Genomic DNA, 57093 nt, shown 5'->3' with positions numbered 1-57093 from the left:
CACCGCAGTGGTCTCATCGTCGGAGACCATGCCGGCACCTTCGGCGAGCTCCAATGCGCGCTCGCCGCGCTCCACGGCCACAGCCGGATCGTCGCCTTCGAGGCTCTCCTCCAGCAGGTCAAGCTCGGCCTCGGCGGCCTCGAGCTCCTCCCGGCCCTCCGCAAGTTCAGTATCAGCGGCCTCGAGCTCCGCAACACTCTGCTCAGCCTGCTCCACACGAGCTGCGGCCGTTTCGAGTTCCTCGCGCTCGGCCACGATGTCAGCCCGCGCGCTGTTGAGGTCGTCTTCCACCGCTGGCCAGTACCCGCCAGCCAGGGCCTCCTGCACCTGCTCGTCCAGCTCTTCGTCTGCCGCCTCTAAAGCCGCGAGGCCCTCATCGGTCTGCGCCCTCAGCTCAGAGAGTTCCCCCAGGCTCATCCCTGCATCTGAGAGCCTGCCCTCCAGCTCCTCCCAGCCGGCTTCCGCTTCACCTGCGGCCTCCTCCAGCTCTGCGCGCCCGTCCTCGACCTCCTGGCGCGCTTCGGCGAGGTTGAAGTCCTCAGGGAGATCCTCCAACTGTTCCCTGGACTGCTCCAGCTCCTCTCGGCCCTGGGCCAGTTCTGCCTCGGCGGCGAATGGGCTGACCGTGGAGTGGACGGCGTCGTGCTGTTCCACCTCACTGAGGAGCTGCTCGACCAACTCGATCTGTTCCTGGGTGAACGGTTCCTCCTCAGAGGTGCGGAAGACCGTGTGCGCCGAGCCACCCGCCAACTCCGGCACTTCCTCGGCCAGGCGGTCGGCCACCTGTGAGGTCTCCAGATCGGGCACGCTGATCTGATCAGTGAGCTGTCCGCCGAACCCCGCGAACGCTGCGACTGCTGCCAGCAGCATGATGAACCAGGCAGCGATGACAGTCTTGGCCCGACGAGCGGCAATCGAGCCGAGTCGGTAGAGCATCGAAGCCATGAATCACAGGTCCTTCGGAAGTCGGTGGGCAACAGCGCCATCATATTGGGCCACCCACGTGGCAGCCGTGGGCACTATCGTACGGCTCATAGGATGAGGGATATGTCGTCAAGCGTGTGCTGGCCCACCGTGCCGTTCCCGGCAGCAGAAGACGCGGCCGCTGAGCTGTTCGGCGCCCTGTGGCAGCGTGAGGGCGCACAGGTCAGCGCTGCGTTCCTCGACAGCAGCGACCACGCGCGCACCCCTGCCCCGAACCGCAGCAGGTACAGCATCCTGGCATTTTCCTCACCGGCGGATCAGAGCGCTGACCTCGACTCGGGGGGGTTCAAGTGGCTGGAGCAGAACTGGCCGCATCAGGGCGCCCGGGCCGACGCCACCGGCTCTCCGAGCCCTTTTCAGCTCGGGTGGGTCGGGTGGATCGGTTATGAGGGGCAGGCCCGGCTCTTCGCTGTCACCCGGGCAGTCGTCGTCGACCACCACCTCGGCACCGCCGAGATTCAGTCCGCCGGTGCAGACCCAGACTGGCAGGATGCAGTCCGCCGGGCTGTGACCGCACTGCCCCACTCCCGGGGAGCACCTGAGCAGGTCCAGCTGCGGAACCTGCGGGTGCGGGACTCCCGGGAGGCGTACGTGGCCAAGATCGGTGCCGCCCAGGCGGAGATCCGGGAAGGCAACTCCTACGAGGTCTGTCTCACCACCGCTGTCGAGGGCCAGCTGCAGGGTAGCGCCTGGGAGGCCTATCGCACCCTCCGGCAGCGCAACCGTGCTCCCTTCACCCAATTCCTGCACTTTCCCGCCTTGCCCGGGCGGAAGGCGACGGCTGTGCTGTCGACCTCCCCGGAGCGCTTTGCTTCCATCACCGCGGCGGGAAGAATCCGGTCCGAACCCATTAAGGGCACTCGTCCGCGCGGGGCGACCCCTGAGGAGGACGACAAGGCGCTGCGTGATCTCCAGTCCCACCCCAAGGACCGAGCAGAGAACGTCATGATTGCCGATCTGGTTCGTAACGATCTCTCCGTCCATGCCGTGCCTGGGACGCTGCGCACTGAGCGGCTCTGCGCAGTGGAAAGCTACCCGACGGTCCACCAGATGGTCTCCACCATCAGTGCCACCCTGGACCCACAGGTCAAGCGCGCTCGTGCCCTGGCAGATGCGTTCCCGCCGGGTTCCATGACCGGTGCGCCGAAAGCCTCCACCATCAACATCCTTGCGGAGCTGGAGTCTGCCCCGCGTGGGGCCTATTCCGGAGTGGCTGGATGGTTCAGCGCCACCGGGGCCTGTGACCTGTCGGTGTTGATTCGCACCGCAGTGCTCACATCTGACTCGGTGGGCCTGGAGAAGGATCAATGGGGCTTCCACCTGGGTCTGGGCGGGGCGATCACCGCGGATTCCCAGCCTGCGGCGGAGTGGGAGGAGATCATCACGAAGTCGCGCGGAGTCCTCGGCGCCCTGGGAGAAGAGTTTCCGCAGGCTCGTGCCTCCAGGTACAGTGCCACTCATACCCGGATTGCAGATTGTTGACAACAGGGGAGGCTCGTGGACGTGACGATCACCGCTGATTCCGCCACCGCCGCCACAGGAGATTCGGCGGAGCTCATTGCCGCGCTTCGGCGAGCTGGCGTCTCCCGTGTAGACGGTTCAGCCCTGGCCCGGGGCATGTACTCCGCCGACGCCAGCCTCTACCGTGTGGTGCCGCAGGTGGTGGCCCGGCCGCAGCATGTGGAGGAGCTGCATGCTGCCCACGAAGTCTCGAGCGAATTGGGCGTACCGCTGACGCTGCGGGGGGCGGGAACGTCCATTGCGGGCAACGCGGTCGGGGAGGGGATCGTCCTTGACACTCGCGACCTGAAACAGATCATCGACATTGACCCAGAGTCCCGGACCGCACGGGTCGAGCCAGGCGTGGTGCACGCGGACCTGCAGCGCGCCGCCGCTCCGCACGGACTGCGATTCGGCCCCGACCCTTCGACCCATTCCCGCTGCACCATCGGGGGAATGATCGGCAATAATGCCTGCGGTTCGCGGGCTCTGGGCTACGGCCGCACCGCTGACAATATCGAAGCCATCGAGGTGCTGTTCGGCAACGGGGAGACAGCGCGCCTGGCATCCGGTGCGGCGCGGAGTTCCGAGCAGGGCTCGACCGCGGCGAAACTGCGGCAGCTTGCTGAACAGAACTTGGGTCATATTCGCACCAGCTTCGGCCAATTCGATCGACAAGTCTCCGGTTACAGCCTTGAGCACCTGCTGCCGGAGAACCGAGGACGCGTTGAGCGCTTCTTTGCCGGGACCGAGGGGACTCTGGGAACGATTCTGGGCGCCACCGTCTCACTGGTGCGAGACGACCCGGGCCGGCGGCTGATGGTTCTCGGCTTCCCCTCAGTGGCTGAGGCCGCCGACGCGGTGCCAGCGATCCTGGCTGCCGGCGCCGGCGAGCTCATCGCGTGTGAGGGCATGGATTCCAGACTTGTAGCGCTGGTGCGCGGCGCTGGCCGGCGGGTGCCCACCCTTCCGAAGGGGGAGTCGTGGCTGTTCGTGGAGACCGCAGGTGCCCAGGCGCTGGAGATCCTCAGCCAGGTGCAGTCTTCCTCGGGCGCGGTGGGTCACCGATTGATCGAGGACGCCGCCGAGGCTGCGGCCCTGTGGAGGATCCGGGAGAACGGTGCAGGGCTTGCCGGAATCAGCCTGCCGACCCCCGCACACTCGGGCTGGGAGGACGCGGCGGTGCCGCCGGAGCATCTGGGACGATGGATGCGCGAGTTCGAGGCCCTCATGGTGGAGTTCGGCCTGCAGGGTTACCCGTACGGCCACTTCGGTGACGGGTGCATTCACTGCCGCATCGACTTTCCCTTCACCCACGGCGACCCAGCCAGTACCGGGGTCTTCAAAGAATTCCTCGCCGCATGTGCTGAGCGGTTGGCTGCCTACGGGGGGTCTTTGTCCGGAGAGCACGGTGATGGACGGGTCCGCTCCGAACTGCTGCCAAAGATGTACGACCAGACATCGATGGCTCTCTTCGCGCAGGTAAAAGAGATCTGTGATCCGCGCAACCTGCTGAACCCAGGAATCATCGCTTCCCCCGACGGCGGCTCCGTCGCCTCGCAAACCTCGCATCTGAAACCCACTCAGCCGAAGCAGGACCTCCCGTGGCCGGGAATGCTCATGACGCATGACGCAGGGGACTTCGCCGCTGCGGCCCATCGTTGCTCCGGGGTGGGTCGCTGTGTGGCTCCGAAGACCAGCGGCGTGATGTGCCCCTCCTATGTGGCCACCCGGGAGGAGAAGGACTCCACGCGCGGACGCGCTCGCATCCTGCAAGAAGCGATGGACGGGACTCTCGTCAAGGGGTTGACCGATCCTGCGGTGCATGAGGCTCTGGACCTCTGTCTGTCATGCAAAGGGTGTGCCAGCGACTGCCCGGCCGGAGTGGACATGGCCGCCTATAAGGCCGAGTCCCTGTATCAGACTTATGACCGGGACCACAAAGGTCAACCCAAACGGCGGCTGCGCCCGCGCAGTCACTACATTCTGGGCAGGCTGCCGTTTTGGGCGAAGCTTGTCAGCCCCCTGGCGCCGCTGGCGAACGTGTCGCTGAAAGTCCCGCCGATCGCAGCCTTGGCCAAGTGGGTGGCCGGCATCGACCAGCGGCGCAGTGTGCCGAAGTTCGCCCGCACCACGTTCCGGCGCGCTGCCAAGGCGAGTCAACCGGCCTCGGGGCAGCCGGATGTGTGGGTGTGGGCTGATTCATTCACCAATCACTTTTTCCCGCAGTCCGGCCTCGCAGCGCTGGAGTTCCTCCGGAGCCAGGGCCTCGATGTGCGGGTCATTGAGCCGCAGGGCTGCTGCGGGCTGCCGTGGATCAGCACCGGTCAGCTGGATCAGGCCAAGCGGCTTATTGCCCGGGCAGTCTCTGCGCTGGAGCCCTACGTGGCCTCGGGAGTGCCGGTCATCGGATTGGAGCCCAGCTGCCTGGCGACGTTGCGCTCTGACGCTGTAGAGCTCTGCTCCGACCAGCAGGCACGCACGGTGGCTGATGGTGTCCTGACATTTGCGGAGGTGGTGAACCGGTTCGTCGACGAGGGCCGTATAGAGCTTCCCGATCTCACCGGAGTGGATGTGGTCGCCCAACCGCACTGCCACCAATCGTCCATCATCGGATGGGACGTGGATCAGGCGCTGCTGCACATGGCCGGTGCCACGGTGACGAAAGTCCCCGGGTGTTGCGGGCTTGCTGGAAACTTCGGGGTCGAGAAAGGCCACTACGAGGTCTCCGTGGCGGTGGCCGAGTCCAACCTGTTACCCGCGGTGCGGGACCAGGAAAGAGGGCGGGCCAGCGCTCAGCGGCGGATCGTTTTGGCTGACGGGATGTCCTGCCGGATTCAACTGGAGGACTTGGCCGACGTGCCTGCCATCCACCTGGCAGAGTTGCTGGCTCAGGCGTCCGGGGGGTCGCCGTTCAGCGGCTCGTCCAGCAGCTCATAGACACCGTCAATGATGCGGTGCGGCCGGAACGGGTACTGGGAAATGCTGGCTTGGGATGACACGCCGGACATGACCAGAATCGTGTGCATACCAGCTTCCATCCCGGCGACAATGTCGGTGTCCATGCGGTCTCCGATCATTGCCGTCTGCATGGAGTGAGCCCCTAGGTGGTTCAACGCCGAGCGGAACATCATCGGATTGGGTTTGCCGACCACGTACGGATCGGAACCGGTGGCCTTGGTGATCAGCGCGGCGATCGCCCCGGTGGCAGGGAGAACCCCTTCGGGGCTGGGGCCCGTCGCGTCCGGGTTGGTCACAATGAACCGCGCACCATCATTGATCAGACGCACGGCCTTGGTGATGGCCTCGAAGCTGTAGTTGCGGGTCTCGCCGACCACGACGTAGTCGGGAGCTGTCTCCGTCATGATGAACCCGGCCTCGTGCAGCGCGGTGGTGAGACCGGCTTCACCCACCACGTAGGCGCTTCCCCTGCCGTGATCGGCATCTGTCTGCTGGGCCAGGAACGTGGCTGTGGCTAGCGCTGAGGTCCAGATCCGATCTTCCGGGACGACGAGACCTGAATGCCGCAGGCGGGCCGAGAGGTCCCGAGCGGTGAAAATGGAGTTGTTGGTCAGGACCACATAGGGCAGATCCCGACGACGCCACTGCTCCAGAAGCTCGGCCGCGCCCGGCAGGGCCTCGTGTTCGCGTACGAGAACCCCGTCCATGTCAGTCAACCAGCATTCAATGTTCTCAGCACTCATGCCCTCTATCCTAGGCCGCCGAGGCGGAAGGGGTCCCGAAAAGGTCATTGGATAGGGAAGCTCAGCACGAGAAAGCTCCCCGGCTGACCGCGTGAGGGGACGCATAATGGCCAACCGGGGAGCTTGAATCACTCGCACCTTGATGAGGCAGTTATCAATATAGGGTTCTACCTTGAAGGACCACCCGGTTTTGGCTGAACGTTGTCTGTGACTTTGGCCGGTAGAGCTACTGGGTGGGGGGAGCTATGGAGTTGGGGTGGCTTAGTCAGCGTCGGGATGCGGAACGCCGGGATGCAGAATCAGGTGCCCGTCCTCGACGGTGACCAAATGAGTCTTCACAGGCTCGAATGCCGGTGGCGTCTCGGGGGCGCCGGTGCGTAAGCAGAAGACAGCCCCATGCATGGGGCACTCCAAGGTCTCATCCTCCACAAAGCCCTCGGAGAGGGCCACGGCTTCGTGCGAGCATTCGTCGTCCACGGCGTAGAAGCCGCCGTCTTCAGCGTGGACGACGGCAATGTCTAGGTCGGTTCCGGCCTGCTTGGCCGGAACCTGCATCACCTGACGTTCAGGAAGCTGGTCAGCTGGGCCGAGATCTACGCGTTGTGTCATGCGACTAGCGTAACGTCACTCGTTCTTGGTGTAGCCGCGCAGAATTTCCAGCTGGCGTCGCTCCCGCTTGGTGGGGCGGCCGGTACCACGCTCGCGGGTGGGCAGACCCACGTCACGGGGCTTAATCTGCTCGGGCGAGAGGTCGCGGTAGGCCTTCTGTGCCAACGGGGCGCCCACACGCTTGGCATAGGTGTGGAGGACTTCGAGAATGACCACGAAACCGGGTCTGCTGATGGTGATCCGGACGCCGGGACTGATCTTCGTCGACGGCTTGACGGGGTCACCTGCAATCTTGATCTTTCCGGCGCGGCAGGCGCTTGTCGCCGCCGAACGCGTCTTGAACATCCGGACTGACCACAGCCAGGCATCGACCCGCACTGGTGAGGTGTGTCCATCAGACATGGCACCAGTGTAAACACGAGAAAGCTCCCCGGGTGGCCGCGTGAGGGGGACGCATAGATGGCCAGCCGGGGAGCCTGAATCACTCGCACCTTGAAGAGGCACTGTCTAAATTACGCATCATTCTTAACGGAATGCCCCATAACGCCTGGACGTTTCCTATGAGTTTTTGGAAGCCGGTCGGTAACGGTCTGGTCACAATCCGGCGTCATCGGCGATGGCGTGGCGGCGCACGCGAGAATTATTGACAGAGTAAGTGGCTCAGGGGGCAGCGCAGTGTTCGGAGTGTGTCCTGCGGTAGTGGCATTTCGCCGTCGATGCTCGGCTGCCCCCTGATCTCTTCCTCGGCCTTTCGGCTCGCCACGCCCTCAGTGCCAGTGTCACCAGTGTCCAGAGAGCTTCAACCTCTGGTCGAATGCCGCTCTGCCGTGGCCTGTGACCAACTTGTTAACCTGGACGCGAGCTGACCGGGGGATTCGCTCTGAGTTCCCATCGCTTGCTTCCCCACTTGTGGGCGGCCCCGGACACTTCATTCGCGTCACCGCCCAGGTGACGTGCACAGGAGTCGTGGCATTCGACAAGTGAGGATTGACCCGTGCCGAAAAAACTTCCCGCGGCTGCAGTCGGGGCTCTAGCCGCCGGCTTAACGCTGCCGTTCACCGCCGCCGTTGCTGACGCGGCACCCATGACCCCGCAGCTGCAGCCGCTGTCGGGCTCTGCGGGACAAGGATCCGCGTTGTCCAACGGGATAATGATCCCGGCTTCGAACCACGTGGGACAGTTCGTTCAGCCGCTGACCGGCACTTTTACGTTCAGCAGCCCTTACGGACCGCGGTGCAGCTCGACGCCGGGTGCTTCTGCATACCACCTGGGCCAGGATCTGGTTGCGCCGGACGGTACCCCATTTCGCGCGATTGCAGCCGGGACGGTAGTCAGCACTCAGGACGGTACATCGAGCCGTGCCGGCCACGTGATGATCCGGCACAACATTGGCGGCAAGACCTACGACTCCCGCTACCTGCACGTGTGGAACGGCACCTCGCACGTTCGTGTGGGGGACTCGGTGCGAGCCGGTCAGGTGATCGGCCTGGTAGGGAGCTCCGGGATCAGCTCCGCACCACATCTGCATTTGGAGATCTGGGAAGGGGGCTGGCTCTCCGGGACTGCCTTGGATCCGCAGGTTTTCCTGGCAGCGCGCGGGGTGGATATGCGGGCAGCAGCGGCCCGTGTGTTTCTCCCTAGTGTGTGTGACTCTTCCGGTTCCAGCGGCACTGGTCCCGCCTCGGGGTCGTCCTCGTCGGGTAGTTCGTCGTCTTCGTCTTCGGCGATGCAGGTCAGGGCTGGGGTGCATTTGAATGCGCGTAGTGGTCCGGGGACGAATCATGGTGTGGTGAGTGTGTTGCCTCCGGGGACTGCGGTGAATGTGACCGGGACGCAGAATGGGTGGTCGAGTTTTCAGCGGAATGGGCGCACGTTGTGGGTGTCGTCGAGTTTCTTGACTTCTGCCAGCTCGTCGTCTTCGTCGTCTGGTTCCTCGTCGTCTGGTTCCTCGTCTTCGGGTTCGTCGTCGTCATCGTCGTCGGGTAGTTCGTCGTCGTCGTCTTCGGGTAGTGCTCGGGTGACGGCGGGGGTGAATATGCGCTCGGGTCCGGGGACGTCTCATGGGGTGATTCGGATGCTTTCGGCGGGGACTTCGGTGGAGGTGTTGGGTTCTCGTAGTGGCTGGTATCAGGTGCGTGTTGGTGGGAGCACTGGGTGGGTCTGGGAGGACTTCCTGGATGTGCGTTCTGCACCCAGCTCCTCCTCGAGTGGCTCGTCCACCGCTTCGAGTGGTTCCTCCACCTCCAGCAGCTCCTCGACGTCGGGCTCCACTGGGTCGGGATCGGGGAGCACCTCGGGCAGGACAGGCCCCACCAGCGGACAGCACGCGCAGAGTGCCCACGGTCCCTACAGTTCGGCGTGGGACCGCCTGGCGCAGTGTGAGTCCTCCGGCAACTGGTCCATCAACACCGGAAACGGCTACTTCGGCGGACTCCAGTTCTCAGAGAGTTCCTGGCGGTGGGTCGGCGGCAGCGGACTGCCTCACCAGGCCTCCAAACAGGAGCAGATTGAACGTGCCTACCAGCTGTGGCAGCGCCAGGGCTGGGGCGCCTGGCCAGCGTGCTCCCAGCGCCTGGGGCTCTCCGGTAACCCCGGAGGGTGGGGTAACTCCTACTTCAACATCCACGCGGTCACGCAGACGAGCTCGGCAACCACTTCCGCCGGACAATGGCGTGCGACATACTCCGTGCCGCTCCGTGAGGAGCCCAGCTCCAGCGCAGACAAACTGGCCCAGATCCCGCGCGGTGAGGTGCTGCGCACCGGAGAACGGCGTGGTTCCTGGGTTCAGGTCGAGCACGATGGTGCAGTGGGGTGGGTCAACACCGCCTATGTGATGAGCGTCTAGGCATACCTTGCCCGCACCGCTTGACCGTGTGCGGGCAGGTGCTCGGCCTCAGCCAGCGCGGTGACGTGCTCGGCCACCTGCGCGAGCCCATCACGGCCGTAGCGGATCACCTGCTGAGAGCGCATGAAGCTGGTGACGTTCAGACCGGAGGAGTAGCGTGAGGCTCCGCCGGTGGGCAGCACGTGGTTTGACCCTGCGCAGTAGTCGCCCAAAGAGACTGGTGTGTAGGCCCCCAAGAACACTGCCCCCGCGTTGTGAATTCGGTCGGCGAGTGCGTCGTCGTCGCTGGTCATGATCTGTAGGTGTTCTGCACCGTAGGCGTTGGCTACCTGCACTGCGACGTCCATTGAATCCACCAGCAGGATCGCTGACTGCCGTCCGCTGAGGGATTTCTGGATGCGCTCAGAGTGTTTGGCCGCGGCGGCCTGGTCGGTGACCTGAGAGGACACGCGTTGGGCCAGCTCGGGGGAGTCGGTGACGAGCACCGCAGCAGCCAGTTCGTCGTGCTCGGCCTGGGAGACCAGATCCGCAGCGATGAAGTGAGCGGAGGCTGTGCTGTCAGCCACCACCATAATTTCGGTCGGTCCGGCCTCGGAATCGATCCCCACTGTGCCCTGGACAGCGCGTTTGGCGGTGGCGACGTAGACGTTGCCCGGACCGGTGATCAAGGAGACCGGTGCGACCGTTGCCTCTCCGGCGCCGTCGGCGGCACCATAGGCGAACATGCCCACCGCTTGGGCACCGCCGACGGCATACACCTCATCCACACCCAGCAGGTGTGCCGCGGCAAGGACCGTGGGGTGTGGCCAGCCGCCGAAGTCCCGCTGGGGAGGGGAGGCGATGGCCAGTTGGGTCACTCCCGCCACTTGGGCCGGGATCACGTTCATCACCACGGAGGAAGGGTAGACGGCCTGGCCGCCAGGTACGTAGAGCCCCACGCGTTCAACCGGCACCCAGCGGTTGGTCACGCGTGCGTCCGGTCCTGGTGACACCAACGACGCCGCCGGGAGCTGGGCGGTGTGAACTTCGCGGGCGCGGACGACCAGGGCGTCCAACGCGCGGCGCACGGCGGGGTCCAGCTCCGCCAAAGACCGCTCCAAGACTTCGTTGGGCACACGAAGGGCCTCGGGACGCACCCCGTCAAATTTCTCAGAGAGATCGAGCAACGCCTCCGTTCCCCCGGTGCGCACCTGCTCCAGAATAGGTGTGACCTTGTCGAGAGTCGCAGTGATGTCCTGTTCAGCTCGCGGGAGAGCTTCAGCGATATTGAGTGCGCGGCCCCGCAGATCAGTGGTATTCAGCATGGAGACCATTCTTCCCCTTTCGGGGTGGAGGTGATGACACATGACGAACCTCGCACCTTGACGGTTGGCCGCCGCGCAACTGAGCGTGTCACAATTTCGGCCATGATGAGCTCCCTGTTGCAGGCACCGGTCGGCTCCGCTGCCAATATCACCTCAGACGTCGACGACCACATTCCGGAAGAGTTCGAGACGATGGTCTCGGCTGCGGGCCCCTACATGGGGGTGCTGCTCGGGGTGGGCTTTTCGGCGATTGCCGGGTTGGTCATCGTCATGGTGGTATCCACTCTTCTGAAGCAGATCTTCCGTCGAAAGTCAGTGGTGCGTCGCGCCATCAACCGCACCCGAGTACCCGGGTTCTGCATCGTCCTGTTGGCTGGCACGGCGCTGAGTGTGCGGTATGCGGTGGACACGGATCTGTGGTGGCAGGGCCCGGCGTTTGTGCTGCTCAATGTGGCGGTGATCGTCTCCGTCGCCTGGTGGGCGCTGCGAGTGGTGAAGATCGTGGAAGCCGTGATCCTATCCAAGTACATCGGTCAGGGTGAACCTGGGGTGGAAGACCGCCGCGGCCGCCGAGTCCAGACTCAAGTGGATCTGATTGGCAGGATCCTCGCTGCGGTCATCATCACCGTGGCCGTCGCTGCGGTGCTGCTGCTCAATGAGAACGTTCGTGGGCTGGGTGCCGGTCTTCTGGCCTCGGCAGGTCTGGTCTCCGTGGTGGCGGGCCTGGCGATGCAGTCGACACTGTCGAATCTCTTCGCGGGCATTCAACTGGCGTTCACCGATTCGATCCGCGTGGGCGACGTCGTAGTCATTGAGGAGAACTTCGGCACGGTGGAAGAAATCACGTTGTCCACAGTGGTGATCAAGTCGTGGGACGGACGGAGGTTCATCTACCCCAGCGCCCACTTTGTGGCCACACCGTTCGAGAATTGGACCCGGGTCGGCACCGAGCTGTTGGGAGTGGTGGAGTTCGACGTCGATTGGAGAGTGCCCGCGGACGCGCTCCGAGGACGGTTGAAACGCCTGTTGCTGACCACTGACCTCTGGGACGGCCAGACCTCGAATCTGCAGATCACTGAAGCCACCGGAGGGCACGTGCAGGCGCGGGTGGTCGTCTCCGCACGCAACTCCGGGGAGCTGTGGGATTTGCGTTGCCTGATCCGCGAAGATCTCGTGAACTTCCTCCGCACCGAACACCCCTATGCAGTGCTGACCCAGCGAATGCTCATGACCAATGAGGAAGCGTTGGCCGGGCGGCCGGAGACAGTCGCCACCGGTCAGATGAACGTTGTGTCCGCCGAACCGGAGCATACCGACCACCAAACAGGGCGCAGCACCAGTGAGCCGGGTGCTGAACATGCCCCCTCCGGTCCTTCGACGCAGTTCCCCGCGGAGGAAGGGTTGTTCACCGGGTCTATGGCCGCAGTGGAGAGGAACCGTGAGTTCTCCGGTCCCGGCGAGGACGCCTACCGTGAGCGCAAAGACCGACAGAGCGAGTGATAACAACCCTGCAACACTTAGGTTTCAATGTGGCTACAGAGGTTGATCTGGCTGTCACCTCGGCGGAGGCGCCAGTACCGTAGGCAGGCGGACCTATGTCAGCCACATGAATGGACCGACCTGTGAAAGACGTACCGCTCAGGACCGCGCGATCTGCCGCCATGGCGGCAGCATTGACGGCGTGCCTAGCTGTGGCCGGCTGCACCGCAAATGGGGAGGACCTGCCACAGCAGGAACAGCAGTCGGAGGGGACAGAAGAGCCGCCGCCGCTGGATGAACCGACCCACGAGCCCCTCACCACTGCTTCCAAGGATCAGGCATCGACCGTGGAGGACGAGCCAGAGGCGTTGCCTGAGGCGTCTTCCGAATCTGACGAGCACGAGGGTGAGCCCGCCCCAGCCCCGGATAACGAGGTGCTTGATGTGACCGAATTCTCTGCTGACCCCCTCCAATCAGAGGGATTCCCCGACCTGCTGACGGAGGTCCCTGAGGGCTCGCAGCTGCTGCTGGAGCAGGTCCGGGTCGGTGTCCACGAGGGGTATCACCGGATCGTGTTCGACCACGCGGGGGCGGGCGCGCCCGGATGGTCCGCCGAATACGTCGACGAAGCTGTGGAGCCCGGATCGGGCTTTCCCCTGGAGATGACCTCCGAGGCGATCCTCTACGTCGGGGTGGTGGGACTCGAGCCTGCCAACGCCAGTCAGGAAGAAGGTCAGCTTCAGGTGTCCGAACCCATCGATCCCGCTGGCACCGTCTTCTCAGAAATCGTCACCACGTTCGTCCATCACGGTTCGGCCAGCTACTACATCGGCCTCGATACGGTCCGTGAGTACCGGATCTCCGTTTGGGAGCACCCAGAGGGACCCCGCCTGATCATCGACGTCCTGGTCTGAGAGCCGGAGCAGGCCTCGGAAACCCCTTCGCCGCACTCCAGGGCGTCAGGACCGGGGGTGCGCCTCTGGGTCTCCGGCGGTCTCATTTTCCAGCTCGGGACCCGGAAGATTCACCCGCCGGTCGGCAGCCCACTGCACTACGGGACTGGGTATGAACCGCAGTCCTGCCGAGAGCGCGCGGTATTGAGCTGAAGGAATGCACACCGAGGCGCCCTGCGCATTGGCAGTCAGGCCTTCACGCACCACATCTTCTGCGTCGAGCCACATCCATTTCTTGCCCCCGCTGATGCTGATGCCGGAACGTTCGTGGAACTCGGTGCGCACCAACCCCGGGCACAGTGCCGTCACGGTGATTCCCTCCGGTTTCAGCTGCGAGTGCAGAGCTTTGGAGAAGTTCACCACCCAGGCCTTGGCGGCCGAATACGTCCCGGTGGCTGCGAAGCCGGCCACCGAGGCGACGTTGATGATTCTTCCGGCACGCTGCGCAGCCATTGCGCGGGCCGCCGTATGGCACAGCTCCATGGGAGTCTGCACGTGCAGGCGCAGCAGGTCGCGTTCATCCTGCAGGTCAGTCTCCAGAAAGTTTCCGGCCAGGCCGTGGCCAGCGTTGTTGATCAGCAGGTGGACCGGATAGGCGGGGTCAACGAGCCTTTCCTGGACCGCGCCCACTCCGTCGTCAGTGATGAGGTCAGTGACCAGTGTCTCGGCGCGAATCCCGTATTGGGCTTCTAACGATTCCGACTGGACTTCCAGCCGCTGCTCGGTTCGGGCAGCCAGCACCAAATCATAGCCCTGTGCGGCCAGTTGACGCGCGAAGGCCGCCCCCAGTCCTGCGGTGGAGCCGGTAATTACTGCGGTGTGGGTTCCCATAGGAATATCGTAGAGGGGAAGAACTACCGGCGGTGACCAAAACACTCAGCCCAGGTTCAGACGAATATGGCACGACCTAAGGAGACATCATGCGATGGAGCAGACGGGGCGAATGGGGACCGGACCTCTTTGGCGGACCGCGGCTGCGACCAGACCAATGGGCACCGCTAGAGGCCCGGGTCGTGGCTGCCGATGTCAGTGCCGTGGAACGCGTGGTCGAAGAGCTCACCGGGTTCATGGATTTCTTCCGGGAAGACGTTGACGGGGTCCCCATGGCGGGGGTCACGGACGGGCAGCTGGCGGTCAGATATGCTGCCGAGACGGACAGCTTCGGCCGCCGGGTGCTGCGCGTGTGGTTCTTCGCAGGGGGTCCAGTGGGGCAGGCGGTCCCGGATGCCTTCGAGCGGCTCCGGAAGGCCGCCATGGCACTGGTGGATGAGCTCAATGCGGAAGGAATCGAGGTCCACGAGATCCGCTGGTACGAGCACCCTTACATCAGCCGGCCCTTCTGACTCTACTGGCCGAGGTGGTCCAACTGGGCGGCGGCGATCCGGGTGATAACGCTGGGATTCAGGCCTGTCCGGTCCCTGTACATCAACTGCCCCAGCTGTTTGGCGCTGAGCGCTCCGTGCTCCTCCAACAGCGCCCGTGCCTGATCCAGCCGCTCCAACCGGTGGTTCTGATACGCCTGCACGACCGGGCCCAAGCGCCGATGCGCCGGGCCGTGGGCCGGCAGCAGCATCGTGGTGTCGTAGCCGGCCAGCCGCTGCAGGGAATCTAAGTAGTCGGTCAGCGTCCCATCGGGGTAGTCCAGCATGGTGGTTCCACGACCCAGCAACGTGTCCCCGGTCAGCATCGCCTCAGCCTCGGGCAGCCAGAAGCACACCGAATCCGAGGTATGCCCCGGGGTGTGCAGAACAGTGAGCGGCGTGCCGCTGCTGGTGATCTGCTCGCGGTCCCGAAGGGGCAGTACAGTGCCCTCACCCCCGGACAGGCAGACTCCAGGGTCCATGCCGCGCACCTCAGCACCGGTCACCGAGGACAGCAGTTTGGCCGCACCCAGGTGGTCGCTGTGCCGGTGAGTGACCAGGATCTCCGCTACAGCCCGGCCCGCGGCGACCTGCATGATCCTGCGCACATGCTCCGGGTGGCCCTCCGGCCCAGGATCCACCACGACGACGCTGTCTGCGGCTGGATCCCCGACAAGGTAGGTGTGGGTGCCCTCCAACGTCATCGGGGAGGGGTTGTCGCAGGTGACCACTTGGACTGAGGCAGGTAACGGCGTCGGCGTCGTCATGTTCTCCACCCTATGCCCGGCCACGGGCGCTACGCTGGTCGCGACGTGGTTCCACGACGGAAGAGAGCAGACCATGAGTGATCCGCACAAGACCGCCGAGTCCGAGTACTCCACCAAGGGTGCGTACGTCACCGGCGGGGAGTTCACCCGGGATACCAACTACATTGAGGACCGGGTGGTTGCGGACGTCGCGGCGGTGCAGAGCGCTGCGCCGGAAGAGTCCTCGACCATCGGTGATCCACGCATTGCCGGGCTGACCGATGGCGCGCAGGCCTGGCCTGTGGAATCCGGCCGCTACCGGCTGGTGGCCGCACGGGCGTGTCCCTGGGCGCACCGGTCCATCATTGTCCGGCGGCTGTTGGGTCTGGAGGACGCCATATCCCTGGCGACCCCTGGACCGGTGCACGATGCGCGCTCCTGGACGTTTGATCTGAGTCCAGAGGGACGTGATCCGGTGCTGGGCACTGAGCGGCTCCAGGAGAACTACTTCGCGCGCTTCCCCGACTATCCTCGCGGGATCACCGTGCCGGCCCTGGTCGACGTGCCCTCGGGGCAGGTGGTCACCAATAACTATCCGCAGCTGACATTCGACTTCTCCACCCAATGGCGCAGCTTTCACCGTCCCGGAGCGCCCAATCTGGTGCCCGAAGACCTGGTCGAGGAGATGCTGCCGGTCATTAAGAAAATCTTCACGGAGATCAACAACGGGGTCTACCGGACTGGGTTCGCCGGATCCCAGTCTGCCTATGAGGAAGCCTATCGGCGGCTGTTCGATGCGCTGGACTGGGCCGAGGAGCGGCTGGGTCGCAGCCGGTACCTCATGGGTGATCACATCACCGAGGCGGACGTTCGGCTCTTCACCACCCTGGTGAGGTTCGACCCGGTGTACCACGGTCACTTCAAGTGCAACCGCAACAAGCTCACCGAGTTCACCCACCTGTGGGCCTATGCCCGGGATCTGTTCCAAACCCCGGGCTTCGGCGACACGGTGGACTTCGACCAGATCAAAGAGCACTACTACGTGGTGCATGAGGACGTGAACCCCACCCAGATCGTGCCGCTGGGCCCAGAGTTGCAGGACTGGGTCTCTCCGCACGGCCGGGAGAAACTCGGCGGCTCGCCCTTCGGTGCGGCGACGGCGCCGGGCCCTTTGGCGGCCGAGGAGAAGCCCCCCGGGACCAACCCGCTGTAGCCGCCCAGCGCTCAGCTACAGGTGGGTCCCGCACGCGCGGTACAGTGGCAAAGATGTCGACGTGCAGGAGGATACGGGGTCATGGCAGCACATGATGAGCTCGACGGACCGTTCACGAAGCGGTACGTCGCTGTGGGGGACTCGTTCACCGAAGGGGTCGGTGACATCGACCCGTCCAGCCCCAACGGGGTGCGCGGCTGGGCCGACCGGGTGGCCGCCCAGCTGATTGAGAATGACGATTCGTGGGGTTATGCCAATCTGGCCATCCGAGGCAAGAAGCTTCAGCAGGTCCTGGATGAGCAGCTCGATGCGGCGCTGGCGCTGCACCCCACCTTGGTGACCATTTACGCCGGTGGCAATGACATCCTGCGCCCGGCTGTGAACCTCGACGGCATCATGGAACGCTACCGGTGGGCGCTGGAGAAGCTTGTCGAGTCCGGGGCCCGCGTGGTGGTGTTCACCGGCTTCGATTCAGGCAAGGCGCCGATGTTCCGGGCCACCCGTGGCAGGACTGCGATCTACAACGAATACGTGCGCAAGTTTGTGGATGACCTGAACCTGGACTTGGTGGACTTCTGGCATATGAAGGAGTTCCAGGACTGGCGGTACTGGGATCCGGACCGGATGCACTTGAGCATTGAGGGGCACATTCTGATGGCGAAGGCTGTGCTCCGGGTGCTTGGGGAGAATGATGAGATCGACGATCCGGAGCTGCAGGACCCGCCGGTCTCCTCATTGCCGGAGCGGGTCCTGGCCGAAGCTGTCTGGACCAAGGACTACCTCTACCCGTGGGTGAAGCGCCGGCTGACCCGAAAGTCCTCCGGCGACCACATCTCTCAGAAATACCCCAAGCTCACTCACCGCATCTGGTGACAGCTGGGCTCAGCCCAGAACAGAAGCCACGGCGTCGGCAAAGATCTCTGCGGCGTCGTCGACCTGCTGCTCCGTCACCACCAGTGCAGGAATGAACCGCACCACCTCAGTCCAGGGTCCGCAGGTCAGCAGCAACAGGCCTCGCTGGGCGGCTGCCTGCTGCAGGGCAGCGGCGGTGGCGGTGTCCGGGCGCCCATCGGCGTCTGCCAGCTCCACACCGACCATCAGGCCCAGCCCCCGCACATCGACGATCTGCGGGTAGTCGGCCGCAATCCTGCGCAATGCCTCCCGCAGCTGCTCTCCTCGAGCGTCGGCGTTCGCCACAAGGTCCTCTTCGGCGATCACGTCGAGGGTCGCCAGCGCGGCGGCACACGCCACAGCATTGGCACCGTATGTCCCTCCCTGGGAGCCCGGCCAAGCTTCTTCCATCACCTCGGTGCGGGCTGCGATGCCGGAGATGGGGAATCCGGAGGCGATGCCTTTGGCTAACATCTGAATGTCCGGGGTCAGCGGGTTCTCCGCTCCGCGGAAGTGGTCCATCCCCCAGAACTTCCCGGTCCGGCCGAAGCCGGTCTGCACCTCGTCGACCACCAGCAGGATGCCGTGCTTGTCAGCGCGTTCACGAAGCCCGGCAAAGAACCGTTCATTTCCTGGGACGTACCCACCCTCACCGAGCACCGGCTCCACCAGGAAAGCGGCAGTATCGGCCGGGCTGGACTGGGTCTGCAGCACCAGGTCCAGCTGCTGCAGCGCGAAATCCGTCACCTGGTCCAGATCCCAGCCCAAGTTCCGGTACGTCGAGGGATTAGGGAAGGCAGAGACGACGACGCCGGACATCAACGGTGAGAACCCGGCTTTGAATTTGGTGCCGGAAGTTGTCATTGACGCAGCCGCTACGGTGCGGCCGTGGAACCCCCCTTGAAAGACCACGATGTTGGGCCGCCCCGTCGCCTGGCGTGCCAGGCGCAGCGCCGCCTCAGCCGCTTCGGAGCCTGAATTTGCAAAGAATAGGGACTCCAGGCCGGCCGGGAGGACTTCGCCGAGCTTCGCGGTGAGCTGCTGCAGCGGCTGATGCATGATCGTGGTGTACTGCCCGTGGATGAGCTGGCCCACCTGACGCTGCGCGGCCTCGACCACCTTCGGGTGGCAGTGCCCGGTGCTGGTGACACCGATGCCGGCGGTGAAGTCCAGATGGCGGTTACCGGATTCGTCGTAGAGGTAGACGCCTTCCCCGTGGGTCGCCACCACGGGTGTTGCCTGCTTCAGCTGCGGGGAGAGGTGCGCCACGGGGTACTCCATTTCGGATTGTTGACAATCTTTATCCTGGACTAGGCTACCTATCAAAGCCCGCAATGTCACAGGGAGGAAGTGCCATGTCGCCAGTGTCCCAGGAGCGCGAAACTCAAGTCATCGATGCCGCGCCGAAGCAGCTCTACATCAACGGCCAGTGGCGCGATGCCCGCGACGGCCGTGTCCTTGAGGTTCATGACCCCTCTACCGGGAAGGTGCTGTGCACCGTGGCCAACGCCTCCCCAGAGGACGGCTGGGACGCACTGAAGGCAGCCCAGGCGGCCCAAGGGGATTTCGCCGCGATGCCGCCGCGTCAACGGGCCAATATCCTCATGCGAGCTTTCGAGCTGATGCACGAGCGCAAAGATGACCTTGCGCTGCTGATGACCCTGGAGATGGGCAAACCGCTGACCGATGCGGCCGGAGAGGTGGTCTACGCTGCGGAGTTTTTCCGCCACTTTGCCGAAGAGGCCACCCGGATAAGCGGCGGCTATCAGGATGCCCCCGCCGGCAACGCCCGGTTTCTCATCCGTAAAGAGCCGGTGGGCCCCTCCCTGCTGATCACTCCGTGGAACTTTCCCCTGGCGATGGGCACCCGCAAGATCGGTCCCGCTATAGCCGCCGGATGCACCTCGGTCCTGAAGCCCGCAGAGCTGACGCCGTTGTCCATGCTGGCCTTGGCGAAAATCCTTGAGGACGCCGGGGCGCCTGAGGGGGTCGTCAACATTCTGGTCACCTCCACTTCAGGCAAAGTCATGGAGCCGCTGATCCGCTCCGGCATCGCCCGGAAGCTATCCTTCACCGGGTCCACTCCAGTGGGCAAGAAGCTGCTGGAGCAGTGCGCCGACAAGGTGCTGCGGACCTCCATGGAGTTGGGCGGCAATGCCGCGTTCGTCGTGTTTGAGGACGCGGATCTGGACAAAGCAGTCGACGGTGCCATGCAGGCCAAGATGCGCAATTCAGGGGAGGCTTGCACTGCGGCGAACCGGATCTTCGTCCACCGCAGCGTTCTCCAGGAGTTCTCCGAGAAGCTCGCCCAGCGTATGGCGGAGCTGAAGGTCGGACGCGGTGTGGATGACGGTGTGCAGGTCGGGCCCATGGTGGACGCCTCCCAACGGGATAAGGTCAAAGAGCTGGTCGACGATGCCGTGGGCGCCGGGGCCGACGTAGTGGTCGGAGGTGAGCCTGCTGCCGGTGAGGGGTTCTTCTACCCGCCGACTGTGCTTCGCAACGTGCCCCGGCAGGCGCGGATGTGGACTGAGGAAATCTTCGGCCCCGTCGCCCCGCTGACACCGTTCGACACCGAAGCCGAAGTGCTCGAGCTCGTCAATGACACCGAGTACGGGCTGGTGAACTACGTCTACACCAATGACCTGACCCGGGCGCTGCGGGTGGCTGAAGGTATCGAGTCCGGCATGGTGGGGCTCAACCAGGGTGTCGTCTCGAACCCCGCCGCCCCCTTCGGTGGCGTGAAGGAGTCGGGCCTGGGCCGTGAAGGTGGCGACACCGGGATCGATGAGTTCCTCGAGACGAAGTACATCGGCATCGCCATGTAGCGGCCCCAGGGCCCGCAGCCGGTGCCGCGGCACAGCGTCTCTGGATGTGGGAAACTCGGCGTCATATCGGCTCCATTCCCCACATCCCGAGACGCGCTCTGGCGGTAACGGTCTCAGGTGGTAACGGCCGCAGGTGGTAACGGCCGCACCTTGGGGGAGTGCGACTGGGTGGGAATAGAGGCGGGGGCGCCGTCGTTGGCATGAAGCAAAGTTGAGCGCAGTGGACTCAAGTCAGTTTGACAAGGGTCAGCTCAAGTTCCAGACTTGAGTCGAACTCGCTCAACAGCGAGACCACCTGCTTGACACAACGCCCTGATGAAAGGAGCCCCGACATGGCCCGCGCAGTCGGAATCGACCTCGGAACCACCAACTCAGTTGTCACTGTCCTCGAAGGCGGAGAGCCCACGGTGATCGCCAACGCTGAAGGCGCACGCACCACACCGTCGGTGGTGGCATTCTCCAAGTCCGGCGAAGTGCTCGTCGGTGAGGTCGCGCGCCGCCAAGCGGTGTCAAACCCGGACCGGACCATCGCCTCCGTGAAGCGCCACATGGGCACCGACTGGGAGACTGAGGTTGACGGTAAGAAGTACACCGCGCAGGAAATCTCTGCCCGCATCCTCATGAAGCTCAAGCACGACGCCGAGTCCTACCTGGGCGAGGACGTCGCAGAAGCGGTCATCACCGTTCCTGCCTACTTCAACGATGCTGAGCGGCAGGCGACCAAGGAGGCCGGGGAGATCGCTGGCCTGAAGGTCTCCCGTATTGTCAACGAGCCCACCGCAGCAGCTTTGGCCTACGGGCTGGAGAAAGGCAAAGAAGACGAGCAGATTCTGGTGTTCGACCTCGGTGGCGGCACCTTCGACGTCTCGCTGCTGGAAGTCGGCAAAGACGAGGATGACTTCTCCACCATCCAGGTGCGCTCCACTGCCGGCGACAACCGGCTCGGCGGCGACGACTGGGACCAGCGCATCATCGACTGGCTGGTCGCCCAGGTCAAGCAGAAGGAAGGCGTTGACCTGTCCAAGGACAAGATCGCCGTTCCCCGTCTGAAGGAAGAGGCTGAGCGGGCCAAGAAGGAGCTCTCCTCCACCTCCACCGCGAACATCAACATCCCCTACGCCACACAGCACGACGGCTCCCCGGTCCACGTGAACGAGACCCTCTCCCGGGCGAAGTTCGAGGACCTGACCTCCGACCTGCTCGAGCGGACGAAGAAGCCGTTCAACGACGTCATCCGGGAAGCCGGAATTCAGATCTCGGAGATTGACCACGTGATCCTGGTCGGCGGCTCCACCCGGATGCCTGCCGTGGCGGAACTGGTCAAGCAGCTCTCCGGGAAAGAAGCCAATAAGTCGGTCAACCCTGATGAGGTTGTCGCCGTCGGCGCCGCCCTCCAGGCAGGTGTGCTGGCTGGTGAGCGCAAGGACGTGCTGCTGATCGACGTTACTCCGCTGTCGCTGGGCATCGAGACCAAGGGCGGGGTGATGACCAAGCTCATCGAGCGCAATACCGCTATCCCCACCAAGAAGTCTGAAGTGTTCTCCACCGCTGAGGACAACCAGCCCTCAGTGGCCATTCAGGTCTTCCAGGGCGAGCGCGAGTTCACCCGTGACAACAAGCCGCTGGGAACGTTCGAGCTGACTGGGATTGCCCCGGCCCCGCGCGGCATGCCGCAGATCGAAGTCACCTTTGACATCGACGCCAACGGAATTGTCCACGTCTCCGCCAAGGACAAGGGCACCGATAAGGAGCAGTCGATGACCATCACCGGGGGCACATCCCTGGAGAAGGAAGACATCGACCGGATGGTCGCCGATGCGGAGAAGCACGCAGAAGAGGACAAGAAGCGCCGAGAGGCGGCGGAGCGCCGGAACGCTGCTGAGGCATCGGCCTACTCGGTGGACAAGCTGCTCAAAGAGAATGCCGAGAAGCTGCCGGAGGACGTGAAGAACGAAGTCCAGGCTGACGTGGACGCCCTCAAGCAGGCCTTGGAGAAGACCGACAACGAGGATGAGGTCAACGCCGCCTTCGAGAAGCTGCAGGCTTCCCAGGTGAAGATCGGCGAAGCCCTCTATGCTCAGGGTGCCGAGTCCACCCCCGGTGCCGAGCAGGCACCCGCCGGCGAGACCGGCGGGGAGGACGAGGACATCGTCGACGCCGAGGTCGTGGACGAGGACGACGACGCCGAGAAGAAGTAAGGAGTCCTAGTCGATGGCCAAGGACAAGTACAACTCTGAAGCAAGCGAACCGGAGGAGCCGTTTCGCTTCACCGACAAGCGCCGATTCGACCCGGAGACCGGTGAACCCCGTCGGTCCGCAGAGGGCGAAGCCACCGTGGAGGATCGCGAAGCTGCTGCGGCAGACCCTTCGGCCGATCCGCTCGCGGAGGCCGAACGGATCCTTGCCGATGCGCCGGATGGGGCGTTCGAGGAAGCGCCGCACGCGCATGAGGAGCCGGCCGGCGAGGACAGTGATCACGAACCGCAGCTTGAGGAGCATGCCGAGGTGCTGGAGGATCCGGAGCTGCGCGAAGTCTCCTGGGACGAGGCGATCGGCGGTGGCGAGACCGAGCCGGAAGAACGGATCCAGGCTGCTGAGCAGGCGCTCGAGGACTCCGGGTACGACCGCGAGGCGGAGCTGGAGGACGATCTCCGGCGCGTGCAGGCCGAGTACGTCAACTACCGGCGCCGCGTGGAGCGCGACCGCTCGCTGGAGAAGGAGCGGGTGAAAGGCCAGCTCATCTCTGAGCTGATGCCGGTGCTCGACGATATCGCCGCAGCCCGCCAGGCGGGCGACCTCGAGGATGGTCCTCTCGCCGGCATCGCCGGGCGCCTGGAGCAGATCCTCACCCAGCAGGGTCTCACTCCGGTGGGCGAGGTGGGGGAGCAGTTCGATCCCAACGAGCACGAGGCGATCATGCAGCAGCCCCATCCAGAAATCGAGGCCGACCAGATCGCGATCGTGGTCAGGACCGGCTACCGATTCAATGACCGGCTGCTCCGTGCCGCCCAGGTCATCGTGTCCGCAGGCCCGGAATAAGTACAGGAGAGGAGGGAGACGCCGACCTGAGACAGGGGTCGCACTGAACTATGGCTTCACAAGACTGGATCAACAAAGATTTCTACAGCATCCTCGGCGTCTCCCGAGACGCCACTGCGGAGGAGATCAAGAAGGCCTACCGCAAGCTGGCCCGCCAGCACCACCCGGACAAGAACCCGGATGACCCGTCCGCCGAGCAACGGTTCAAGGACATCTCGGAAGCGCATTCGGTCCTCTCTGACCCGGAGGAGCGGCAGCAGTACGACGCCATCCGCGCCATGGGTTCCGGCGCCCGCTTCTCAGGCAGCCCCGGCGGCGACGGCGGCGGATTTGAGGACATCTTCGGCGGTCTGTTTGGGCAGGGTGGCGCGCCCGGCACAGCAGGAGGCCGGTTCGGCGGCGGTTTCGAGGACATCTTCGGCGGAATGGGCGAGCGTTTCGGCGGGCGCTTCGCCGGCTCGCCCCCCAAAGGTGGTGACCGGACGGCCAAGACCACCATCTCCTTCAAGGGGGCCGTACGCGGCACCACGGTGGGGCTGCGCGAGGCATCAGGCAATGTGATCGACGTGCGCATTCCCGCAGGCATTCGGGAAGGTCAGAAGGTCCGAGTCAAGGGCAAAGGTCAGCAGGGACCCGGCGGTGCCGGAGACTTGCTGGTGGAAGTCTCCGTACAGGACCACCCCTTCTTCGAAAGGGACGGAGACCATATCCGGATCCGGCTGCCCATCAGTTTCGACGAGGCGGTCCTGGGCGCCACAGCGGAAGTGCCCACCATTCATGGCGAGAAGGTGAAGATCCGCATCCCTGCCGGCTCCAGCACAGGTAAGACGCTGCGCCTGAAGGGTCAGGGGATCCGCCGGAAGAACAGCTCTGGGGACATGCGCGTGGTTCTTGAAGTGGTCGTCCCGCAAGAGCTTAATGAAGAGGCCGAGGCAGCAGTGCGCGCCTACGCTGCGGCAACCAACGGGGTGAACCCCCGGGAAGGCCTGGAGGCTCAGGCCGCGTTGTAAGTGGTGAAGGGAGGTGGAAGACGTGTCATACGCCAAAGTGCGCATTCGGGAGAACGTCGCGGAATACGGTGAGGACCCCAGGATGTTGGCTGCGACCCACCGCCATGATCCACTCTTTGTCATTTCCGTGGCGGCTGAGCTGGCAGACATGCATCCGCAGACTCTTCGCCAGTACGATCGTCTCGGACTGGTGACTCCGCGACGCCAGGGGGGCAGACATCGCCGTTATTCCCCGTACGACATCGAGCAGCTGCGGCAGATCCAACAGCTGAGCCAGGAGGGTGTCTCGCTGGAAGGGATCCGCCGGATCATTGCATTGCAGAACCGGGTCGAGGAGCTCGAAGAGCAGGTCAGTGATCTCCGCCATACTTTGCGCAAAGCCCACCGGGACTCCGGGGGCTCACGGGTCTTCGCCGTCGGGTCCCGGGGTGAGGTCGTCACAGTGGCTCGCGGTCAGCGGCCGCGCCCGATCGGCCGGGAACTCATTGTCTGGCGCTCCGCCAGGTAATCTTCCGCGCGCGTCCGCCGGAGACAAATCTCCGCCCCGTAGAATTGCCAGGTGAAAATGTGGAGGTGGGCAGGTGTCGTCGCTGGCGGCGCGGTGCTGACCCTGCTGAGCTCCTGCGGGGGTGAGGACGAGCGCGCAGAAATCGCCGAGGCGGCGGAGACTTTGGCCGCGGCCCTCTCCAGCGGAGACTTCTCCGAGGTGCACTTCAGGTCTGGTCAGGCCTCCACTCTCGCTACTGCGGCGGAGAACCTGCATGAACCCTTCACCGAGCTCACTCCCGAAGTTCGGGTGGCCCAGACTCAGGTGCAGGAGCCGGCCGAAGATTCCGTCCGCCCCCCGACAGCTGAAGTGACCTTTGATCACAGCTGGGATCTCGAGGAAATCGGCGTCGACGGTGAGAAATGGGAGTACTCCACCCATGCGGACTACGTCTATGACCAGGATTCGGACACCTGGCTTCTGGAGGGCGAGACCGAGCTGATCCTTCCTGACTATGCCGGCCACGAGACGGTGAGCCTATCCACCACCGGGGCAGACCGCGGACGGATTATGGACGGTACCGGGCGCGCCATGGTCTACAACCGTTCAGTGGTGCGGATCGGCCTGGACAAGTCGCAGCTGGACTCCGAAGAGAGCCAAACGGAGGCCGCCCAGGAGCTGGCTGATGTGATCGGGATCGACGCCGCAAGCTATACGGAGAAGGTCCGCGCCTACGGCGAGGAGGCGTTCGTCGAAGCCATTGTGGTGCGCACCGAGGGTGGGCATGTCACTGCAGCCGACGTGGAGGACCTGCCCGGGGTGCACCTGGTCTACGACGAAATGCCGCTGGCGGAGAGCTCGGACTTCGCCCCCCAGCTGCTGGGCCGAGTCGGTGACGTCACCGCAGAACACCTGGAAGCTGACCCCACCCTGCGGGTCGGGGACACCGTGGGAGTCTCCGGAATTCAGTCGGTCCATGACTCGACCTTGCGCGGCAGCCCCGGCGTCAACATTACCGTTGGCCCCTCTGTGCGCTACTCGGTGGATCCCCAGCCAGGAGATGACGTCCAGACTGGCCTGCTTCCCAGAGTGCAGGACCTGGCTCAGGAGATCGCCGACGCGCAGGATGTGACCACCGCCCTGGTGGCCATCCGTCCCTCGACCGGGGCGATCATCGCCTCGGCCACTCACAACCCTGATGCGCCGCAGGTCAATACTGCTATTGAGTCCACGTTTGCCCCTGGCTCCACATTCAAAATGGTCTCCGCCTTGGCCATGCTGCGGGACGGGATGAGCCCCACCTCGAGTGTGCCGTGTCCCAACTCGGTCACCGTCCACGGCCAGCAGTTCCGGAACGTGGCTGGCTTCCAAGACCAGTATGTAGGGCACATCCCGTTCAACACGGCAGTGGCCGTCTCCTGCAACACCACCTTCGCTGGGGCGTGGAATCGAGTCAGCTCCGCAGAGCTCGTGGAGGCAGCCCGTGACTTAGGCATGGACAACGACGTCGGCATCGGCGTGCCGGCCATCAAGGCTCGGGTTCCCGAAGATGCTGACCTGAACCTCCATGCGGCCAATCTCTTCGGTCAGGGAACCGTGGAGACCTCGACGCTGGGGATGGCCGCAGCCGCTGCGTCCATTGCGGACGGCCGGACGGTGCATCCCTGGTTGGTGGAGCGGGAGGACGAGCCTGACGGGAACGGTCTCAGCGAGCGAGAGGGTGAGCAGCTGCGCGAACTGATGCGCGGCACCGTGCAATACGGCACGTTGCGTGATCTGGACCCGATCCCTGGCCCCACCGTCTACGCCAAGACCGGCACTGCTGAGGCAGGCTCTGGCGATGACTCGTATTCGCACACCTGGGTGATCGGCTCCCAGGGTGACCTCGCCGTCGCGGTCTTCCTGGAGGAGGGGGAGTGGGGGTCCTCGACCAACGGGCCGCTGATGCGTGAGTTCCTGGTGGGAGCACGTGAGATCCTTGCCGATCAGGACAGCTAGACTCACTCCCTATGGCTGAGAAGCATTTCCGCAGAACCTTATCTTTTGTGCGCCGCAGCAACCGTCTCAAACCCAGCTATCAGCGGGCCTGGGATGCAGCGCTGGGCCAGGAGCTCCTGGACATCCCGCACGGAGAGCGGGACACCGCGGTGGCAGAAGGGTACCGGGTGGACTGGCGCGCCGAGTACGGCCGCACCGTCCCATTGATCCTTGAGATCGGCTCCGGCTCCGGAGAGGCGGTGGCAGCGGCCGCCGCGGCTAACCCAGAGACGGACTTCCTGGCCGTGGAGGTCTACCGCCCCGGCGCTGCCCAACTGGCAGCCCGTATCCGCCGGGAGGGCCTGACCAATGTGCGGGTCGCCTGTCTGGACGCTGTGGAGGTCGTGGACAAGCTGCTTCCGCCGGGGCTGCTCTCCGAACTCTGGGTCTTCTTTCCCGACCCGTGGCACAAGGCGAAGCATAAGAAGCGGCGGCTGATTCAACCGAGCTTTGCGGAGAAGGCCGCCCGGGTCATCGCCCCGACCGGAGTGTGGCGCCTGGCCACCGATTGGTCAGATTATGCGGTGCAGATGCGCGACGTCATAAGTGCCTCCCCGGCATTCCGCAACCCCCATGCCGGTCAGCGGGCGGGAGAGGAGTCCCCCTTGACCAAAGTCCGCAGCGGTGACCTTGACGCCGCGAGCCTGGGAAAAGAGACGCACCCTCTGCCATTGGAGCAGGCGTTGGATTCTGCAGGCGGTTGGGCGCCGAGATTCGAGGCACGAGTGGTGACGGACTTTGAGCAGAAGGCCCTGGAGGCCGGCCGGATGATCTTTGACCTCAGCTTCGTCCGTCAACCCTGACGGTCACAGGGCCAGCCGATAGCCTCGTTTGACCACGGTCTGGACCGCGCAGGGGTCCGGCAGCGCCTGGCGCAGTCTGGAGATCCACATTTCAAGACCGTGGACGGACCCACACTCTGGAAGCACCCCCAGCAGGGACTCGCGTGAGATGACTGCGCCGCGGGCCTTGACCAGCGCGCGCATCACTGACATCGGCCCGGCAGCCAGCTGCACCGGCTGCGCGCCGGGAAGGTGAACCACATTGCCAATGATCTCCACCGTACCGCCGGAGGTGCGGAGACATAGATAGTGCTCCTCACCCCAGGCGTCCTCGGTAAGCCCCGTCATTCTCGACCTCCTCGCGGATCAGCGTAGAACAAGGTGGTTACCGCCCTTTGTCGAGGATGTGAACCCAGGATGTCCGATTTCTCACGCGAAGACCTGGTACCGCCCGGGGCATCGGCTTTTTCTGTGAGGACGCCCCAATGTTGCGAACGATTTGCAGTTGTTCTTGCCAGTTGTTGATAATAATTCACATGAACATGAAGAGGTCTCTACTGTCCCTTGCGCTGCTTTCGTCCCTCGTGCTCTCCGCATGCGGCGACACCACCGATGATGCGGACCAACCCGATGATGCTGACGCGGAAGCCACAGGCGCGGATGACGGTGGTGGCGAAGAGGGTACCGAGAATGAGGATGAGGAGACGGAGGAACTCGAAGAGACCGAACCGGTGGAGCCCTCCGACCGTGAAACCCGCCAGGTGGGCGGGCCGGAGCCGCGGCTGGTAGTGACCCACGACGGTGGGGTCGCAGTGCTCGATGGTGTCAGCACTGAGCTCCTGGGCAACTTCGCGGTGGAAGCCTCAGCGCGGGTGAGCGAGGCTGGCGACGGACGGCACGCGTTCATCGCAGAGGAGCAGAGTTTCCGACTCCTTGATGTGGGGACCTGGGGGGCTCCGCACGGTGACCATAATGACTACTTCACTACTGACCCGGTGCTGACAGATACGAGCATAGAGGGGGAGTCAGCTGCCCATATGTCCTCACATGGCCGCATGGGCACCGTGTTCTTCGACGGGTCCGGCGAGTACCACTGGTTCCAGCTGGAGGACCTTGACGCAGAGACGGAGCTGGAGACCGAATCCGCCGAGTCAGAGGGGACTGACGAAGGCCTCGCTGTAGTCCTTGATGACGGTTCCCGGGTGCACGCGTCAGGGGCCGACACGGATGCGCGCGTGGTCGATGCTGACGGCGAGGAGAGGGCTCGCAGCCAAGACTGCCCTGGCATTGAAGGTCAGGCATCCGGGCCAGAAGGCGTACTTGTCCTCGGATGCGAGGACGGCGTGCTGGTCTGGACCGGTGACGACTTTGAGAAAATCGAAACCGGGGAGGAACGATCGGGCATTGGCCACTTGGTGGGGTCCGAGGAGTCCCCTGTCTTCCTGGGTGACTACCGCACAGCGGAGGACGGGCCGATGACCGAGGTGGCGTTGGTCAACACTTCCTCCGGTGAAATCACTACCACCAGCGTGGACGTGTCCTACGAGGCGCGGAACCTGCAGCGCGGGCCCGACGGCGAGGCACTGGTGCTGACCGACGACGGTCAACTGCACATCATCGATGCGGACAGTGGGGAACATCTCGAACATCTGCAGGTCGTCGAGGAGTGGACTCAGGCGGAGGGCTCTGAAGTGCCGAGCCCCACTATTGGTGCCAGTGGGGATCTCGTCTATGTCACCGACCCTGAAGCTCGGCAGATCCATATTGTGGATCTCACCGAGGGGGAAGTGATCGTCAGCGGTGATCTGGACTTCGTGCCGAATGACTTCGTGGTCGTCGACGGTCGGCCCATCGAAGGTGTCTCGGAGGAGTACGACGGGGATCATGAGGACCACGGCCACGAGGACCACGATCATGACGATCACGGGCACGACGATGAGCATGATCATGGACATGACAATGAGGAGCACGGCCACGACGAGCACGGCCACGACGATCATCACGACGATGATGAGCATCACGATCACTGAGGGACCCTTGCGGGAAGACCTCCCGGCGTTGCTGTGTTGTGGAAACGGTGAAGGGAACCCACATACACACGGTGCAGTGCAGGGATACCGCTGAGAGGCGGGACCCTGCGGGGGTCCCGAGGTCGGCGCCGTCTCTGAGTCCCGCTGCGGGGACCTGGGCTCTGGTCACGTGGTAACAGGCCGCAGGAGACTGGTCATTTCCGGCCTGCTCACCGCTCCGGTAGTCATCTGGGCGGTGGTGCCAGCCAGTCAGTTGGACTACTGGGCCTGGGTGTCTCTCGCCCTGAGTCTCACTGTGGTATTCGGGGCCGGGTGGCCGGTTCATTCAGGTGCGGCACAGAGTGCCCGGCGGGGTAGGGTCACCACGGACACCCTCGCTTCTGCGACCACCGTGGCGGTTCTGGGCTTGTCCCTGCACGCACTTATCTTGGGTGATCTCCGCGATCCCGCAGCGCGACAGCCGTGGCTACCCCTCGCCCATCCGTGGTGGACGGCGGCCGATGCGGGTGGTACCGACCGGGCCTACTTCGAGGTGGCGGCGGTAGTGACCACTGTGGTGCTGTTGGGCCGCTATCTCGGAAACCGGGCGGGGGTCCCGCCGGGTGAGGTGGGGTGGCCCACAGCGAAATCTGAGCCCCCATCCGCCGCATCACCTCGGGTTGCATCACAGGACGACTTTGCGCCGCGTCATCATCCCTGCGGGGCCTTCGTGCCCTCGATGTTGCTGGTGAGCACCCTGACTGCGGGCCTGTGGCTTACCTTCGGCGCCACACATCAGGCGGCGATCACAGCAGCCGTCGCTGTGCTGGTCGTGGCCTGTCCTGGTGTGTTGGCGCTGGGCGTCGCGACTGCTCTGCTTGCCGGAGCTCGGCGAAGTGCGCAGCAGGGAATCCGGATCAGACATCCGGCAGTGCTGACAGCGGCCACAAGGATTGACACTGTGGTGATGTCCAAGACCGGTACCGTGACGACCGGGCACATGCAGCTCACCGCGCTGCTTTCCGCCCGGCACGGGGGTGATCAAGACGCCGAACCGTCTCTGCTCCGCTTGGCCGGGAGTCTCGAGACGGGCTCTGAGCACCCGATTGGACGGGCAATTGTGGCCGCCGCACAAGAGGCTTTCGGCTCCCACAGCGGCCGCCTGCCGCAGCCGCAGAACGTCCGGCAGCACCACGGCATGGGGGTCTCCGGGGACGTCGAGGGTCACCGGGTCATCGTCGGGCGTCAACGCTTCATGACGGCATGCGGTGTGGACCTTCCCGATGCCGTCCGAGACCTGCTGACAGAAGCACAGAATCACGGCAGCACGACTGTCCTGGTAGCCATCGACGGGGCGTTCTCCGGCGTCCTCATCTTGTCCGACACGGTGCAGGAGTCCTCGACTGAGGCCCTCGAGGTGCTGACGAGACTAGGTGTGGAGCCGCTGCTGCTGACCGGTGACAACGAAGGTGCCGCTCGTCGGGCGGCGGCAGCGGTCGGCATTGGCACCGTGGTGGCTGACGCCCCGCCGCAGGAAAAGGTGGCCCTCGTCAAGACGCTCCAGGCTCAGGGCCGGGCGGTGGCGGTCATAGGTGACTGCGTCGAAGATGCTGCCGCGCTGGTCCAGGCTGACCTTGCGATCGGCCGAGGCGTGGATCCCGGAGGCGGCACCACAGCGGATCCAGTGGGTGCTGGTATCACTGTGGCTCGAGGTGACCTGCGCTCTGCAGCTGATGCCGTGCTGCTGTGCCACCGCACCCTGCGCACGGTCCGCACCAGCATCTTCCTCACGTGGACGTACTACGCTGCAGCCACACCTCTGGCTGCTTTCGGACTGCTCAACCCCAGCGCGGCGTCGGCAGTGATGGTGCTGGCAGGATTCGGTGTAGTCGCGCGCTCTTCCCGCCTGGGACGGTGTCAGATGGCCGGTCCCCGTCGGCCTACACTGACCGAGTGATTACTCCTGCGCACGGTGTCGTGCTGATGCTTGTGGGGAGTCTGGCGATGGCCGGTTCAGCCTCCATCATCTTCAACCTGGACGCGGAGCCGATGACGGTGGCGGCCTTCCGGTGCCTGCTGGCGGTACCGATGCTGCTGCCGTTGGTGATCTGGGAGATGCGCCGTGTGGACTACCGGCAGGCGTTGCCGCGCGCCACCGTCATCGGAGCAGTGGTGGGTGGGGTGGCCATCGGCGTGGACTACAGCTTTTACAACACCGCCATCGGTCTGATCGGACCGGGACTGGCAACAGTGCTGATCAACCTCCAAATTGTCTTCCTGCCGCTGATCGCGTGGCTGATTGAAGGTGTGCGGCCCATGAAGCAGCTGGCGGTCATTGTGCCGCTGATGGTCGCCGGAGTCGCCCTGACTGCAGGAGCTTTCAGTCAAACGGAGCTGAACCTATTCGGGGTGGCCGCAGGCCTGATCGCCGGAGCCGGCTATGCGACGTACTTAGCAATCATCCGCCGCAGCGCCCCGCCAACTTTGCGCCCGGCGCCCTTCACCGTGCTGGCCATCGTCTGTCTGGCCTCGGGGCTGACTGCAGGCACCGGGGCCGTGGGCTCCGGACGGTTCGATGTCCCGGCCCAAGTCTCGGAGTGGGCCTGGCTTGTGGCGCTGGCATTCATCGGTCAGGTCGTGGTGTACCTGTGCTTCAACATCGCGATGACCGGTCTCAACGAGATACTTACCAGCACCCTGATGCTGACCAGCCCAATCTTCGCCATCGTGCTGGGGTTCCTGCTCTTTCAAGACGCCCCCAGTGCCGGGCAGCTGCTGGGCTGTGCCACGATTATCGCCGGCGCCTGGTGGACCGCTGCGGCCCAGCGTCACTCCCGGTAATCTACCGGGATGACGACGACACCACCCGAGGTGAGGCCCCACGGGCAGTACTTCTGCGCCGTCTCAGGGACGTTCTATCGGGCGACTTGAGGCCATAGGCTCACACGGCGTGATCGACCCCAGCCGGCGCCGACCGGGGCTGTGGCACTTAGCGCTCTTTCGGTGGAATGAAGCGGGAGCCCCTCAGGTACGGCTCCAGCGTTGAGCCCATCAGCCTGCCAAGCCACGTGGTGGTGAGGAGTACAGATCCCGCAGGATTCCCTCCAGTGAGTGCAGCCCCCTGAGACTATGACCCCGCGGCCAGCACAGCCGCACCTCCGCCCGAGGCGCATCGTTGATGGGCGCATAGCGAACTCCTATGGGGCGGTGCTGCTCGGCGGTGGCGCGGGTGGCTACGCCGACGCCGCGCCCGGCAGCGATCGCGTCCAGCCACTGGTCCATGCCCTCGACGTCGAATGCCCGCAATGGACCGAACCCGCCGGGCCACAGATTGAGGTCCAGATCCGAGCGAGAGTTGACCACCAGGGGGCGGCCGGCGAACTCTTTGAGCTTCACACTCCGCCGTCTGCCCCAGAGGTCGTTGTCGGCGCACGCGGTCACCAGCTGTTCCGTACCTACGACGGTGCTCTGATACGTGGTGGGATCCGGTGCCCTGCGCAGCACAGCCGCATCGGTCAGTCCCTCCGCCATGCCCCCGAGTGCGCCCTGGGCGTGAATCAGTCTCAAGTCAACGTCCGGCTCCACTTCCCGCCACTTCCGCTGCAGAGCAGGAGTGTGCCGTCCGGCGGCGGACGCTATATACCCCAAGCGCATCATATGGTCTCCACGAACCGCCGACTCGATGGAATCCGCAAAAGCCAGCAGGTGCCGACCCCGCTCGACCGCCAGCCGGCCCTCAGAGGTCAGAGTGGTGCGCCGCGAGCTGCGGACCACGAGTTGCACCCCCCAACTGGCTTCCAGAGTGCGCAGGACGCGCGAGACCTGCGGCTGTGAAATGCCCAGTTCTAGTGCGGCGTCGGTGATGGTCCCAGCTTCTGAGATGGCGACCAAGCACTGGATATGGCGCAGTTCCCATTTCATGCACTTAGCGTATATGAGCGTCGTGGTCTGCATTTCTTACTCCCAGCGAAGCGGCGCAGAATGCCTTTATGCGCGACTGGATACAAGGGCGGCCAGGCCGGGGCTTCGCTGTGATCGCCACCAGCGCGCTGAGCACCCAAACTGGCGCGGCAGTCGGTTCCCTCGCCTTCGGGACCCTCGGCCCCTTGGGCGTGGTGGCGATCCGTCAGATGGCCGCCGCCCTGGTGTTGTGCTCGGTTGCCCGGCCCGCACTGCGGCGATTCACGGCGGCTCAGTGGAAGCCGGTGGCGCTGCTGGCGTTCTTCTTCGCGGCGATGAACGCTGCGCTGTACACCGCATTGGACCGCGTGGGCCTCGGCACAGCAGTCACCATTGAGTTCCTGGGTCCGTTGGCGGTGGCAGTCTGGTCCTCACGCAGAGGCAGGGATTTGCTGGGGGTGGTCGTGGCGCTGATCGGGGTCATTCTGCTCACCCGGCCCAGTCCCACCACAGACTTCTTCGGCATCGGGGTAGCTCTGATCGCCGCGGGGTGCTGGGCCGGCTATATCCTCACCAATCGGGTCGTCGGCACCAGGGTCCCCGGTGTCCAGGGCACAGCAGCCGCCACAGTGCTTTCCTCACTCGGAATGATTCCGGTGCTGGTGCTGGTCATAGGGCACGCACAGCCGCCCTGGCAGGCGTATCTCTTGGCATGTGCCGCTGGACTGCTGGCCACTGCCGTCCCCTATGCCCTGGACCTGGTGGTGCTGCGCCAGGTGAGCCCGTTGATCTTCGGTGTGGGCATGTCCCTGCACCCGCTCTTCGCTGCCACTATTGGGATGCTGCTGCTGAGTGAGCAGCTGCCGGTCATTGCGTGGGCGGGCATTGTCCTGGTGGTGCTCAGCAATGGGCTCACTCTCCCCGGGCCCCGTTCGGCGGCTGGTGCTGCCCCCGGTCTGCGGCTGCGCAGAGGGCGCCGCAGGGGACCTGCGCCGGAAGCCGCTATCCGCTGATACCGTCACTGCCATGGACATCCGAATCTCCGCCTACGCCGTCATCACCGACAGTGACAACCGCATGCTGCTGCCGCACTGGATGGAGCAGGGGTTCGGGTCGGGCTGGACGGTGCCCGGCGGCGGCATCGACCCTGGAGAGGACCCTGCTGACGCGGTGGTCCGCGAGGTATTCGAGGAATCCGGATATCAAGTGGAGGTGGCTGAGCTGCTGGGCATTGATAATTTGGTGATCCCGGGGGAACGCCGGACCCCATCGTCCGGCCGTCGCGGCATCGCGCTGCAGAACTTGCGGATTGTCTACCGCGCACACATCACTGGCGGCGAGCTCACTGTTGAGACCGACGGCTCCACCAACGACGTCGCCTGGTTCACTCCTTCGGAGATAGACCGTCTGGACCGCGTTTCGCTGGTGGATACGGCCCGCCGGATGGCCGGGGTGATCAGCTGAGCAGCGGTTGAGCTGAGTCCCATATCTCCCGAAACGCGGGGATGAGCGAGGCCACCAGCAGTAGCGCCATCACAATGTTGAAGGCTCTCATGTGAGCTGGGCGGGAAATGACCCGGCCCGCCCCCACCCCCAGCAGCGCCCACGCCACGGTGCACGGGGTGCTGAACACCAGCGCGAGGCCGGCGATGACGAGGACTTCTGCGAAAAAGGAGTTCCAGAAGCCGGTGTAGGTGGACACCGCCGCCACCACCAGGGTCCACGCTTTGGGGTTGACGAACTGAAACAGCGCCATCTGGGTAAAGCTTGGCGGTCGTCCCCGGCCGCGGGCACTGACATCTGTCGGTGCAGTCGCAATGTGCCATGCCAGCCACAAGAGGTACAGCGCCCCGACCGGTCGCAGAACGTCCAACACCCAGGGCCACTGCGCCAGGACCCCGCCCAATCCACCACCCACCAGGATCAGCATCGCGGGAAATCCCACGTTGACGCCTGCAATGCAGGGCACAGTCCGTCTGAGTCCATAGTTGGCCCCAGCGGCCATGGCGATGGTGTTATTCGGCCCCGGTGTGCCAGCACCGGCGATGAAGAACAGGATGATCGGCAGGAAAGTCGTCACTATGCACAATCTACTTGTTCCCTCCCGGTGAAGCCCCCCGCCCGGCAGAGCTTCCCTCAGTGTGAGAGACGGTCCCATTGGGCGGCGTCGAAAGCCTCGGGTGCCAACGCTGACATGTGCCGCACCGCATTGTCCTGCTTCAGCCGCCAGACCCGAACCGCCTCCTGCGCCCGGCCGGCCAGCAGCGCGGCGAGAATGCGCCGGTCATCGCTGATCAGCCGCTCAGCTGCGGGGGAGTAGTCCAGCTGGAGCACTGAAATGAACATGCGTACCCGCAGGGTGAGAGCGTGGAAACTCCGAGCGGACTGGGTCAGTCCGGAGGCCTCGGCCAGCTCTTGTTGAAAGCGCAGATCTGCCTCGCCGGCGTCCATCCTTGTGCCTTGTCTTGCCACCGCCTCCAGGGCACCCAGAGCCAGACGTGCCGGCAGGAGCCGATGCTTGGGTTGGCCTGCGCAGGCGCGCAGTATCACCATCCCCACGTGCAGCCTGGAGGCATAGAGGTCAATGACATCAGCACCGGTGAGTTGTGGAATCCGGAAACCTCGTTCACTGAAAGTCAGCAGTCCGTCATCGGCGAGTTGGCGCATACCCGTCCGAATAGTGGCCGGATCCAGGCCCAGCCGTTGTGACATCGCCGAAACGCTGATCCGGTCCCCGGGGGTGAACCCGGAGTCAGTCATCTCCTTGCGCAGCGCCACCGCGATTTGCTCGGTCGCAGAGAGCTCCACCCGCGGCAGCCACCTGCTGCGCTCGGAACGCCCCGGTGAGGGAAATTCGGCCACCGTGAGCCGATTTGAGTCAGAAGTCACAGAAGTTTCCGTCGACCCCTCCCCGCGCACCCATCGGACACCGTGCAGCCCCCGGCCGGCCCGCGCAGCGAGCTGGTGCAGCAGCTCCGCAGGGAGAGCGGATGACGAGGGTTCGCAGGCACTGAGCAGGTGCGCCACTCGCGCCAAGAAACTCTCCCACGGCACCTGACCCGGGACCCAACGCGCCACCCCACCACAGGGCATCTCGGAGGCGGGCTGGGACTCGGTGGTCCGTTCTGTGGTCCAGGCGGCGGCCCCAGAGACCCACAACGCTGCCATCACTGCCGCCGCGCGCCGCTCAAAGAGCCGGCGACGAGCCGCGCTGGGGGTCTCCACGGGGGCGAAACGAAGCCTGATCTGGGGGAACTCCACCAGAAACTCCACCAACTGCAGCGGCCCCGCTTCCGGCGATGTCGCGTCATGAACGCAGTCAGCGACCGGTTCTGCTGGACCACCGAGTGTGGCGGGATGGCGGATTCGGGCCACAGCCCGTGAGGTCAGGCTTTGACTCAGTCCCGTCAACTCCGCGAGGCTGCGCGTGGAGTAGGCGGGGGTGCCCACTCGGGGCCCGGCGGTGGCCAACACGCTGGCCACGATGTCATCAGCGGTCTCCTGCATGCGGGGGCGGCCCCGCGGAGGCGGTGTCATAGGCACCATTGAAGCACTTTTGACTCAAAAAGAAGAGGGGGCGGCGTCGTACTCTTCCGCTCACCTGACCCAAGCTCACACACTGGAAGGCAAGCCCCCCGGTGACCAGCGAAGGAGCAAACCATGGCAGAGCAGGTTCAGACACGTCCCGTGCGCGAGGAACTGCGCGAACTGTCGGATGCTGCCGCGGCGAAGGTGCGCCAGTGGATGCATAAGACCGAAGCTTCCGGAGCCAAGCCGCACAAATCCGCCCAGCTGCTTTCGGCGGTGCTCTCGCATCCCACCGGCCTGGACTTCACGGTCGGATTCGTCGACCGCGTCATCCGCACCGAGGACCCCAAAGCAGCGGCACAAGCGCTGGGTGAGTTGGGGTCGTTGGCTCCGGACACGCTGAGCCGACTGGACCGCGCGCAGATCCACGCCGGGTCCACGCTGGGTCAGCTGCTTCCCCATGCGGTGGTCCCCGCCGCGCGGAAGCGGATGCGTTCCATGGTGGGGCATATGGTGGTCGACGCCCGTGACAAGCAGTTCGGGCAGGCGGTGAAACAGATCAAGAAACAAGGCAACCGGCTCAACATCAACCTACTCGGGGAAGCGGTTCTCGGTGAGGACGAAGCGGCCAAGCACCTCGACGACACCTACCGGATGCTGCGCCGCGACGATGTGGACTACGTGTCCATCAAGGTCTCCTCCATCGCCTCGCAGATCTCCATGTGGGGGTTCGAGGACACCGTGAACTATGTGGTCGAACGCCTCATCCCGCTGTACAAAGAAGCCGCTGAAGCCCCCGCAGGCTCCAAGTTCATCAACCTCGATATGGAGGAGTACCGGGACCTGCGGCTGACCATTGCCGTGTTCAAGCGGCTGCTCTCACAACCGGAGATGAAGTCCTACGAAGCCGGCATTGTCATTCAGGCCTATTTGCCCGACGCGCTGGCGGCGGTGCAGGAGCTGACGGAGTTCGCGAACGCACGCGCCGATGCCCAAGGGGCGGGCATCAAGATCCGGTTGGTCAAAGGCGCGAATCTGGCCATGGAGCGCGTCCATGCGGATATCCACGACTGGCCGGTGGCCACGTGTGAATCCAAAGAGGCCACCGACGCCAACTACAAGCGGGTGCTGCACTGGCTGCTCACCGCCGATCGGATGCGCGGGGTGCGTCTGGGAGTGGCCGGGCACAATCTCTTTGACATCGCCTTCGCCCACCTGCTCGGTGTCCAGCGCGGAGTCTCCCAGCGCCTGGAGTTCGAGATGCTGCAGGGCATGGCCGCCGAGCAGCAGGGTCCGATCAGCGAAGACGTCGGCCAACTTCTGCTGTACGTTCCGGCCGTGCGGCCAGCGGAATTCGACGTCGCGATCTCCTACCTGGTCCGCCGTTTGGAGGAGAACGCCGCGAGCGAGAACTTCATGTCAGGCATCTTTGAGTTCTCTCCCGGATCAGAGGTCTTCCAGCGCGAGGAGGCGCGCTTCCGCGCCTCCGTACAGACACTGGCTGAGATTCTTGACAGCGACGACGCCGCCCCCGGCCCAGCCCATACCCAGGACCGGCTGACCGAAGCGGACCAAGCTCCCGGTGACTACAGCGACGGAATCCCCGCCTTCGTCAACGAACCCGACACCAACCCCGCGCTGGAGGCGAACCAGCGCTGGGCCGAACAGGTGGTTCACCGCGCCACGGCCTCGTGGCTGACGGAACAGTCCAAGCCCCAGCAGCTCAGTGCCGAGGACGTCGACCCGCTGGTGGCCCGGATGCGCTCAGCTGCCGAGCAGTGGGCGGGACGGCCCGCCGCAGAGCGGGCCGCGGTGCTCTACCGAGCGGCCGATATCATGTCCGCACGCCGCGGGCACCTAGCCTCGGTGGCTGCCGCTGAGGTCGGCAAGGCGGTGGCCCAATCCGACCCGGAAATCTCGGAAGCCATCGACTTCATGCGCTACTACGCCCATTCGGCGCTAGCTCTGGAAACGGTCAAGCATGCGGAGTTCACTCCGGACCGGCTGGTGATGATCACCCCACCGTGGAACTTTCCGCTGGCGATCCCCACCGGCGGAACTGTCGCTGCGCTTGCTGCCGGTGCGGCGGTCATCCATAAGCCCTCCAACCCCACACCGCAGTGTTCCATGGCGATTCTGGAGTGCCTATGGGAGGCTGGGGTGCCTCGCGAGGTGCTCCACGGCATCTATCCGGATGAGCGAGAGACGGGCCGGAAGCTCATTTCTCATCAGGGGGTGGACCGCATCATCCTCACCGGAGCCTCGGAGACCGCCGCGATGTTCCGCTCCTGGAAGCCGGAGCTGAATATCAATGCCGAAACCTCCGGCAAGGATGCCATGATCATCACTCCCGCAGCGGACCGGGACCTGGCGGTGGCCGATTTGGTCAACTCGGCCTTCGGTCACGCCGGCCAGAAATGTTCGGCAGCGTCCTTAGGCATCCTGGTCGGCAGCGTCTACAGTTCGGAGCGGTTCCGACGCCAGCTGATCGATGCCGCTCAGTCGCTGATCGTGGACTGGCCGCAGAACCTCGCCGCCACGGTGGGTCCGCTCACCGAGCTCCCCAGTGACAAGCTCGACCGTGCGCTGACCACGCTGGAGCCCGGGGAGTCGTGGCTGCTGCAGCCCAAGCAGCTTGATGAGACCGGCAAACTCTGGAGCCCCGGCATCAAGACTGGAGTCAAGCCGGGCAGCTTTTTCCATCTGACCGAGGTCTTCGGGCCCGTCTTGGGGCTGATGGAGGCCAAGGACCTCGACGAAGCGATCGCGCTGCAGAACCAAGTAGATTTTGGACTCACCGGGGGAATCCACTCACTGGAGACTCAAGAGGTCGCGCAGTGGCTGGACGAGGTCCAGGTGGGTAACGCCTACGTCAACCGTGGGATCACCGGGGCGATCGTGCAGCGGCAGCCCTTCGGCGGGTGGAAGGCCTCGTCGGTGGGGCTGGGGTCCAAAGCGGGCGGTCCCAATTACGTGATGCTTTTCGGCACCTGGCGTGATGCGGCCGAGAAGGCACCCACCATCCTGTCTGAGCCCGCCAACTCCGCAGTGGCCGAGCTCGTCGATGCTGCAGAGCACCACGACCTGCTCTCCGAGACGGACCTGCAGTGGCTGAAACGTGCGGTCGCGGACGATGCGGTGTGGTGGGAGCAGGAGTTCGGAGCCGCGAAGGACCCCACCGGACTGCACGCCGAGGCCAATATTTTCCGTTACCTGCCGGAGCAGGTCCTGCTGCGGGTCAGCCAGGATGCTGAGCCTCATCTGGTGCTGCGGACCGCCGCGGCCGCGCTGACCGCCGGGTCAACACTCCATCTCTCGGTCGCGCCCAAGCTCACCAAGGCCACCAAGAAAGCGGTGAGCCAGCTCAGTGATCACCGGGTCAGCATCACCAAGGACGACGACGCCGCATTCGCGACCAAGCTCGCTCGGGGAAAGCATGACGCCGACGGTGGGATCAGAGTGCGGGTCATCGGCAGCCTCGCCTCCGCTGTCCGCGAAGCCGTGGCACACCGTCCAGAGGTGGCGCTGCTTGATGACCCGGTCACCGCGTCCGGTCGTGTGGAGTTGCGCTACTGGGTGAAGGAGCAGTCGATCTCCATGACCCTTCATCGGTTCGGCAATCCCTCGAAGGCATTCGGCGAACTGGCTGAACAGCTGAAGCGCTGAGATCACCTGCAGGGCCAGGCCCCTTCCCAGCGCGGTGTAGGCTCACCCCGGCGTGGACAAGCAGTAGGATTTCTGGGGCCGTGATGTCTGGACGTGAGGACGAGACCAGTGAGGGCAGACAAGTCGTGAGAAGACAAGATAAGTCCACACCGGTGCGCTGCTGCAACGTCACACACGGGGCCGCCTGGTGACGGATGTACTGCTGACTGATGTGCACGCCGCCGGTGAGGGGCGGCCGCTGGATGTGCTGATTCACAATGGCGTCGTTTCGGCAGTCACACCGGCAGGCGAGCTGAAGTCTGCGCGCCGCGTCGAGCGCCACGACGCCGCCGGCCGGACCCTGTTGCCTGGTCTATGGGACCATCATGTGCACTTCACGCAGTGGACCATCCAGCGGCAGCGGCTGGACCTGACAGGCACCGAATCAGCTCAGCAGGTGTTGGCGCTGGTTTCCGAAGGTGCCCGTGCCAGTGCTGGTAGAAGAGTGGTGGGGTTCGGGTTCCGCGACGGCTTGTGGGACGAGCCTCCCAGCCTGAACGCCCTTGATGATGCGACCGGACCGGTGACCGCGGTGCTGATCAGCGCCGATCTGCACTCCCTCTGGCTCAACAGTGCAGCTCAGCAGGAACTGGGGGTGCGTACCGACGGCTCGGGCATCCTCAGAGAGACCGAGGCCTTCGCAGTGCTGGAGAAGCTGGACTCCGCGGCAGACCTGACCACTGCGGACTACCAGCAGACTGCCGCCGCCGCTTCAGCCCTCGGGGTCGTCGGAGTAGTGGACTTCGAGAATGACGACAATGTGGCGCTCTGGCCCCAGCGGGTGGACGCCGGGGTGGACTCCCTGCGCGTGGAGATCTCCGCATGGCCGGACAAGCTCGCCGGAGTCATCGACCGGGGAGTGAAGACCGGTGACCTGCTGGATCGGCGCGGGCTGGTGCGCATGGGGCCGCTGAAAGTGATTGTCGATGGCTCCCTGAACACGCGCACCGCGTGGTGCTGGGACCCCTACCCAGGAGTCCCGGCCGCCCACCCCCATCGCTGCGGCGTCGAAGCGGTGCCCATCGAAGCATTGGCCGAATTGATGACGAGTGCGAAGGGCGCTGGGATCGCCGCGGCCATCCACGCCATCGGCGACCGGGCCAATACTGAAGTGCTCAACACGTTCGAACGGCTGGGCATGAGCGGCACGGTGGAGCACGCACAGCTGCTGCGCCACCATGACATTCCCCGATTCGCCGAGCTCGGCCTGACCGCAAGCGTGCAGCCCGAGCATGCCATGGATGACCGCGACGTCGCCGATGTGTATTGGGAGGGCAGGACCGACCGGGCCTTCGCCCTGCGCTCGCTGCATCAGGCCGGGGCGCCCCTGCGGCTGGGCTCTGATGCCCCAGTGTCTCCGCTGAACCCCTGGATTCAGATTTCGGCTGCCGTGACCCGAAGCCGAGCGGGACGCGCGCCCTGGCACCCTGAGCAGACCATCAGTGTGCGCACCGCGCTGGAGGCTACGACTGGTGGTCGGCTGGCGGTAGAGCCGGGCGACGTCGCGGACCTGATCCTGGTCGAGGACGACCCGTTGACCTGTGACCCGGCCCTGCTCCGAGATATGCAGGTCTCCGCGACCATGCTCGCCGGAGTCTTCACCCACTACGCGCTGTAAGGCACCCGCACTCCGGGTTGCGCCGATCCGGCTGCGGCAATAGCTTAGGTACGCCAATAACATTCGGTCATGCGAATGTTGTCTAATTGTGGGAGAGGTGACACGCCACTGATGCACTCCGCAGCGCTCCCTCCCACTCGCGCCTTCCTGGCCACGGTGTCACGAGTCACCAAGCTGTCCCCGCACTATCTGCGAGTCACTTTTGCCGCGCCGGACCTGAGGAACTTCGGTCCAGCTGGTGCCCCTGAATCACCCCCTGCATGGGACCAGCGCATCAAGTTGTTCCTGCCACGGGCAGACGGCGGCGTTCCGGATATCGGGTTGTTCGATGACCCTCCGGTGCCAGTGACGCAGTGGTACAACGCATGGCGGCAGCTTGACGGTAACCTCCGCAACCCCATCCGCACCTATACAGCACGCCAGATCCGAACCTCCGCGCAGGAGCTGGACGTTGACTTCGTCATCCATGCCGACAAGACCGGTGCCTCCGGACCAGCAGCTACCTGGGCACTAAATGCTCAGCCCGATGATGAGCTGGTGATCATTGGGCCCGACCGGCGTGCTCAACACGTCGATGGGGGAATCGACTTCACCCCGGGAACCGCCCGCGACTTGTTGCTGGCCGGGGACGAAACGGCAGTTCCGGCCATCTGCTCCATTCTTGAAACTCTCCCCGAAGAGTTTCACGGTGAGGCCTTCTTGGAGGTGCCCAGCCACGCGGACATCCTCCCCCTCACGACGCGATCCGGGGTTCGCATTCACTGGCTGCCGCGGGAGGGTGCCCCAGTGGGGGCGTTGCTGAATTCAGCTGTCCAAGCGTGGGGAGAGCGCCGTAAGTCACTCCTGGCCGCTCGAGCGGCGGCCTCGGCTCCTGGCGCCTCCCCTGAGACTGCGCCCCCCGGCGCCCCTCAGGAGCTGCCCGAGGTCGGTGAGGAGGCCGTCCTGTGGGAGACCTCAGCGCCAGAAGGCTTCCAGGAGTACGCCTGGCTGGCCGGCGAGGCGGGGGCCATCACTGGGCTGCGTCGCCACCTGGTCCAAGAACTCGGACTCAGCCGCAAGCAGGTCTCCTTCATGGGGTACTGGAAACTGGGCCGCCCTGGCGCGTGATTCTGCGACATTCGAAGGGACACGGGCCGGCAGCTGGACAGCTGTCCCCCTGAATGTCGCAGAACACGGCTCAGGCGTCGGGTGAATGGCACAATCGAGGGGATATCGCGGCAAATGCTGGGCGGTGTCCCATCGAATGTCCCCCGTGGGAGAATAAGCGGGATGTCTGAGAAAAAAGCCGCTGCCGCGCCGTCGTCCGCTGCCTCCCGCCCCCAGGTGCGTCCGCAGGCTGAGGGATGGACCCAGGCGCTGGATGCTGAGGGGCGCCCTAAGCTGCAGTTCGCCCAGTCCAAGCGGATCAAACAGCCTCCCAAGCACCTGGCGGACTTGACCCTGCAGGAACGGCAGGAGTGGGTCAAGGAGCGCGGCCTGCCCGGATTCCGGGCCAAACAGCTCAGTGTGCATTATTTCCAGCACTACACCTCGGATCCGGCGCTGATGACGGATCTTCCGGCGCAGGGCCGGGAGCAGCTGGTCGCTGAGCTCCTGCCGCCGCTGCTCACCGAAGTCCGGCGCCTGACCACCGACGACGGCGCCACCATCAAATTCCTGTGGCGGTTGTTCGACGGCGCCCTGGTGGAGTCTGTGCTGATGCGGTACAAATCCCGGATCACCCTGTGCATCTCCAGCCAGTGCGGCTGCGGCATGAACTGCCCGTTCTGCGCCACGGGTCAGAACGGCCTGACCCGGAACATGTCCACCGCAGAGATCGTCGACCAAATAGTGCAGGCCAACCGGGTGATTGCCGCAGGAGAGCTGGACCCCCCGACTGCGCAGGAAGTCGCCGCAGAATCGGACCACGCCGGTCTGGGCGAGGAGACTGACTTCGCCGACGCCTCCAGCGCCACGGCGGGACAAACACAGCCTGATTCTGCGCAGAGCACGGCCGGTCCGCAGCGGGTCTCCAACATTGTCTTCATGGGAATGGGGGAGCCGCTGGCCAACTACCGCCGGGTGATGAACGCGGTGCGCCGGATGATCGACCCCGCCCCCGAAGGCCTGGGCATGAGCGCCCGGGGCATCACCATCTCCACAGTCGGGCTGGTGCCAGCGATCCGGAAGCTCGCTGATGAGAACCTGCCGGTCACCTTCGCGCTGAGCCTGCACGCCCCAGATGATGAACTCCGCGACGAGCTGATCCCGGTCAACTCCCGGTGGAAGGCTGACGAGGCCATCGACGCCGCCCGCGACTACTACGAGACCACCGGACGGCGAGTCTCGATCGAGTACGCGCTGATCAAGAACATGAACGACCACCCGTGGCGGGCAGAGCTGCTGGCCAAGAAGCTCAACGCCCGAGGCCGCGGGTGGGTCCATGTGAACCCGATCCCGCTGAACCCGACCCCCAACTCCGTGTGGACCTCCTCCGAACCTGCGGCCATGCAGGAGTTCATCGACCGGCTCAACGCCGCTGGGGTTCCCACCACGCTGCGGGACACCCGCGGCAAAGAGATCGACGGCGCCTGCGGCCAGCTCGCGGCAGCCGACGAGAACAGCTGACAAACACCCCGGCAGACGTAAGCTGGACAGATGCACCCTTCACGGCGATCAGACGTCCCCGGCTTCGAGGTGATGAGCATCCTGGCCGAGATCGAACGGCTCCGCTCGGCAGGGCGAGACATCGTTTCCCTGACTGCCGGGGAGCCAGGCTCTGGCGCACCGCCGGCCGTCAATGCCGCAGCGGCAAAGGTCCACGCTGCCAACACCGTATTGAACTATTCGCCCGCATTCGGGATCGCCCCGCTGCGCGAAGCGCTGGCCGAGCACTACCGCCGCTGGTACAGCGTCGAGGTCCCGGTGGAGCGGATCGCTGTCACCACAGGATCCTCCGGCGCCTTCGTCCTGGGCTTTCTCGCCGCGTTCGACCCCGGGGACCGTGTGGCCCTGGCACGCCCCGGCTACCCCGCCTATCGGAACATCCTCTCCAGTCTCGGGGTAGAGGTCGTGGACCTGGACTGCGGGCCGGAGGTGAGATTCCAGCCGACACCGGAGCAGCTCGAGGCTGAAGTGGCCGCCAATGGTCCGCTGCAGGGGCTGATGGTCGCCTCGCCGGCGAACCCCACCGGCACCATGGTCAACCGGGACCAGCTCACGGCCTTGGCGCAGTGGTGCCGCGCGAACGAGGTCCAACTGATCTCCGATGAGATCTATCACGGGATCACCTACGCCCACCCAGGCCTCAGCGCCGTGGAGGTGGAGCACGACGCCGTGGTCATCTCATCCTTCTCCAAGTATTGGGGGATGCCCGGCTGGCGATTGGGTTGGATGGTGCTGCCGGAGCACCTGACCGACGCAGTGTCCCGGTTGGCCGGCAACGTCGCGCTCTGCCCGCCCCACGGGTCGCAGCTGGCTGCGGTGGAGGCATTCTCGGTGGAATCACTCGCTTTTGCCGACGCGCAGCTGGCCGATTATGCCGCGGCCCGCGCCATGGTGCTGGAGGCGCTGCCCCAGCTGGGGTGGGTAAACGCGGCCCCGGCTGACGGAGCGTTCTACGTCTATGCCCACATCGGGGAGCACCTGGGGCGCTTCGCCGACTCCACCGCATATGCGCAGGCGCTGCTGCACCAGGCAGGTGTGGCAGTGGTGCCCGGCACCGACTTCGATCCGGTCAACGGGGGCGAATGGGTGCGGCTGAGCCTGGCGCCGGGCTCCGCCGCGGTCGCCGAAGGGCTAGAGCGCATTGGGCGTCTGCGTGCCTGAGCGCAGGCTGTGACCGGCTGCCGGAGGCTCCTGATCGGCGCCATGGTGGCAGCCGCGGCCCTGACCGGCGGCTGCGCGCAAGAGGAGCCGGCCCTGACCGTGCTGGCGGCCGCCTCATTGCATGAGCCCTTTGACGAGCTCAGTGCGCGCTATACCGCGGAGACTGGGGTGGCGGTGGAGCTGCGCTCGGCTGGCTCCCCGAGTCTGGTCGACCAGCTGGAGCACGGCGCTGCCGGTGATGTGCTCGCCACGGCGGACCAGGCATCCATGGACCGCGCGGAGAAGGCTGGGCTCCTGGCAGAGCAACCGCAGGTCTTCGCTCACAACCATATGGTGATCGTCACTCCTGCGGAGAACCCGGCCCACATCCAGGGGCTGGCTGACCTGCGGGCGGGCGCCACCGTCTCGGTGTGCGCTCTCCAGGTCCCCTGCGGCGCCGCTGCTGCCAGAGTCCTGGAATCGGCCGGAATCACACTCAGCCCGCTCTCTGAGGAACTCTCCGTGACCGACGTGCTGGGCCGGGTGCGCGCGGGTGAGGCCGATGCGGGGCTGGTCTACACCAGCACTGCTCGGCAGGCCGGTGAGGCCGTCCACGTCATCCCGCTCGAGGGCGCGGACGCCGACCCCAACCACTATCCTGCCGCGGTGCTCGATGCGGCCCAGCTCCCGGACGAGGCACAGGCGTTCGTGGATTACCTGTTCTCAGCCGAGGCCCAGCAGCTGCTCGCCGAGGCGGGGTTCAGCCGGGCGGAGAACCAGTGAGCGCCCTCCCAGCCGGTGCACCTCCACGTTGGGCGGTGCTTCCTGCGCTGCTGGGCACCTTGTTGGTGCTGCTTCCCGTTGCCGCACTGCTGCTGCAGCTGCAGTGGTCCCGGCTGCCCCACCTGCTCACCTCGCAGGCTGCGGTGGAAGCACTCACACTCAGTGTCTGGACGGCGCTGGCCGCCACTCTCACCTGCGTGCTGCTGGGGGTTCCACTGGCTCTGTGGCTGGCGCACGCGCGCTTCCGGGGCGTCGGAGCGATCCGCTCCGTCATCCTGTTGCCGCTGGTGCTGCCGCCGGTCGTCGGAGGCCTTGCGCTGCTGTACACCTTCGGCCGGCAAGGGCTGCTCGGCGGCGCTTTCGATCTGCTGGGAGTGCAGGTGGCTTACACAAGCTTGGCGGTGGTCCTGGCACAGACATTCGTCGCCATGCCGTTTCTGGTGATCAGTGTGGAGACTGCCGTGCGTGGACTGGACCGCGAGGTGCTCGACGCGGCTGCGGTGGACGGCGCCGGGCGCACAGGGGTCCTGCGCCACATCACGGTCCCGCTGATCCTTCCCGGGCTGGTCGCCGGGGCAGTCCTAGCCTTTGCTCGGAGCCTGGGCGAATTCGGCGCGACGCTGGCCTTCGCGGGGAGCGTCCAAGGGGTCACCCGGACAGTGCCACTGGAGATCTACCTGCAGCGGGAGACGGACCCGGATGCCGCGATCGCGCTGTCCATCCTTCTGATCGGGGTTGCCGTCGTTGTGATCTCGCTGGCTTATGGCCGTCACATCCGTCCGGCTGAACGCTAGAGGCAGAGGCCCTCATCGGCGACACCGCGCCGGCAGATCAACGTGCGCTCCAGCTGCCCGAGTTCGTACCCAGCACCCGATTCCTCAAGTGTGATGAAAAGTCGCTCACCGGCTAACGAGTCGTCCAGATAGCCGGTGACATCGACGCGGTAGAACTCCTCGTCGTAGTCGGCCGGGGAGCTGACCAGCGTCCAGCGTGGCCCCGCCGGGTCACCCTCGGCGTCGAGCATCTCCTCCTCTGGGCCCGTCACTTGTTCAGCCAGTGATTCCACGAGCGCTTCGCTGCTCTCGGTGGGGGGAACCTCATGGAGGTACTCGTCGGTGATGTCCTGGGTCTCGCCGAAGAAAAACAACCCGGCGCCACGGTCAATCTGTCCGGACTCCACCCATCCATAGCCCTCAGCCAGTACCACCTCTATCCAGCTGCTGCTGGTGTCATCCTGGCGCTCCCTGCCACCGAGTTCGACGGCATCGAGGGGACCAAGCTCACCGACCGTCTCGGCGTCCGCTGTCGGCTCGGCGGGAACCACCAAGGGGCCCTCATCCTGTGCAAAACCAGCGGCACCTACTTCGGACCCTTCTTCAGAATAGAAAGTTTCGGTTTCTTCGCCGTGCACTGAGTCGTTGAATTCACCCTCCGGTATTCGCTCCGCGCCGCCCGGCGGGACGTCCCCATCCTCCGGCGGCTCTTCGCCCTCCGCACCCGGTTCGTCGTCCGGATCCTCCGGGAGTTCCTCATCATCGCCCTCCGGGCTGGCAGTCTCATCGACGGGCGACTCTGGCTCCGCCGTCACCGTCTCTGTCTGTGTCATCTCCTGCGGTTCCGATGATGGTTCTGCCTCGTCGTCCTGACCACAGGCACTGAGCATGAGCAGCACCATTGTGCCGATGGCCGGAAAGGTGACTCTTTGTCCGCTGTGCATTCCGAAGGCCTCTCGGGTTGCATCACTGTGATGTTTCCAGGGTCCATCCGGTGCCTGATTTCTCCCTGAATGCCCTGTTGCGCCAGAACTGCTACCCTGCGTGTTCGCCCGCAATAAGGAGGTACTGGGCAATGGACATTGTGCACGGTAAGAAGCTGGTCACGTCGGTGGCCGCGGCAGCTCTGCTTTTCGGACTGGCCGCCTGTGAAAACGACGACGCCGCCCAGGACGAGGGAGAGGCGGTTGAGCAGACTGACACCGGGGGCGCACCCGATGAGGGCGCAGAAGCGGGGGAGGATCCCCATCAGGAGATGCCCGAGCCTGAGCTGGAGGACGTGCCCGACGTCGTGGCAGAAGTCAACGGCGAAGAGATCAGCGGTGAGCAGTACAGCACCGCCTATGAGCAGCAGTACCAGCAGATGGCAATGCAGGCCCAGATGTCTGGTGAGCCTGTCGATGAGGACGCACTCGAAGATCAGATCCTCGAAAGCCTCATCGGAGTTGAGCTGCTGACCCAGGAGGCCGAAGAGTCCGGGCACGAAGCAAGCGAGGAGGAGGTCGAGCAGGAGCTTGAATCCCTCGCGGAGCGCAATGACCTGGACACTGTCGAGGAAGTGATTGACCTTGCCGAAGAGCAGGGTATCAGCGAGGAGGAGCTGCGCGAAGAGGTCGCCCAGGAGGTGATGATCAGCCAGCTGCTGGAGACTCAGGACGTTGAGGAACCCTCCGAGGAAGAGATCGAAGACGCCTACGAGGAGCAGGTCGCCCAGCAGGAAGCCATGCAGGAGATGGAAGGCGAGGAAGGCCAGGACTCGGACGTCCCATCCCTGGAGGAGCTGCGCCCGCAGATCGAGGAGCAGCTTGAGGCCCAGAAGGAAAACGAAGCCATCCTGGCCCACATCGACGACCTCCGTGAGGATGCCGACATCGAAGTCCACATCTGATGCCCTCAGCTGGCAGTATTCTGCCGCTGCCCGGTGCGTTCACGCAGCGGTCGCGGCGCTGTGTGCTGCCGGGCTGCTCAGTTCGCTGTATCTGGGATGGACCACGGCCAGCCAGCTGCCCCCGGGCGTAGGCTACTCCGGCGGTTTCGCAGCTGGCTGGCCGCATCTGCTGAACCAGCCGGCGTACTTCACATTCCTCTCAGCACTTCTGGTTTGTGTCACGTCCGTGCAGTTGAGCCTTCGGCCGCATCGCACCTCAGCGGTGTTTCACAGCGTGCGCCTGGCGGGCACAGTCCAGGTGGTTATCACTGGGGTGGTGTTCAACCTCCTGCTGCGCACTGAGGGGGAACTCGCCGGAATCTGGCTGTTCCACGACCAGGTGCTGCACGTGGCCGTGCCCATCCTGGCACCGCTGGTGTGGCTGGTGCTGGGGCCCCACGGTCATCTGACGGGGCGGGTGGTGGCTGGGTCCACGGTCCTGCCGCTGCTCTGGCTGGCGGTGACGCTGCTGCGCGGTCCGGTGTTGGACTGGTATCCCTACACCATCTTGGATGTTCCAGGGATGGGGCTGGGCGCCGTGGCGCCCTATGTGGGCGCGATACTCATAGGCTTCTTAGCACTCGCGTCTGGTATGTGGCTCATTGACCGCCTCCGCTGGGGGAGTCGCCGCAGCCACTGACGTGATATTGAGCGCGAGGCTCTGGCTCATCCCCGGTGCTGCTGCGCCAGATCAGCCGCGAGGCCGGTGTAGTCCGCGGGGGTGAGGTTCTTCAGCCGCTGCTCAGCCTGGGCCGACAGGCCCAGCCCGGAGACGAACTCTTTGAGCTTCTGTGCATCCACCCGGCGGCCGCGGGTCAGCTCCTTCAGCCGCTCATATGGATTGTCCATTCCGGGCACCCCCGCGACAGCCTCAGCGCGCATCACCGTTTGGATCGCTTCGCCGAGGACCTCCCAGTTCGCGTCCAGGTCAGCGGCAATGACGTCTTCGGCGACGTCGAGCTGGCCCAGGCCTTTAGAGACATTGCTCAGCGCAAGCACCGAGTGCCCCAGGGCAGTGCCGATGTTCCGCTGGCCAGAGGAGTCCGTCAGATCCCGCTGCCAGCGGGATTCCACCAGCGTGGCTCCAAGCGAATCCAGCAGTGCATTGGAGATCTCCAGGTTGGCCTCGGCATTTTCGAATCGGATCGGGTTCACCTTATGCGGCATCGTGGAGGAGCCGGTGGCCCCGGCCACCGGGATCTGCCGGAAGAATCCGATGCTGATGTAGCTCCAGACATCCACACACAGTCCGTGCAGGATGCGGTTGAAGCGCGCCACATCCGCATAGAGCTCAGCCTGATAATCGTGAGACTCGATCTGGGTGGTCAGCGGATTGAACGTCAGCCCAAGGTGCTCCACAAACGATTTCGCCACCTGGGGCCAGTCGACCTCCGGGGCGGCCGTGAGATGAGCAGCATAGGTCCCGGTGGCTCCATTGATCTTCCCCAGGTACTCCTGCCGCTCAATTCGATCCAGCTGCCGCTTCAGCCGGTGCACAAAGACGGCGATCTCCTTGCCCAGTGTGGTGGGGGTGGCAGGCTGGCCGTGTGTGCGTGAGAGCATCGCGGTGGTGGCGGCGTCGTCGACCAGACTCTCCAGCTTCCGCAGTGTCCCCCGGGCTGCAGGAAGCCACACAGTGGTGACGGCGTCGCGGATGCCCACCGCGTAGGCCAGGTTGTTGATGTCCTCCGAGGTGCATGCGAAGTGCACCACAGGCGCCAGATTGCCCAGCCCCAAGCTGTCCAGACGGCGCACGATGAAGTACTCGACTGCCTTGACATCGTGGACCGTCTGGGCCTCAATGCTGGCCAGTTCCGCGACTTCCTCCGGGCCGAAGGTCTCGACCATCTGGCGCAGCTGGGTGAGCTGCTCAGCGGTCAGCGCGGGCAGACCTGGCAGGACCTGCTGCTGACACAGGTGAATGAACCACTCCACCTCTACGTGAATCCGGTTTCGGTTCAGTGCCGCCTCGGAGAGGTGGTCCACGAGTCCGGAGGTGGCTGGCCGGTAGCGCCCGTCCAAGGGGCCGAGGGCGATGACAGGTTCAGCAGCAGCAAGAGAAACACGGGTCATAGGCGTCATTCTTCCACGGCTGAAGTCCGGCGTTATCCCCAGGGTCCCAAGCGCAGGCTCGGCGCGCCGTGCGACTCTCAGATGCGTTGACGACGCCGCGAGGCGCCGCGGCCCTTCCTAGGCTCACCTTGAGCACTCATTGGGCCAGCAGGCCCCAGATCAGCACCGAGGGAGGCACCGATGATCACAAGTGTCCCGGCAGAGCTGGACCGGGCGGCAGAGGGCTACGAGGCTGCGGCAGGGCAGCTTCGCGCCGTGCTTGCTCGGCTTCCCGACTACTTGGCCGAGCTCGACGCGGCGAAAGAGGTCAATTGGGACTCCATGACCAGCGACGCCTACCGTTCAGTGCTCGCCCTGCTGCGGGCCCCGGCAGAACTGATGATGACTGAAGTGGCTGCTCTGGCCGCGGAGGCCGATGGCATCGCCGCTGACCTTCGCTCCTACGCCCAGCAAGCTCGCTATTTGGGATCACTGCTCAGTCTGACCAACGGCGTCCCTGCCGGACTGGAGGCTGCTGGCGATTGGGTCGAGGGGCTTTGGCGGGATTCAACGGAGGCCCTGAGCAGCAGTGCTGCGCGATTCACGGAATTCATTGATCGGCACGGCGGGATCCCCACTGTGCTGGAGCAGATGCTGCGCTGAGCCGTGAGACCGTCGACGAGCCCGGGTGGCCGCTCATGCCACTGAACACGATAGGTGACCTCCCCGTGGTGGGTGGGGTCCACGGCAATAACGCCTCCGTGCTGCAGCACTCCGCCGAACACGGGCCGCGCACACCGCCCTTCCGCGTCCATACCTCCGGAGGTCCCACACGGATCAACCTTGAATGGGAATCCCTGCGGGCTTCCTCGGCTCACATTCAGCAGGCCGGACAGTCCTTCACCGAGCTGCGCCGGAAGACCATCGGTGTCTATGAGGACTTTTCCGGCAGCGGGTTCGCCCACCTGCACTGGAAGGTCCCCGGGTGGCACGCACGCCTGGGCAGGCTGGTGTTTTCCACTGCGGCCACCGAGCTGCTTCTCCGGGAGGGAGTCGACGGGATCGAACACGCCCACCAGTCCTACCGGGAGGCGGAGGTCAGCGTCCACCAATGGTTCCACCTGGGGGTTCGGGGGATCGAAGGAAGTATCGCGTTAGAGCACCTGGCGCATCCAGAGGGTGACCGGAGCTTCACCTATGACTGGTTCGCCACCGCGCTGGTCTCCGGAGGAGGCCGGGGTGCTGATCTGCTGCTGCGAAAGTACCCCACACTGGAGGTGCTGCTGAGCACGGTCATCGCGGTGGAAAACCACGCCGGGCTGATGCCTGCACTGATGGGGCGCAATGAACACGTACTCACCGCTGATGCCACCCATACGTTCCGCCACCAGCCCGACGGCACGCTGGCGGGTTACCTGGAGTCGGTCGGCGGCTCGAGTGAGCATGGAGATATTGCCGTCTCCGTCATTCCGCGGCCGAACATGGAGCCCGCCTACGCTGTCCACCTTCCGGGACTGAAGGTCGACGGCCTCGCCACCGGTCACGGGCGCAGCCCCTTGAGCCTCATTGATGGCCTGACCAATGACTCCGTGCATATGACCAGCGCGGTGACTGACGCCCTCACTGAAGTCGGGGCACCTGAGGGTGCGGAGGTCTTCATGACAGGCTTCAGCCTCGGCGGTCTGCATGCGACCAATATGGCGAAGAGCAAAGAGTTCCACCAGCAGTATGCGCTGCGTGCGGTGACCACGGTCGGCAGCCCAGCCACCAGCGGGCCTACCCGGACGGGCGTCAAGGTCACCCACTTGGAGGACGCCCGCGACCCGGTCCCGCACATCACCGGTGACCGGCATGAACTCTCCGCAGAGCGGATGGTGATCGAATACAGTCACCAGAACCCGGACAGCACTGTGGAGTCGATCGCCGGATCCGCGCACACCTGGGAGCACAATCTAGAGGCCATCAAGCTGATGGAGCACCAAAACTCCGCATGGCTGGAGCCCGCGCAGCAGCAGCACATGGACGAATTTCGAGCCCAACTGATGTTTGACGCAGAGATCGAGACCCACGTCTTCGACTCACACTGGCAGGCTATGGACACCCCGGAGCACCTGTTGCCGTGGGAGGCGGAGGGTCTCGACGACCTCGACTATCTCAACGAAGCCCTGCGGGAGGGCGCGGACCAGCTGCGTCGGCTGCCCCAGGAATGACTAGGCCCGCTGGGGCGAAACCACGAACTGGTTCAGCAGCGCCGAGACCACCGCCACCACAATCGCACCCAACACCGCGTCCCAGAAGAAGCTCTCCACCACGAACGCCACGGGAGTGAAGGTGGTCAGCCACGCGGTGAGCATCAGCATCAGCCCATTGATCACAATGGCGAACAAGCCCAGGGTCAGACACGTAATGGGCAGCGACAGAGTGGTGACGATCGGCTTGATGACCACATTCACCACGCCGAAGACCGCCCCCACAATGCCGTAGGCCAGCACGGTGTCGATCAGCCCCGGGCCCCACCCCTCGAGTCGGATCCCGGGAACGAGCACAGCGGCAGCGGCCAGTGCCAGCGCATTGAGCAAAATCGCCAGTAGGATTCTCACAGAACGCATCTTCTCATGGCCACAGGACAGCAAGGAATTTCCCCGTGCACACCACATCCCCCGTATCGCCGCGCGAGGCGGTCGCCGCACTTCCCGCTTACAGCGCAGGAAAACCGCCCAAAGCAGCGGAGGGCTACACTCCCTACAAGCTCTCGTCGAACGAGAATCCCTGGGGTCCCGCCCCGGCCGCAGCTCAGGCTGTTCGTGATGTCACCACCCTGCACCGCTACCCCAACCCGGGAGCGGAGCAGCTGCGTGCAGCCCTGGCGGAGCATCTGGCGGTACCCTTCGAGGACATCGTCACCGGGGCCGGAAGCCTGGGCGCGCTGACCCAGCTCATCAGCGCCTTCGCCGGTACCGGCAGCGACGGCCAGCAGGATGAGGTCATCTACGCATGGCGCTCCTTCGAGGCCTACCCGATAGTGGTGCGCACAGCTGGGGCCCAAGACGTCCCCGTCCCGGTGATGGACGATGGTCGCCACAATCTGGAGGCCATGACAGCGGCGATATCCGACCGGACCCGCGTCATCCTTCTTTGTACTCCCAATAACCCCACCGGGCCGGCACTGAGCCACCAGGAAGTCACTGACTTCCTCGCCACCGTCCCATCCCACGTGGTGGTGGTCATCGACGAGGCGTACCTCGAATTCGTCCGGTCCGACGACCCGGTGGACGCGCTCGCCCTCTACCGCGAACATCCCAATGTGGTGGTCCTGCGCACTTTCTCCAAAGCTCACGGGCTGGCCGGACTCCGAGTGGGGTATGCCATCGGTCAGCCGGCCGTCACCGAGCACCTGCGTAAGGTGGCAGTGCCCTTTGCCGTCAGCGCTGTCGCTGAAGCCGCGGCCATCGCTTCCTTGGAGCATCTCGACGAGGTCAACCAACGGGTGGAGAGCATTGTCCAGGAGCGGGAGCGGGTCGTTGCCGCTCTGAGCCAAGCAGGGTGGGCCATCCCTGAGACTCAGGCCAATTTTGTCTGGCTGCCGCTGGGCGCCGGGGCTGTTGACTTCGCCCAGGCAGCCGGCGCGCAAGCCCTTGCGGTCCGTCCCTTCGACGGTGAAGGAGTCCGTGTCACGATCGGAGAGCCGGAGGCCAATGACCGTTTCATCGAGTTGTGCAGAACCTACAGCGGCGGGCCAGGGGTCTCCTGAAACAATGTGCCCATGGGAGACGTGGATCACATGAGGGGCGCTGACTTGGCAGATCCTGTCCCGGTGCAGCTGCTTGCTGAGGACGGGACGTTCACCGAGCACCCGACCTTCAGCCGATACATCGAGGGACTCGACGATGAGACCCTGCGTGAGCTGTACCGGCACATGGTGCTGGAGCGCCGGTTCGACACCGAGGCAACGTCACTTCAGCGACAGGGAATGCTGGCGCTGTGGGTGCCGGCGTTGGGGCAGGAAGCGGCGCAGACAGGGGTGATCGCTGCTCTGCAGCCCACCGACCGGGTCTTCCCGACGTACCGTGAACACGCCATGGCGCTGTACCGGGGTGTCAAGCCCGAAGAGCTGATGGGCATGTTCCGTGCGGCCACGCACACCGGCTGGGACCCGCACAAATACAACTTCAACGGCTATTCGGTAGTGCTGGCCTCGCAGGTGATGCACGCCGTGGGCTGGGCGATGGGCATCAAGCAGGATCTGGCGACCGGAGCACTGGATGAAGGGCGTGCCGAGGATGAGCTGGTTGTGGCGTGCCTGGGCGATGGTGCCACCAGCCAAGGTGATGCGCACGAATCCATGGTCTTCGCCAGCTCCTATGAGCTGCCGGTGCTGTACTTCATCCAGAACAACCAGTGGGCGATCTCGGTGCCGCAGCACACTCAGTCCCGAGTGCCACTGGCGCACCGAGCCGCTGGGTACGGATTTGAAGGTCTGCGGGTGGACGGCAATGACGTACTGGCCACATACGCGGTCACGCAGTACATGGCAGAGCAGATCCGGGCAGGGGCCGGCCCGAAGCTCGTGGAGGCCGTCACCTACCGGATAGGTGCGCACACCACCGCTGACGACCCCACAAAGTACCGCACTCAGGAGGAGCTGGAGGCGTGGAAGCGGCGCGACCCCATTCTGCGTTACCGCACCTGGCTGGAGGCCCAGTCGATTCTGACAGCCGAGGCCACCGAGCAGGTGGATCAGGAGGCCGCCGCGCTCGCCAAAGACCTGCGCGCAGCGGTGCACTCCCTGGAGCCGATTCCTCTTGAGCGAATCTTCGACACCGTCTACGCCGAACCGCACCGGCAAGTCGAGGTGGAGAAAGCGTGGCTGAAGGACTATGAAGCCGGGTTCGCCGAGGAGGGACAGGTGAGCGATAAGTGAGCGCCGAAGCAGCTGTCGACGCCCAAGAGAAGGAAGCTGTGTCGACACCCACTACTATGCCGCTGGCCAAAGCGATCAACCGCGCATTGGCCGACGAGCTCGCCGCCGACCCCAAGACGGTGCTCATCGGAGAGGACATCGGCGCCCTGGGAGGGGTCTTCCGAGTCACCGACAAGCTGCAGTCCCAGTTCGGCACAGATCGCGTCATCGACTCCCCCTTGGCAGAGTCGGGAATCATCGGATCCTGCATCGGTCTGGCCATGCGCGGGTACCGCCCTGTCGCCGAAATCCAGTTCGACGGTTTCGTGTTCCCAGCGTT

50 protein-coding genes and 2 pseudogenes (2 of these 52 cut by a window edge) are annotated in these 57093 nt (G+C 64.8%); 37 read left to right on the top strand and 15 right to left on the bottom strand.

Annotated elements, in window-relative coordinates:
- Positions 1-945, bottom strand: partial view of an MMPL family transporter gene (locus FEF27_RS03950; RefSeq protein WP_138169524.1) — the 5' portion only. Its footprint begins 1803 nt before the window's first position; the window shows 945 of its 2748 coding nt (coding positions 1-945); the start codon lies at positions 943-945; the stop codon falls past the left edge of the window.
- Between the two features lie 102 nt (positions 946-1047).
- On the opposite strand from FEF27_RS03950, the gene FEF27_RS03945 reads away from it, so the two are divergent.
- Both FEF27_RS03945 and FEF27_RS03940 read left to right on the top strand, forming a co-directional pair.
- Entirely contained in the window at positions 1048-2466 is a 1419-nt protein-coding gene (locus FEF27_RS03945) for an anthranilate synthase component I family protein (RefSeq protein ID WP_166429902.1), read from the top strand.
- Positions 2467-2487: 21 nt separating this feature from the next.
- Positions 2488-5424, top strand: a complete 2937-nt coding sequence (locus FEF27_RS03940) for an FAD-binding and (Fe-S)-binding domain-containing protein (protein ID WP_243729034.1) — start codon at positions 2488-2490, stop codon at positions 5422-5424.
- Here FEF27_RS03940 and FEF27_RS03935 read toward each other — a convergent pair.
- The 3 genes from FEF27_RS03935 to FEF27_RS03925 all read right to left on the bottom strand — a co-directional run bounded on the left by FEF27_RS03935 (position 5376) and on the right by FEF27_RS03925 (position 7199).
- Positions 5376-6188 (bottom strand): HAD-IIA family hydrolase, encoded by an 813-nt coding sequence (locus FEF27_RS03935; RefSeq protein WP_138169522.1) that lies wholly within the window; start codon positions 6186-6188, stop codon positions 5376-5378. The two genes, FEF27_RS03940 and FEF27_RS03935, sit on opposite strands and share 49 nt — an antisense overlap.
- A 261-nt stretch (positions 6189-6449) precedes the next feature.
- The gene (locus tag FEF27_RS03930) at positions 6450-6797 is read right to left on the bottom strand and encodes a non-heme iron oxygenase ferredoxin subunit (protein WP_138169521.1); all 348 of its coding nucleotides are present in this window, start codon (positions 6795-6797) and stop codon (positions 6450-6452) included.
- A gap of 15 nt (positions 6798-6812) precedes the next feature.
- The gene (locus tag FEF27_RS03925) at positions 6813-7199 is read right to left on the bottom strand and encodes an RNA-binding S4 domain-containing protein (protein ID WP_138169520.1); all 387 of its coding nucleotides are present in this window, start codon (positions 7197-7199) and stop codon (positions 6813-6815) included.
- Positions 7200-7881: 682 nt separating this feature from the next.
- Between FEF27_RS03925 and FEF27_RS13840 the strand changes: the two are divergent.
- The 4 genes and pseudogenes from FEF27_RS13840 to FEF27_RS13580 all read left to right on the top strand — a co-directional run.
- Positions 7882-8634: pseudogene (locus FEF27_RS13840) on the top strand (peptidoglycan DD-metalloendopeptidase family protein); the annotation flags it as partial.
- A gap of 5 nt (positions 8635-8639) precedes the next feature.
- Complete coding sequence (locus tag FEF27_RS13585; protein WP_243729022.1) at positions 8640-8783, top strand: hypothetical protein; 144 nt, start codon at positions 8640-8642, stop codon at positions 8781-8783.
- 49 nt (positions 8784-8832) lie between these two features.
- Positions 8833-8961, top strand: a pseudogene (locus tag FEF27_RS13835) (SH3 domain-containing protein); the annotation flags it as partial.
- A 15-nt stretch (positions 8962-8976) separates the two neighbouring features.
- Positions 8977-9642 carry a transglycosylase family protein gene (locus FEF27_RS13580; protein WP_243729020.1) on the top strand — a complete coding sequence of 222 codons (666 nt, stop codon included), beginning with the start codon at positions 8977-8979 and terminating at the stop codon, positions 9640-9642.
- On the opposite strand, the gene hisD is transcribed toward FEF27_RS13580, so the two are convergent.
- Positions 9639-10946, bottom strand: coding sequence for a histidinol dehydrogenase (gene hisD, locus FEF27_RS03915; protein ID WP_138169518.1), 1308 nt, complete (start codon positions 10944-10946; stop codon positions 9639-9641). The genes FEF27_RS13580 and hisD overlap by 4 nt on opposite strands.
- 102 nt (positions 10947-11048) lie before the next feature.
- On the opposite strand from hisD, the gene FEF27_RS03910 reads away from it, so the two are divergent.
- Positions 11049-12446: a mechanosensitive ion channel family protein gene (locus FEF27_RS03910; RefSeq protein ID WP_166429901.1), complete on the top strand. Its 1398-nt coding sequence runs from the start codon at positions 11049-11051 to the stop codon at positions 12444-12446.
- A 122-nt stretch (positions 12447-12568) separates the two neighbouring features.
- A complete protein-coding gene (locus tag FEF27_RS03905) occupies positions 12569-13339 on the top strand; it encodes an AMIN-like domain-containing (lipo)protein (RefSeq protein ID WP_138169516.1) in 771 nt (256 codons plus the stop codon).
- A 45-nt stretch (positions 13340-13384) separates the two neighbouring features.
- On the opposite strand, the gene FEF27_RS03900 is transcribed toward FEF27_RS03905, so the two are convergent.
- Entirely contained in the window at positions 13385-14209 is an 825-nt protein-coding gene (locus FEF27_RS03900) for an SDR family NAD(P)-dependent oxidoreductase (RefSeq protein ID WP_138169515.1), read from the bottom strand.
- 89 nt (positions 14210-14298) lie between these two features.
- Between FEF27_RS03900 and FEF27_RS03895 the strand changes: the two genes are divergently transcribed.
- On the top strand, positions 14299-14721 hold the full coding sequence (locus FEF27_RS03895) for a hypothetical protein (RefSeq protein WP_138169514.1): 423 nt from the start codon (positions 14299-14301) through the stop codon (positions 14719-14721).
- Positions 14722-14723: 2 nt separating this feature from the next.
- Here the strand turns inward: FEF27_RS03895 and FEF27_RS03890 are convergent, their stop codons facing one another.
- A complete protein-coding gene (locus tag FEF27_RS03890) occupies positions 14724-15506 on the bottom strand; it encodes an MBL fold metallo-hydrolase (RefSeq protein WP_166429900.1) in 783 nt (260 codons plus the stop codon).
- A 73-nt stretch (positions 15507-15579) separates the two neighbouring features.
- On the opposite strand from FEF27_RS03890, the gene FEF27_RS03885 reads away from it, so the two are divergent.
- Positions 15580-16698, top strand: coding sequence for a glutathione S-transferase family protein (locus FEF27_RS03885; protein WP_138169512.1), 1119 nt, complete (start codon positions 15580-15582; stop codon positions 16696-16698).
- 81 nt (positions 16699-16779) lie between these two features.
- Positions 16780-17571 (top strand): SGNH/GDSL hydrolase family protein, encoded by a 792-nt coding sequence (locus FEF27_RS03880; protein ID WP_138169511.1) that lies wholly within the window; start codon positions 16780-16782, stop codon positions 17569-17571.
- Positions 17572-17580: 9 nt separating this feature from the next.
- Here FEF27_RS03880 and FEF27_RS03875 read toward each other — a convergent pair whose 3' ends face one another.
- Positions 17581-18858, bottom strand: a complete 1278-nt coding sequence (locus FEF27_RS03875; RefSeq protein ID WP_138169510.1) for an aspartate aminotransferase family protein — start codon at positions 18856-18858, stop codon at positions 17581-17583.
- Positions 18859-18944: 86 nt separating this feature from the next.
- On the opposite strand from FEF27_RS03875, the gene FEF27_RS03870 reads away from it, so the two are divergent.
- The 7 genes from FEF27_RS03870 (at position 18945) to trmB (ending at position 27793) form a co-directional block, all read left to right on the top strand.
- Positions 18945-20417 (top strand): NAD-dependent succinate-semialdehyde dehydrogenase, encoded by a 1473-nt coding sequence (locus FEF27_RS03870; protein WP_138169509.1) that lies wholly within the window; start codon positions 18945-18947, stop codon positions 20415-20417.
- A 332-nt stretch (positions 20418-20749) separates the two neighbouring features.
- Entirely contained in the window at positions 20750-22615 is a 1866-nt protein-coding gene (gene dnaK, locus FEF27_RS03865; RefSeq protein ID WP_138169508.1) for a molecular chaperone DnaK, read from the top strand.
- A 13-nt stretch (positions 22616-22628) separates the two neighbouring features.
- Positions 22629-23456, top strand: a complete 828-nt coding sequence (locus FEF27_RS03860) for a nucleotide exchange factor GrpE (RefSeq protein ID WP_138169507.1) — start codon at positions 22629-22631, stop codon at positions 23454-23456.
- Positions 23457-23506: 50 nt separating this feature from the next.
- Complete coding sequence (locus tag FEF27_RS03855; protein ID WP_138169506.1) at positions 23507-24466, top strand: DnaJ C-terminal domain-containing protein; 960 nt, start codon at positions 23507-23509, stop codon at positions 24464-24466.
- Between the two features lie 82 nt (positions 24467-24548).
- Positions 24549-24974 carry a heat shock protein transcriptional repressor HspR gene (locus tag FEF27_RS03850; protein WP_138169591.1) on the top strand — a complete coding sequence of 142 codons (426 nt, stop codon included), beginning with the start codon at positions 24549-24551 and terminating at the stop codon, positions 24972-24974.
- 57 nt (positions 24975-25031) lie between these two features.
- The gene (locus FEF27_RS03845) at positions 25032-26951 is read left to right on the top strand and encodes a penicillin-binding transpeptidase domain-containing protein (RefSeq protein ID WP_243729061.1); all 1920 of its coding nucleotides are present in this window, start codon (positions 25032-25034) and stop codon (positions 26949-26951) included.
- An 11-nt stretch (positions 26952-26962) separates the two neighbouring features.
- Positions 26963-27793: a tRNA (guanosine(46)-N7)-methyltransferase TrmB gene (gene trmB / locus FEF27_RS03840; RefSeq protein ID WP_138169504.1), complete on the top strand. Its 831-nt coding sequence runs from the start codon at positions 26963-26965 to the stop codon at positions 27791-27793.
- Between the two features lie 3 nt (positions 27794-27796).
- Here trmB and FEF27_RS03835 read toward each other — a convergent pair whose 3' ends face one another.
- The gene (locus tag FEF27_RS03835) at positions 27797-28120 is read right to left on the bottom strand and encodes a winged helix-turn-helix domain-containing protein (protein ID WP_138169503.1); all 324 of its coding nucleotides are present in this window, start codon (positions 28118-28120) and stop codon (positions 27797-27799) included.
- Between the two features lie 188 nt (positions 28121-28308).
- Here FEF27_RS03835 and FEF27_RS13460 point away from each other — a divergent pair, with 188 nt between their 5' ends.
- From FEF27_RS13460 to FEF27_RS03820, 3 genes are all read left to right on the top strand, one after another.
- Positions 28309-29802, top strand: coding sequence for a hypothetical protein (locus tag FEF27_RS13460; RefSeq protein ID WP_138169502.1), 1494 nt, complete (start codon positions 28309-28311; stop codon positions 29800-29802).
- A gap of 169 nt (positions 29803-29971) precedes the next feature.
- The gene (locus FEF27_RS03825) at positions 29972-31738 is read left to right on the top strand and encodes a heavy metal translocating P-type ATPase (protein WP_138169501.1); all 1767 of its coding nucleotides are present in this window, start codon (positions 29972-29974) and stop codon (positions 31736-31738) included.
- Positions 31735-32622: a DMT family transporter gene (locus FEF27_RS03820; RefSeq protein ID WP_138169500.1), complete on the top strand. Its 888-nt coding sequence runs from the start codon at positions 31735-31737 to the stop codon at positions 32620-32622. Before FEF27_RS03825 ends, FEF27_RS03820 begins: the two co-directional genes overlap by 4 nt.
- Before the next feature lie 210 nt (positions 32623-32832).
- Here FEF27_RS03820 and FEF27_RS03810 read toward each other — a convergent pair whose 3' ends face one another.
- Positions 32833-33702 carry a LysR family transcriptional regulator gene (locus FEF27_RS03810; RefSeq protein WP_166429899.1) on the bottom strand — a complete coding sequence of 290 codons (870 nt, stop codon included), beginning with the start codon at positions 33700-33702 and terminating at the stop codon, positions 32833-32835.
- A gap of 68 nt (positions 33703-33770) precedes the next feature.
- Between FEF27_RS03810 and FEF27_RS03805 the strand changes: the two genes are divergently transcribed.
- Together FEF27_RS03805 and FEF27_RS03800 are read left to right on the top strand one after the other, a co-directional pair.
- Positions 33771-34694 (top strand): EamA family transporter, encoded by a 924-nt coding sequence (locus tag FEF27_RS03805; RefSeq protein ID WP_138169498.1) that lies wholly within the window; start codon positions 33771-33773, stop codon positions 34692-34694.
- Positions 34695-34707: 13 nt separating this feature from the next.
- The gene (locus FEF27_RS03800; protein ID WP_166429898.1) at positions 34708-35145 is read left to right on the top strand and encodes an NUDIX hydrolase; all 438 of its coding nucleotides are present in this window, start codon (positions 34708-34710) and stop codon (positions 35143-35145) included.
- Here FEF27_RS03800 and FEF27_RS03795 read toward each other — a convergent pair.
- Positions 35138-35761, bottom strand: a complete 624-nt coding sequence (locus FEF27_RS03795) for a LysE family translocator (protein WP_208009653.1) — start codon at positions 35759-35761, stop codon at positions 35138-35140. The two genes, FEF27_RS03800 and FEF27_RS03795, sit on opposite strands and share 8 nt — an antisense overlap.
- Positions 35762-35817: 56 nt before the next feature.
- Positions 35818-37218, bottom strand: a complete 1401-nt coding sequence (locus FEF27_RS03790) for a GntR family transcriptional regulator (protein ID WP_166429897.1) — start codon at positions 37216-37218, stop codon at positions 35818-35820.
- A gap of 123 nt (positions 37219-37341) precedes the next feature.
- On the opposite strand from FEF27_RS03790, the gene FEF27_RS03785 reads away from it, so the two are divergent.
- From FEF27_RS03785 to FEF27_RS03755, 7 genes are all read left to right on the top strand, one after another.
- A complete protein-coding gene (locus FEF27_RS03785; RefSeq protein ID WP_138169495.1) occupies positions 37342-40875 on the top strand; it encodes a proline dehydrogenase family protein in 3534 nt (1177 codons plus the stop codon).
- 187 nt (positions 40876-41062) lie between these two features.
- A complete protein-coding gene (locus FEF27_RS03780) occupies positions 41063-42532 on the top strand; it encodes an amidohydrolase (protein WP_138169494.1) in 1470 nt (489 codons plus the stop codon).
- 111 nt (positions 42533-42643) lie between these two features.
- Positions 42644-43639, top strand: a complete 996-nt coding sequence (locus tag FEF27_RS03775; protein WP_138169493.1) for a siderophore-interacting protein — start codon at positions 42644-42646, stop codon at positions 43637-43639.
- Positions 43640-43801: 162 nt separating this feature from the next.
- Positions 43802-45139 carry a 23S rRNA (adenine(2503)-C(2))-methyltransferase RlmN gene (gene rlmN, locus FEF27_RS03770; protein ID WP_138169492.1) on the top strand — a complete coding sequence of 446 codons (1338 nt, stop codon included), beginning with the start codon at positions 43802-43804 and terminating at the stop codon, positions 45137-45139.
- Between the two features lie 30 nt (positions 45140-45169).
- Positions 45170-46339 carry a pyridoxal phosphate-dependent aminotransferase gene (locus FEF27_RS03765; RefSeq protein ID WP_138169491.1) on the top strand — a complete coding sequence of 390 codons (1170 nt, stop codon included), beginning with the start codon at positions 45170-45172 and terminating at the stop codon, positions 46337-46339.
- A 42-nt stretch (positions 46340-46381) separates the two neighbouring features.
- On the top strand, positions 46382-47101 hold the full coding sequence (gene modA / locus FEF27_RS03760) for a molybdate ABC transporter substrate-binding protein (RefSeq protein ID WP_138169490.1): 720 nt from the start codon (positions 46382-46384) through the stop codon (positions 47099-47101).
- Positions 47098-47895 carry an ABC transporter permease gene (locus tag FEF27_RS03755; RefSeq protein ID WP_138169489.1) on the top strand — a complete coding sequence of 266 codons (798 nt, stop codon included), beginning with the start codon at positions 47098-47100 and terminating at the stop codon, positions 47893-47895. The genes modA and FEF27_RS03755 overlap by 4 nt, the downstream gene beginning before the upstream one ends.
- Here the strand turns inward: FEF27_RS03755 and FEF27_RS03750 are convergent.
- Positions 47892-48707, bottom strand: coding sequence for a hypothetical protein (locus FEF27_RS03750; RefSeq protein WP_138169488.1), 816 nt, complete (start codon positions 48705-48707; stop codon positions 47892-47894). The genes FEF27_RS03755 and FEF27_RS03750 overlap by 4 nt on opposite strands.
- A 242-nt stretch (positions 48708-48949) precedes the next feature.
- Here FEF27_RS03750 and FEF27_RS03745 point away from each other — a divergent pair, with 242 nt between their 5' ends.
- Together FEF27_RS03745 and FEF27_RS03740 are read left to right on the top strand one after the other, a co-directional pair.
- Positions 48950-49762 carry a SurA N-terminal domain-containing protein gene (locus FEF27_RS03745; protein WP_138169487.1) on the top strand — a complete coding sequence of 271 codons (813 nt, stop codon included), beginning with the start codon at positions 48950-48952 and terminating at the stop codon, positions 49760-49762.
- Positions 49737-50441 carry a Pr6Pr family membrane protein gene (locus FEF27_RS03740; protein WP_138169486.1) on the top strand — a complete coding sequence of 235 codons (705 nt, stop codon included), beginning with the start codon at positions 49737-49739 and terminating at the stop codon, positions 50439-50441. The genes FEF27_RS03745 and FEF27_RS03740 overlap by 26 nt, the downstream gene beginning before the upstream one ends.
- A 26-nt stretch (positions 50442-50467) precedes the next feature.
- Here FEF27_RS03740 and purB read toward each other — a convergent pair whose 3' ends face one another.
- The gene (gene purB, locus FEF27_RS03735; protein ID WP_138169485.1) at positions 50468-51883 is read right to left on the bottom strand and encodes an adenylosuccinate lyase; all 1416 of its coding nucleotides are present in this window, start codon (positions 51881-51883) and stop codon (positions 50468-50470) included.
- Between the two features lie 171 nt (positions 51884-52054).
- On the opposite strand from purB, the gene FEF27_RS03730 reads away from it, so the two are divergent.
- A complete protein-coding gene (locus FEF27_RS03730) occupies positions 52055-52516 on the top strand; it encodes a hypothetical protein (RefSeq protein ID WP_138169484.1) in 462 nt (153 codons plus the stop codon).
- Positions 52517-52551: 35 nt separating this feature from the next.
- Positions 52552-54063 (top strand): alpha/beta family hydrolase, encoded by a 1512-nt coding sequence (locus FEF27_RS03725; protein WP_138169483.1) that lies wholly within the window; start codon positions 52552-52554, stop codon positions 54061-54063.
- On the opposite strand, the gene FEF27_RS03720 is transcribed toward FEF27_RS03725, so the two are convergent.
- Positions 54064-54462, bottom strand: a complete 399-nt coding sequence (locus FEF27_RS03720) for a phage holin family protein (protein WP_341805660.1) — start codon at positions 54460-54462, stop codon at positions 54064-54066.
- Between the two features lie 35 nt (positions 54463-54497).
- Between FEF27_RS03720 and hisC the strand changes: the two genes are divergently transcribed.
- The 3 genes in view from hisC to FEF27_RS03705 are tightly spaced (at most 56 nt apart) and all read left to right on the top strand, a layout consistent with a single transcriptional unit that may run on beyond the window.
- Positions 54498-55604: a histidinol-phosphate transaminase gene (gene hisC / locus FEF27_RS03715; RefSeq protein WP_138169482.1), complete on the top strand. Its 1107-nt coding sequence runs from the start codon at positions 54498-54500 to the stop codon at positions 55602-55604.
- A gap of 12 nt (positions 55605-55616) precedes the next feature.
- Positions 55617-56774 (top strand): thiamine pyrophosphate-dependent dehydrogenase E1 component subunit alpha, encoded by a 1158-nt coding sequence (locus FEF27_RS03710; protein ID WP_138169481.1) that lies wholly within the window; start codon positions 55617-55619, stop codon positions 56772-56774.
- A 56-nt stretch (positions 56775-56830) separates the two neighbouring features.
- Positions 56831-57093, top strand: partial view of an alpha-ketoacid dehydrogenase subunit beta gene (locus tag FEF27_RS03705; protein ID WP_138169587.1) — the beginning only. The gene runs 721 nt beyond the window's last position; the window shows 263 of its 984 coding nt (coding positions 1-263); its start codon is at positions 56831-56833; the stop codon falls past the right edge of the window.

The organism is Nesterenkonia sphaerica, assembly GCF_005771565.1.
GTDB classification, from domain to species: Bacteria; Actinomycetota; Actinomycetes; order Actinomycetales; family Micrococcaceae; genus Nesterenkonia; species Nesterenkonia sphaerica.
Note: the sequence above shows the minus strand (reverse complement) of the source record. Positions and strands in the feature narration are given on the sequence as shown.

Bases quoted from the DNA above. Each gene is read 5' to 3' on its own strand.
- FEF27_RS03945 (WP_166429902.1), top strand. From the start codon at position 1,048: ATGTCGTCAAGCGTGTGCTGGCCCACCGTGCCGTTCCCGGCAGCAGAA.
- FEF27_RS03935 (WP_138169522.1), bottom strand. From the start codon at position 6,188: ATGAGTGCTGAGAACATTGAATGCTGGTTGACTGACATGGACGGGGTT.
- FEF27_RS03930 (WP_138169521.1), bottom strand. From the start codon at position 6,797: ATGACACAACGCGTAGATCTCGGCCCAGCTGACCAGCTTCCTGAACGT.
- FEF27_RS03925 (WP_138169520.1), bottom strand. From the start codon at position 7,199: ATGTCTGATGGACACACCTCACCAGTGCGGGTCGATGCCTGGCTGTGG.
- hisD (WP_138169518.1), bottom strand. From the start codon at position 10,946: ATGCTGAATACCACTGATCTGCGGGGCCGCGCACTCAATATCGCTGAA.
- FEF27_RS03910 (WP_166429901.1), top strand. From the start codon at position 11,049: ATGATGAGCTCCCTGTTGCAGGCACCGGTCGGCTCCGCTGCCAATATC.
- FEF27_RS03900 (WP_138169515.1), bottom strand. From the start codon at position 14,209: ATGGGAACCCACACCGCAGTAATTACCGGCTCCACCGCAGGACTGGGG.
- FEF27_RS03895 (WP_138169514.1), top strand. From the start codon at position 14,299: ATGCGATGGAGCAGACGGGGCGAATGGGGACCGGACCTCTTTGGCGGA.
- FEF27_RS03890 (WP_166429900.1), bottom strand. From the start codon at position 15,506: ATGACGACGCCGACGCCGTTACCTGCCTCAGTCCAAGTGGTCACCTGC.
- FEF27_RS03885 (WP_138169512.1), top strand. From the start codon at position 15,580: ATGAGTGATCCGCACAAGACCGCCGAGTCCGAGTACTCCACCAAGGGT.
- FEF27_RS03880 (WP_138169511.1), top strand. From the start codon at position 16,780: ATGGCAGCACATGATGAGCTCGACGGACCGTTCACGAAGCGGTACGTC.
- FEF27_RS03870 (WP_138169509.1), top strand. From the start codon at position 18,945: ATGTCGCCAGTGTCCCAGGAGCGCGAAACTCAAGTCATCGATGCCGCG.
- dnaK (WP_138169508.1), top strand. From the start codon at position 20,750: ATGGCCCGCGCAGTCGGAATCGACCTCGGAACCACCAACTCAGTTGTC.
- FEF27_RS03860 (WP_138169507.1), top strand. From the start codon at position 22,629: ATGGCCAAGGACAAGTACAACTCTGAAGCAAGCGAACCGGAGGAGCCG.
- FEF27_RS03855 (WP_138169506.1), top strand. From the start codon at position 23,507: ATGGCTTCACAAGACTGGATCAACAAAGATTTCTACAGCATCCTCGGC.
- FEF27_RS03850 (WP_138169591.1), top strand. From the start codon at position 24,549: ATGTTGGCTGCGACCCACCGCCATGATCCACTCTTTGTCATTTCCGTG.
- FEF27_RS03845 (WP_243729061.1), top strand. From the start codon at position 25,032: ATGTGGAGGTGGGCAGGTGTCGTCGCTGGCGGCGCGGTGCTGACCCTG.
- trmB (WP_138169504.1), top strand. From the start codon at position 26,963: ATGGCTGAGAAGCATTTCCGCAGAACCTTATCTTTTGTGCGCCGCAGC.
- FEF27_RS03835 (WP_138169503.1), bottom strand. From the start codon at position 28,120: ATGACGGGGCTTACCGAGGACGCCTGGGGTGAGGAGCACTATCTATGT.
- FEF27_RS13460 (WP_138169502.1), top strand. From the start codon at position 28,309: ATGAACATGAAGAGGTCTCTACTGTCCCTTGCGCTGCTTTCGTCCCTC.
- FEF27_RS03810 (WP_166429899.1), bottom strand. From the start codon at position 33,702: ATGAAATGGGAACTGCGCCATATCCAGTGCTTGGTCGCCATCTCAGAA.
- FEF27_RS03805 (WP_138169498.1), top strand. From the start codon at position 33,771: ATGCGCGACTGGATACAAGGGCGGCCAGGCCGGGGCTTCGCTGTGATC.
- FEF27_RS03800 (WP_166429898.1), top strand. From the start codon at position 34,708: ATGGACATCCGAATCTCCGCCTACGCCGTCATCACCGACAGTGACAAC.
- FEF27_RS03790 (WP_166429897.1), bottom strand. From the start codon at position 37,218: ATGACACCGCCTCCGCGGGGCCGCCCCCGCATGCAGGAGACCGCTGAT.
- FEF27_RS03785 (WP_138169495.1), top strand. From the start codon at position 37,342: ATGGCAGAGCAGGTTCAGACACGTCCCGTGCGCGAGGAACTGCGCGAA.
- FEF27_RS03775 (WP_138169493.1), top strand. From the start codon at position 42,644: ATGCACTCCGCAGCGCTCCCTCCCACTCGCGCCTTCCTGGCCACGGTG.
- rlmN (WP_138169492.1), top strand. From the start codon at position 43,802: ATGTCTGAGAAAAAAGCCGCTGCCGCGCCGTCGTCCGCTGCCTCCCGC.
- FEF27_RS03765 (WP_138169491.1), top strand. From the start codon at position 45,170: ATGCACCCTTCACGGCGATCAGACGTCCCCGGCTTCGAGGTGATGAGC.
- modA (WP_138169490.1), top strand. From the start codon at position 46,382: ATGGTGGCAGCCGCGGCCCTGACCGGCGGCTGCGCGCAAGAGGAGCCG.
- FEF27_RS03750 (WP_138169488.1), bottom strand. From the start codon at position 48,707: ATGACACAGACAGAGACGGTGACGGCGGAGCCAGAGTCGCCCGTCGAT.
- FEF27_RS03745 (WP_138169487.1), top strand. From the start codon at position 48,950: ATGGACATTGTGCACGGTAAGAAGCTGGTCACGTCGGTGGCCGCGGCA.
- FEF27_RS03740 (WP_138169486.1), top strand. From the start codon at position 49,737: ATGCCGACATCGAAGTCCACATCTGATGCCCTCAGCTGGCAGTATTCT.
- purB (WP_138169485.1), bottom strand. From the start codon at position 51,883: ATGACGCCTATGACCCGTGTTTCTCTTGCTGCTGCTGAACCTGTCATC.
- FEF27_RS03730 (WP_138169484.1), top strand. From the start codon at position 52,055: ATGATCACAAGTGTCCCGGCAGAGCTGGACCGGGCGGCAGAGGGCTAC.
- FEF27_RS03725 (WP_138169483.1), top strand. From the start codon at position 52,552: ATGCCACTGAACACGATAGGTGACCTCCCCGTGGTGGGTGGGGTCCAC.
- FEF27_RS03720 (WP_341805660.1), bottom strand. From the start codon at position 54,462: ATGCGTTCTGTGAGAATCCTACTGGCGATTTTGCTCAATGCGCTGGCA.
- FEF27_RS03710 (WP_138169481.1), top strand. From the start codon at position 55,617: ATGGGAGACGTGGATCACATGAGGGGCGCTGACTTGGCAGATCCTGTC.